Consider the following 52,644-nt stretch of genomic DNA (forward strand, 5'->3'; position numbering starts at 1 on the left):
CCGACCCCGGACAGCGCATAGAGACCGGCCGCCACGACCGCCGCGCCTGCCAGCGCGAGCGGCGAGCTCAACAGCACCAGCCCCGTGCACGCCAGCGCCAGCCCCGCCAGCTTGGCGCCGGCCGGGAGCCGGTGCAGCGGCGAGGAGCCGGGAACGTAGGCACCGGTGAGGCCGTTCACGACATGATCTTCCGGTAGTGGGTGATGGCCTCGTCGGGGGTGCCGTCGGCGACGACGCGGCCCTGGTCGAGCACCAGTACGCGGTCGAAGTCGGCCAGCAGCGGCAGGTCGTGACTGACCACCAGCACCTGTTGCGGCAGCTCGCGCAGCAGGTCGGCGACCTGGCGGGAGTGGCGCAGGTCCAGCAGTGTGGTCGGCTCGTCCATGACGAGGATGTCCGGTTCGAGCACCATGACGGAGCACAGGGCGAGCAGCTGCTTCTGGCCTCCCGACAGGTGGTGGGCGGGGTGGTCGGCGTGCCCGGCCAGGCCGTACCGGCTGAGCACGTCGTGCACGCGCCGCTCGACCTCCTCGCGCGCCAGGCCCTTGCGGCGCAGGGAGAAGGCCACGTCCTCGGCCACGGTGGGCATCACGATCTGCGCGTCCGGGTCGGTGAACAGGAACCCGACGCCCCGCCTGATCTTGGCGGCGTGGCGGCGGGTGTCGAGGCCGAGCACGGTGACGCTGCCCGAGGTGGGCAGGGCCAGGCCGTTGATCAGGCGGGCGAAGGTGCTCTTGCCCGAGCCGTTGGCGCCGACCACGCCGATCCGCCGCTCGGGCAGAGCGGCGGTGACGCCGTTGAGGACGTCGCGGGCGCCGAGGCGTACGCGCACGTCGGCGAACTCGATCACGCCCGCGCTCCGTCCCGGCCGGTGCCGACCACCTCGAACAGGGCGGCCACGCCGAGCCCGCCACCCACCGCGGCCGTCGCCAGGCCCAGCGTCCCCGGCGGGGCTCCCCCGCGCACGAGGCGGCCGAACAGCCGGGTCACCACGACCGCGCCGGTGGCGCCCCAGGGATGCCCCAGGGCCAGCGCACCGCCGTCGGCGCACACCCGATCGTCGTCCAGGGCGTCGATCCCGAGCGCGTCGGTGACGGCCAGCACCTGCGCCGCGAACGCCTCCACGATCTCCACCGCCGCGATCTGTTCCAACTCCACCCCCGCACGCGCCAGCACCCGCCGCACCGCCGGCACCGGACCCCACCCGGGCAGCTCGGGATCGCACCCGACGACGGACCCGGCCACCAGCCGCATCCCCGGCAGGCCCGCGCGCAGCCGCTCGGGCACGATGGCCACGGCCGCAGCGCCGTCGCTGACCGGGGAGGAATTACCGGCCGTCACTGTACCGTCCGCCACGAAGGCCGCGGGCAACCGGGCCAGCGACGCCGCACGCAGCGGCCGGGGCCGCTGGTCGTCGCGGCGCCCGCCGATCGGGACGATCTCCTCCTTGAACCGGCCCGCCTCGCGGGCGGCCAGCGCCCTGGCATGGCTGCGGCAGGCGTAGGCGTCCTGGCGCGCCCGGCTGACGCCGCGCGCCGCCGCCAGTGCCTCGGCGGCCGGCCCCATGTCGGGGTCGGGGTGACCGTGCGGGGCGAAGGGCGCCCTGGGGTACGGCTCCGTGGCACCCCGATGGGTACGCAGCGGCGCGGTCGAGGCGCTCTCCACCCCTCCCGCGATCACCAGATCCATCTCCCCCGCCCGGACGGCCTGCCCGGCCACCAGGATCGCGGCCAGCCCGCTGCCGCACTGCCGGTCCACCGTCAGGCCGGGCACCTCGTGCCCCAGGCCCGCCGCCAGGGCCGACACCCTGGCCACGTTCCCGCCGGGCCCCATGCAGTTGCCCAGCACCACGTCGTCCACCCGCCGCCCGGCCAGCTCGCGCGCCACGGCGGCGATCACGGGCGCGGCCAGCCGATCGACCGTCACGCCTTTGAACGCGTGCCCGGCCGTCCCGATGGGAGTGCGCCGGGCCGCCACGACGACGGGCTCGTCCCCGAGGGTCCGGGGCGCGGCTTCGTGGCGCGGATCGGAGTCGCGCATGTCAGATCAGCCGCCGGATGTCGGGGTCGCCGCCCGCCAGCCGGGCCGCGACCAGGGCTCGGGCTGGCTTGCCCGTCTGGGTGCGGGGCAGGCTCGGCACCGCGTACCAGCGGCGTGGCCGTTGCGCCTCGTCCAGGCCGCCCCTGGCCGTCGCCTCCAGCAGCGCGCGCGGCGGCGGCGTGGCGCACTCGGCCTCGATGACCGCCGTGACCACCGCACCCAGCGACGGATGCGGCGAGCCGATCACGACGATGTCCCCCACACCGGGCACCTTCCTGAGCACCTCCTCGACGTCCTCGGGCACGACGGTGGCGCCCCCGGTCTGGATCGCGCCGTCACCCCGGCCGCGTACCCGCAGCACCTCTCCTACCCGGTACGGCTCCGCCACGTCGCCCACGCTCGCCCAACCGTCAGCGTCCCGGCGCAACGGGCCCGCCGCGTCGCCCAGATATCCGTCGGCCAGCCACGGCGAACGCGCCCACACCTCGCCGAGCCCGCCCTGGGGCCTGACCTCGATCTCCACGCCCGGAAAAGGGCGCAGCCCGCCCCCGTCGGCGTCCACCGCCACGAACGACAGCTCCGTCGCCCCGTAATAGGACACGACCCGGACCCCCGCCCGGGCGGCCGCCGCCCGCGTGCCGGGGTCGAGGGCCGCGCCGCCGACGACGGCCACGCGCAGCGCCCCCGGGTGCTCCAGCACGTCGGGCAGCCGGTGCGGCACCAGGTGCACGACCGTGGCCCTGGCCAGCAGGCCGGGCAGCGTGCGGGAGGGCCGGCGGCCGGGAAGGAGGGCCGTCGCCCCGGTGGCCAGGGTGTGGACGGCGGCGAAGGCGTACAGGCTGGAGACGAGGGGGCCCGGGATCAGCACGACGTCGTCCGGGCCGATCCCGGCCAGCTCGCCGAGGTGCGGGAACGACTCCGTCCACGACGCGCGGGTGCGCACGATCGCGCGCGGCCGGCCGGTGCTGCCCGAGCTGAAGCACGCCCACGCCCGGTCCCCGGGCTCCGGGTCGTGCCGCACCGCCGGACCCGCCACCCCCGGCAGCGGCGTGTCCACGAGGAAACCGGGCCCGGCCGCGGCGGCGACGCTCGACCACCGCTCCCGGTCCCAGGCGGGGTCGCCCACCAGCGGCGTCGCGCCCGCCAGGTCGGCCGCGAGCACGGCGGTGAGCAGCTCGACCGGGTCCGCCAGCCCGATCGAGACCAGCGCGCCCGGGCCGATCCCGCGGCCGAGCAGGTGGCGGGCGGCGTCGTGGATCCGTTCGGCCAGCTGGGCGTAGGTGAGCTCGACGAAGGGGCCGCACACCGCCGGGTGCGAAGGGCGTTCGGCGGCGTGCCGCATCACGTGTTGTGCAACGGGCATCGAGCGGTCAACGCCCCCCGCCGGAGCGCAGCCGTTCGCGGTGCACGGCCGGGACCGCGTCCGGGTAGGCCCGCTGCGTGCCCCTGGCCACGGCGGACGCCAGCACCACCTTGATCAGGTCTCCGGGCAGGAAGACGAGGCTGGACACCGCCGTCGCGCCCAGGGACACCCCGGTGACCAGCGACTGGACGGGGATGCCGAACAGGTAGACCACCCCGATCCCGCCCACCAGGCACGCCACCATCAGCGGGAAGATCCCCGGGTTGCGGCCCGCGCGCTCGACGAGCCAGCCGGTCACCGCCGCGCCCGGGATCCAGCCGATCAGGTATCCGGCCGACGGCATGGCGAACACGCCGAGCCCGCCCCGCCCGCCCGCCAGCAGCGGCAGGCCGACGGCGACCAGCACGAGCAGCACCACCACGGCCAGCGCGGCCCGCCACGTGCCGAGGATCGCCCCCGCCAGCATCACGCCGAGGGTCTGGAGCGTGATCGGGACCGCGTTGCCGAACAGGTTGAACGAGCCGGGCACGCCCAGCACCGCGATCAGAGCCGCGAACACGGCCACCCGCGCCAGGTCGCCCGTGGGGAACCCGCGCCGCTTCGATGCATCCATCATGGGGACGATCCCACACCAGAACCGCACCCTTCAGGCATGGAGAGATCCCACAACTTTCCGGGTGTTCCTCTGCGAACGATCGATACCTTCTCCACAAACTGCGGTCAGGCCGCCAGGCGGAGGGCCCGGGCCACGTCGGAGGCGGACGAGGAGGTCTCCGTCGAGGAGTAGCCGCCACGCAGGGAGGCGTCCAGGTCCTTCAGGCCGTTGCCGCTGAGCGTGATCACGATCCGCAGGCCCGGCTCCAGCAGGCCCCGCTCGTGCCGGTCGAGCAGGCCCGCGACGCCGGCCGCCGAGGCGGGCTCGGCGAAGACGCCGTCGCGGCGGGCCAGCAGCCGGTACGCGGCGAAGATCTGCTCGTCGGTCACCGCCTCGATCAGCCCGCCGGACTCGTCGCGGGCGGCCACGGCGCCGTCCCAGGTGGCCGGGTTGCCCACGCTGATCGCGCTGGCCGCCGTCTGCGGAGCCGCCACGGGAGCTCCATGGACGAGCGGGGCCGCTCCGGCCGCCTGGAAGCCCCACATGCGCGGCAGCCGCCCGGCCAGGCCTGCGCCGTGGTAGTTGCGGTAGCCGCCCCAGGTGGCGGTGATGTTGCCGCCGTTGCCGACCGGCAGGCAGTGCACGTCGGGCGCCTCGCCGAGGGCGTCCACGATCTCGTAGGCGACCGTGCGCTGCCCGGCCAGGCGCAGCTCGTTGCCGACCGAGTTGACCAGCGCGATCGGGTGGTGGGCGGCCAGCTCGCGGGCCACCCGCAGGCAGTCGTCGAAGTTGCCGTCGATCTCGACGATCTCGGCTCCGTAGCGTACGGCCTGGCTCAGCTTGCCGAGCGCGATCCGTCCCTTGGGGACCAGCACGGCGGCCGTCACCCCGGCGCGGGCGGCGTAGGCGGCGGCCGAGGCGCTGGTGTTGCCGGTGGAGGCGCAGATGACGGCCTGGGCCCCGGCCTCGGCGGCCTTGCTGATCGCCACCGTCATCCCGCGGTCCTTGAACGAGCCCGTCGGGTTGGCCCCCTCGACCTTCAGCCAGACCTCGCAGCCGGTGAGCTCCGACAGGTGCGCGGAGCGCAGGAGCGGGGTGTTGCCCTCGTTGAGCGAGACGGAGGGGGTGTCGGCGGTGACCGGCAGCCAGCGCCGGTAGTCGCTGTCGATCAGGCCATGCCAGGTTCTCATGCCCGCACCGTAACATTCGTTTCGCGAACCTGGGTAGCCGGTGTTGATGTAACATTTGTCATTGTGGAGAACGATCCGGTGGCCGACCGCCTCAGCGCCGTCTATCCCGAGCTGCCGCCCGGGGAGCGGGCGATCGTGCGGGTGCTGCTCGACGACTATCCGTTCGCGGCGCTGGGCTCGCTGCGGGCGCTGGCCGAGCGCGCCGGGGTGAGCCCGCCGACGGCGTCGCGGCTGTTCGACCGGCTGGGGTACGGCGGGTTCGCCGACTTCCAGGCCGCGGTGCGTGACGGGGCGCGGGGGCGGTCGCGGCTGCTGGAGTTCGTCTCGCGCGCACCCGACTCCCCCGCCGCCAGTCCCGAGCTGCGACAGGCCGCCGAGGACCTGCGCGCCGGGCTGGACGGCACGCTCGCCGCCGCCACGGACCCGCTCCTCGACGCGTCCGCGGCCCTGCTCGCGGAGGCCAGGACGGTGTGGGCGCTGGGCGGGCCGTTGAGCGAGCTGGCCGCCGAATACCTGATCCGCCAGCTGGCCAGCCTGCGGCCCGGCGCGCACCGGGTGCCCGACTCCGTGCAAGCCCGGGCGCGTACCGTGCTGGATCTGAAGGGGTCCGACGTGGTGGTGGCGTACGACTTCCGGCGCTACTCCTCCGGCACCGCCCGCTTCGTCAAAGCCGCGCGCGCCCGGGGAGCGCGGCTGGTGCTCGTCACCGACGCGTGGGAGTCGCCGCTGGCCGCCGAGGCGGAGGTGCTGATCAGGCTGCCGCGCGAGGCCGCCGGGCCGATCGCGCCGCTCGCCCACGAGATCGCCGTCACCGAGCTGCTGCTCGTCGCCACGGCCGCCCGCCTGGCCCCCACCGAGCGGCTGGCCGACCTCGACGCGCTCACCCGGACGCTGTGAGCTTCTTGTAGAAGAAGCTGCAGTCCTGGAGCGTGCCGTCCGGGGATCCGGCGTAGTCGGGGACGACGCCGTAGCGGGTCCAGCCGCCCGTGCGGTAGACGTGCTCGGCGGTGCTGCCCGTCTCGGTGTCCAGGAGCAGCAGGTCCGCCCCGGCGTCGAGGGCGGCCTGCTCGGCGGCCTCCAGCAGAGCGCGCGACAGGCCCCGGCCGCGGGCTTCGCGGTGGACCATCAGCTTGACGATCTCGGCGCGGTGGCGGGCGTTCGGCTTGGTCGCCAGGGCAAGGCTGACAGTGCCAGTGACGGGGCCGGTGACGGCGCTCCCGTCGCGGCACACCCACACCAGGAGGCTGCCGTCGGCCACCGCCGGAGCCTGAGACCGCCACCAGGCGGCGGCCTCCTCGTGGCCGAACGGCGCGAGAAAGCCCACGGACGCGCCGCCGTCCATGGCGTCGACCAGCAGGCCGGCCAGCTCCTTGACGTCGGCGTCGAAGTCGTCGGCGGTCAGACGCTGGATGGCGGGCATGGGATTCCTCCGGGGTCTTTCGAGCCAAGGGTCATGGGAGGACGATCAGGACGGCGTACCGGACCGGGTCGGGGCCAGGGCAGCGGAAGCGGGACGGCCCCCACAGGCGGAAGCGCAGGCAGTCGCCCGCCTCCACGGTGTGCGTGTGACCGTTGGCGGTGATCTCCACCGCCCCCTCCAGCACCCAGATGTGCTGCTCCAGCCCGGGCACCGGCGACGCGTCGTACGAGATGTCCGCCCCCGGCCGCAGCCTGCCCTCCACGACCTCGCCCCGCATCCCGGGGTGGGGCGGAGACACCGAACGCCGGACGAACCCGGACTCCTCATCCCGGAACACCGCCTGCGCCCCCGCCCGTACGAGCTGCGGCGGCTCGGCCTCCACCTCGGCCAGCAGCCGCGACATCGTACGCCCGTAGACGGCGCACAGCCTGCCCAGCAGCGCGGCGGTCGGGCTGATCTCGCCCCGCTCCAGCCGCGACAGCGTCGAGCGGCTGATCCCCGAGTGGCTCGCCAGCTCCTCCAGCGACCAGCCGCGCTCGACGCGCAGCTCCGCGAGCCGCCCGGCGAGCCGGACCTCGACCTCCTCCATCCGTCTCATATAAGAGAACATATCCCATATGTGGGATCAGCGGCGACGCCGCACCTTGATGTCACGCATGTCGGTCACCGCGAGCTGCAGGATCTCGTACGGATGCCCGTGCACCTCCAGCGCCTCCATCGCCCCCAGCGCCGCCTCGTCCTCGCCGTCGTCGGGCCCGGCGGGCACCTGGCAGCGGAAGGTAAAGGCCGTGACGCCCGCGTCATGGGTGAAGGTCCCGGCCTCGGTGTACGCCGCGCCGCTCGCGGCCAGCACGGCGGCCCGCCCGGCGTCGTCCAGCCCCTTGAACTTGCCCCTGATCGTCACCCTGAACACGGTCATCCCTTTCGTACGGCATAGGCCAGGACACGCTCGCCCAGCAGCCCTTCTGCGACATCCATCAGCTCCAGCACGGCGGCGGCGATGGCATCGGGCGACTCGCCCGCGACCGTCCGCCGGCCGATCTCGGCGTAGACCAGCGCGTGCAGGCACCCGATGTGCCAGGCCGCCACGCGCGGCAGCGGATCACCCTCGGCCGCCCCGGTCTCCTCGGCCAGCACGACGGCCAGCTCGTCGGTCATCCGGCGGCCGAGGTCGTCCAGCCGGGCGGCCAGCGTGGGCGCGGCCCGCATCATCTCCAGCACCCGCCCGAACCCCTCCGTCAGCCCCACCTGGCGCTCGCGCCCGCGGACCTCCGCACGCAGCCGCGCCAGCACCGCCCCGGCCGCCGACTGACCGGGCGGGCGCTCCCGCACGATGTCGGCCAGCCGGTGCGGCGAGGCCTCCTCCGGCGGCAGGACGAGGTCCTCCTTGGCCGGGAAGTAGTTGTAGACGGTGTTCACCGACACCTCGGCGGCCGCCGCGACCTCGGCGATCGTGACGTGCTCGAAGCCGCGCTCCACGAACAGGCCGATGGCCACGCCGATGATGCGCTGCCGGGTCTGCCGCTTCTTCCGCTCCCGGAGCCCCTCCACCATGCCTGGAGTCTACTCCAAATTTGGAGTCCATTGCAGTTTTCTGAGCCGGATGGACAGCGCCGAGCGCGACATGATCACATTGGGCTCGCTCACTCGCCTAAGTGTTCGGAGCGGACCCATGGTCAAGCGCAATATCCTCCGGTCTTTAGCCCTTGCGGCCCTCTTCCTGAGCGTGACCGCTCCGGGCGCCGCGGCCGACGACAAGCCCGCCGACCCGACAGCTCCGGGACCGGTCTACAAGACGGTCACCGATCGGAGCGGCCTGCTCTCGCTCCAGACCTTCGGCCGTCCCGACGGCAAGGACATGGTCTTCCGGATCTCCGGCAGCGTGTACGCCAACATCGAGGGCAACAGCCTGGACCCGGCGATGCGGCACGGGCAGAAACTGTTCAACATCGAGGGCTACAACATCAGGCGGTTGTACCGGGTGCCGGACACGACGCAGCTCTACCAGCTCTCCCGTGAGATCGTCTTCTACACCGACCCCGCCGACCCCACGCGGGTCCTGCGGGAATGGAAGAACCCGATCGACCAGAAGACCTATCCGGTCATCCCCATCAACAACGACGCGGTGAACTTCGGCCCGTTCAACATCACCTCCGCCTACGTGGGCCCGCCGGTGCGCCAGTTGCATGATGAGAACGTGTGGACCAGTGACATCCCCGTACGCTCCGACTTCGGCACCGCGCTCGGCGAGCGGTTCGGCCTGGTGGGCGGCGTGTACGCGGCCCAGGAGATGTTCGACTTCTCCGTGGACGAGCGCGAGGCGGCCGCCAGGACCGTTCCGGGCACCGTCCCCTCCGGGGCCATGGAGACGAAGATCAGCTGGGCGCGGACGAGCCCGTGGGCGCCGTTCATGTGCCTGGCCGAGAGCGACGTACGCGGCCAGCTCACCTACCACGCCCGCAGCTGGTCCCTGAGCTCCTACGCCGAGATCGAGCCGTGGCTGCGCGCCGAGGTCGAGGCGAACCACCCGCTCTTCACGGCCGCTCCCACCGCGCCCGGCACCAGCGAGAACTCCTGGAGCTCCTTCTACAACAAGCAGCTCGGCAAGGGCGCCACCACCTGGTCCGGCTGGTGCGCGGCCAACGGGCGCTCGTGACCGCCTGCACGGCTCTGGCGCTCCAGATGGAGACCAGGGCCGTCAACGCCGCCGCCGACCCGAGGGCCGCCATCCGCGCCGCCATCGAGCGGATCGGCGAGCAGGTCGGCGGCAGCAAGGCCTGGCTCGGCCGCGATCTGCGCCTGGTGGTGCTGCCCGAGTACGTGCTGACCGGCTTCCCGATGCGCGAGAGCTTCGCCGAGTGGCGCGACAAGGCCGCGCTCGACCCCGGCGGCCCGGAGTACGGGGCGCTGGCCAAGATTGCCGCCCGGCACGAGGTCTACCTGTGCGTGAACGCCTATGAGCGCGACGAGCACTTCCCCGAGCTGTACTTCCAGGCGTCGGTGATCCTCTCTCCGCAGGGTGCGCCGGTCCTGCGCTACCGCAGGCTGCACTCGATGTTCACGCCGAGCCCGTACGACGTGTGGGAGCGCTACCTGGAGGTCTACGGCATCGACGGGGTGCTGCCGGTGGCCCGCACCGAGATCGGCAACCTGGCGGTGCTGGCCTCGGAGGAGATCCTCATGCCCGAGCTGGCCCGCGCGCTGGCCCTGCGCGGCGCCGAGATCTTCTGCCACCCCACCTCCGAGGCCTCCTCACCGGCGCTGACCCCGAAGGCGATCGCCCGCCGCGCCAGGGCCGCCGAGAACCTGGCCTACGTGGTCTCGGCCAACAGCGGCGGCCTGAGAGACATCCCGATTCCCGGCGACTCCACCAACGGCGGCTCGGAGGTCCTCGACCACCAGGGACGCGTGCTCGCCCAGGCGGGCCCGGGCGAGTCGCTGGTGGCCGCCGCCGAGCTGGACGTGGGCGCGCTGCGCCGGCTGCGGCGGCGGCCCGGCATGGGCAACCTGCTGAGCAGGGTGAAGACGGGGCTGTGGGCCGAGGAGTACGCCAGGCACGACGGCGAGCGGCCCGGCGGGCTGTCGCAGGGCGCGCGCGATCGGGCCTGGTTCGCCGCCCGGCAGATCGAGGCGATCGAGCGCCTGTACGGCCCGGGCGACCGCTAGGCGACAGCGCTCACGCGTTCCGTCTGATCGACCGGAGGGGGGCCGAGAAGCGGGAGCCGCAGGACGAAGCTGGCGCCGCGCGGCGCATCCTCGACCTTGAGCGTCCCGCCGTGGCTCTGGGCGATGTCGCGGGAGATGGCCAGGCCAAGCCCGCTGCCGCCGGCGTCGCGGTGGCGGGCGTCGTCGAGGCGGGTGAACCGCTCGAAGACCCGCTCGCGGTCGGCGGGCGCGATGCCGGCGCCGTCGTCCCTCACCGTCACCACGGCCTCGCCGTCCGAGGCTGCCACGAAGACGTCCACGGCGCTGCCGGCGTGCCGGATCGCGTTGCTCACCAGGTTGGCGAGCAGCCGGGCGAGCTGGATGTGGGACCCGCGGACCCAGACGTCCGAGGCCGCGTGGACGCGTACGGGCACGCGGCCCGCGCGCGGCGCCTCCTGGCTCACCAGCCGCCCGAGGTCGATGAGCTCGGGCGGCGCCGGGTCGCCGGCCCCGAGCCGCGCGAGCGCCAGCAGGTCGCCGACGATGGCGTCGAGCCGGTCGGTGACCGACAGGGCCGAGCGGATGGTCCTGTGCGGATCGATCTCGCCCGGGTGGAGCAGCGCCTCCTCCAGTTGCGCCCGCAGGCCGGCGATCGGGTTCCTGAGCTCGTGCGACGTGCTGGAGGCGAACCTGCGCTGCTGCGCCACCGCCTCGTCGAGCCGGTCCAGGGTCTGGTTGGCGGTACGGACGAGCATGGCGACCTCGTCGTCGCCCGGCGGCACGGGGATGCTCAGGCTGAGGTCGCTGACGGTGATCTCGGCCAGGCGCACGCGGATCGCCTCGACCGGCCGCAGCGTGCGGCCCACCGTTCTCCAGGAGGTCCAGGAGACGATCGCGAGGAGGACGAGGGCCGCCGCCGTGAGCGCGTACTCCAGGTTGTGGCCGCGCACCAGGGCCGGCTCCCGGCGCTCCGCCAGCAGGACCTGGGCGCCGGCCGCCGTGGTGATCCGGATGGCCACCAGGAGGCGGCACCCATCGCTCCGCCGCTGGACGCGATCGTCGACGGGCGGTCGCAGCGTGCTCAGCGCCGAGCGCGCGAGGGCGGAGTGGCTGGCGGCGAGGACCCGGCCGCGCGCGTCGACCAGCTGAATGAGAGCCAGGTCGCCCGAGGTGGGTATCACCTTGGGGATCGTGCCGGCGCGGGCCGCCGCACTCCACCGGCTGGCGACCTGTTCGACCCGGTTGAAGGCGTCGTCCTGGATGCGGTAGCGGATGGCCAGCGAGGAGGTGACGCCCACCACGGCCAGCGCGACCAGGGCGAGCAGCGACGCGGCCACGGTGCAGCGCGCTCGGATGGACCGGGGGCGAGGAATCACGGTCATCGTTTCCTTTCCGTCACTGCGACGGTAAGGCGGGACGATGCTGAGGAGGGTGGGCGCGTGACACCCAGGAAATTCGCATACCTGGATGAATGCCGACGGATGCGGCGGTGCCGTCTCAGCCTGGTAGTGACACGCCCACCCTGGCACTCAAATCCCGACATATCGTACTTAAATGGACAGCACTAAGTTGTTGGGGGAGTTCCTGCGCGCACGGAGAGAGGTCATGACTCCCGCGCAGGCGGGGCTCCTCGACGTGGGCCCGCGCCGGACCCCGGGGTTGCGGCGGGAGGAGGTGGCAATGCTGGCCCACGTCAGCACGGATTACTACATCCGCCTCGAACAGGGCAGGGAGCGCCACCCGTCCGAGCGCGTGCTCGGAGCCCTTGCCCAGGTGTTCGGGCTGACTCTCGAGGCCACGGCCCACATGCACGCACTGGCCCATCCCATGCTCCAGCCCCGGCGGTCGCCGGCCCGGCGGGTCAGCCCTGCGCTGCGCACGCTGATCGGCGGGTGGCCCGTCACGCCCGCGCTGATCTGCGACGACCTCATGAACATCCTCGCCGCGAACTCCCTCGCCGACGCCCTGTACGGCGGGTTCGAGGACCGCGACAACCTGCTCCGCATGATCTTCCTGGATCCCGCGGCCCGCGAGTTCTATCCCGAGTGGGAGAAGTCGGCCCGTTCCAAGGTCGCCCACCTGCGCCTCGTCGCCGGGTCGCAGCTCGACGACCCCCGCCTGACCGAGCTCGTGGGAGAGTTGTCCGTCAAGAGCTCCGACTTCCGGAGGCTGTGGGCCCGCCATGATGTCTCGCCCAAGGTGGCCGAGGTCAAGCGCATGTGCCACCGGGAGGTCGGGGAGCTGGAGCTGACCTGCGAGGTCTTCTCGGTGAACGGCTCCGACGGCCTACAGCTCATCACTTTGCTCGCCCAGCCGGGCAGCCCTTCGGAGCAGGCGCTGAAACTGCTGGGCAGCCTCGCTGCGCCCGTCCGTGGCTGAGATCGCTCTTCAACGGCTGTCGTCCCCGGGCGGGCGGGCCGCGGCGCACGGGCTGTCCTCCCCGCGCTCTACCGGCTGCGCCACGCCGTGGAATGCGGCATCAACCTGCTCGAAGGCAACCGCGGCGTGGCAACCCGTTACGACGATCTCACCGTACGCTACGAAGCCGTCGTCATCATCGCCGCGATCAACCAGTGGCTCAACGCCTTATGAAACACGGTCCCGGGTCGGGTGGCCCGGAGGAATCTCACCTCCGGGCCACCCGACCTAGAGCGGGGTGCTTCGTCGGGCTTACGGGTGATCGGGCCCCTGGGTGTTCCAGGACCGGACGCGGCGGTGGGCTCTCCCGCAGAACACCTCCGACACGCTGGTGCCGCCGACCACGGGTCCGTCCTCGGTGGGTTCGGCGATGAACCTGCAGCGGACGTGCACCTGGTGCCAGTGCGTCCACGTGCCGGGCGGGCAGATCGAGCGGGCCCCCTGCAGCTCGCCGACGTTGATGTCCAGCACGTAGCAAGGCTCATGGTGCCGGCCTCCACCGGCGCCAGCGCGAACATTGTGAGTCCCAGGACCGGCGCGGAGAGGCCGGCCAGGAATGCCTTTCGGCCGAATTTGTGCTTCACGCGTACTCCTTCCCGTGGCCCGGCGTCCATGGCGGCGGAGGTGAGCATCTCGGCGAGTCCGCGACGTGCACGCATGGTGGTCTCCTGTGTTCGGGCGTGTTCTCGTGGCGCACGACAGCGAAACCCACCCCGGCGGGTGTCCAACAGGAACTCGGCCAGACTCGGCCGGGCTCGGACACGCCGAGCAATCACCCGTACACTGTCTGTCGCAGCAGGCGAGGCCGAACGGCCCGGTCAGGAGAGGACAGGGTCTGGGAACGATGAGCGAGGCCCCTCAAGACGACCAAGATCCTCGGCCCGAGGGCGGGCCGGAGTCGGTGACGTCTCACGAGGACCTGGTGAAACTGCTGGCCGAGCAGTTCGCGCGGGCCGACGTGTCGCTTCGGGAGCTCCAGACACGGGCGGACAGGGCGGGCGGAACGCGGCTGCCACGCTCTACCTGCGCCGACATGCTGGCCGGTCGGCGCTTCCCCAAGAAGGCGGTGATGGTGGCGTTCCTCCGGGGCTGCCGCGTCCCCGACCATCAGCTCCCGGCATGGGAACGGGCGTGGGAGCGGGTGCGTGTCCATCAGCTGCCCCCCGGGTCCACGGAGATCGCCGCCCAGGCCATGACCGCACCGGGCACCACGGGGACGACCCGTGCCGCCGGCCGGCGTCGGCGCCGAGCCGCCCTGCTCACAGCGGTGACCGTGCTGACAGCCGCGGTGATCCTGAGCGTCGTCATCGCCCAGCGGGCGACGCCGCAACGCGGCGCCTCCGAGGAGGTGCCCGACCACATCGTCAATCCCGCCCACATCGTCAGCGACGACGGTCGTGCGTTCCCCCGCGGAGGGTGGAGCCGGTTCACCGTGACCGTCGACCCGGCCAATACGGGCGTACGGCTGATCCGCCGGCTGGATGCGGGCGTCGGTCTGCAACATGCCACCATCACCGTCAACGGGACCCCGGCCGCGGAATGGCGACCGCTGCTCGAGGACGGCATCTACAAGTGGCGGAACCAGATCGTCGCCCTCCCGCCGAGTCTGACGACGGGGCGACGCTCACTCACCATCGTCAACACGTGCGTGTCCACCTCGGGCTTCAACGAGTTTCTCTACACCGTGCAGCACCAGGTCAACGGTGTCTGGTCGACTGCCGACACGGTCGACATCGGCCGCCGCCACACCGCGAGCGAAGCCGCGCACGACTACCGCGTCGTCGGGGAAGACTGGGCCGAGACGCAGACCTTCACCTATCCGCCGCGCAAGGAGGCCTGGAGCGTCCAGTGAGCCGCCTGTCCCGCGCGCCGCAGTCGGCGTCGGGCACCCCGGCGAGCAGCCGCCGGAGCCTGGACACGTATCCCTGAACGGCGTTGCGCGCCGAGGCCGGAGGCTCCTGCTCCCACACCGCCTTCATCAACCGCTCGAGCGGGACCGTCCGGCCCGCGCGGAGCAGCAGCATCGCCGGCACCGAGCGCTGTTACGGGGGGGCAGGGCCGACGAGCGTGTCACCCGCCCAGAGCCCGACCGGCCCCAGCAGGCGGAACTCCATGCCGTCCGGCTGATGCGTCTTCGGGGACCGGCTGTGAGGCGCCGTTCTGTCCTCGCCCGCCGCACGGCCCATGGTGATCATTATATTTCATCAGGCTGCGCGGTAGCCGGGCTGAAGTGCAGTCATGCGTCCGATACCCCGGCGGGGCCGCACGTCCGCATGATGGCCCGGGGAACCGGACAACCTTGAGGAAACCGATGGGCATTCAACTCCGGCGTGCGTGGGATCGCCTCGCGGTCCGCGACCCCGGGCTCATGCGTTCGACGACCGCGCTCGCGGCCGTCGCGGGCATCGCGCTCGCCCTGGCGGTCCTGGCCTTCCTGGACATGCCCGCCCCGTTCCTCGTCGCCGGCTGCTTCGCCCCCTTCACCGCTGCGCTGGCCATCGGCGACGGCTCCGCGCGGGATCAGGTCTTCGTGGTCGCCGCGGCCGTTCCCCTGGTGTTCGCCGTGCTGCCCGCGGGCGGTGCGCGGCGCCCTTTCCCGTGATGGCCGAGGGCTTCTTCGTTGTGCTGATCTTCTGGGCGGTGTACATCCGCCGGTACGGGCCGCCGAGCGCCGGTGGGGCGGCGACCGCACCTCCTCCGCGGCGCACCGCGAACTGTTTCACCTGGAACGCCTGGACGAGGCGACGACCGAGCTCGCGGGGGCTCTTGGCGGAGCCCGCGTCGGGTGCCCGGCACGTTAGCCGGTCGTGCGGGTCCCCGTCTCCAGCACGTCGCGTAGCTGCGAGCGGGCGGTGACGCCCAGCTTGGGAAAGGTGCGGTAGAGGTGGGAGCCGACGGTGCGCGGCGACAGGAAGAGGCGTTCGCCGATCTCCCGGTTGGTCAGCCCGCGGGCGGCGAGCCGGACGATCTGCTGCTGTTGCGGGGAGAGCCCGGCGAAGGCGTCGGGGTCCGGGGTGTCGACGTCCAGACCGGCCGCCCGCAGCTCGGCCTGCGCGCGTTCCGTCCACGGGCGTGCGCCGAGGCGGCGGAAGATGTCGTACGCGGTGCTGAGGTACGGCCGCGCCTCGGCGATCCGGCGTCGGCGGCGCAGCCATTCGGCGTACTCCAGCAGCGTCTGCGCGCGCTCGAAGGGCCAGCTTTCCAGCGCCGGGTCGGCCAGGGCGGCCAGGAAGTCGGGCTCGGCGTGGCCGGGCTCGGCGAGCAGCGCGCGGCTGCGGTGGACCAGGGCCCGCAGCCGGGGCGAGCCTCCGCGCGCGAGAGCGCGGGCCGAGCGCTCGACGATCTCGACGGCATCGGCGTGGTGCCCGCCGCGCGCGGCAGACGCGGCGAGCTCCGGCAGCGCCGGGTAGGAGGCGTGGTAGTGGACGGGGTCGCCGTCGGCGTCGAACACCATCCGCGCGTGCTCATAGGCCGCCTCGTGATCGCCCTCGGCCAGGGCGGCGACGGCCAGGGCGCGGCGCGCGTAGATGGCGACCGACCGGCTCTCCAACGGGTTCACCAGGCGCAGCGCCTCCTCGGCGAGTGCGCGGGCACCCGCGGCGTTTCCGTGGGAGGCCTGGACCATCGCGTCGATGGCGCGCGCGCACGCGACGGCGTGGGCGAGCCCGGCCGCGACGGACAGCTCGGCGAGTTCCGCGCACACCGTCCGGGCCTGTTCCCAGTGGCCGTACTCGAAGTAGGCGAGCGCGACGACGCCGCCCAGCCCGTCGGGTAGCGGTCCTGCGGCGCGCCACGACTGTACGGCCTCCTCGAACGTACGGACGGCCAGCGGCAGCTCATCCAGCACCCAGGCCGCGACGGCGAGTGCGGTCCGCCGTTCCGGGCGGTCCCCGGCCGCGGCGATCAGGTCCGGCAGCCGGGGCACGAGCTCACGCCCGCCGCCGAACGGGTCCGACACGATCCGCACCCAGTCCCGCAGCGGTCCGGCGGGCAGGCGGGGCAGGATCCGGTCGATCTCCCGCCGTTGGGACTCCTCGCCGGAGTAGAAGCGCAGCACGGCGGCGGTGGCGAGCGCGTCCAGCGCGGTGTCCGGACGCGTGGCGGCCAGGTCGTCGGCGATCGCGGCCAGGCCGGCGAAAGCGGTGGCGTGCTGCCTGGTCAGCGCGGCCAGCCGGCCGACGTGCAGGGAGGCCACGGCGATCACGGCCGGGTCGTCGGTACGGTCGCGGGCCCGATCGGCCAGTTCCCGCACCCAGGACAGGTCTCCGGTGAAGACGGCCAGGCCGGCCGCGTCCGCGAGCAGCCGGGCACCGTCGTCGCGTCCGGGACGCAGCTCCGCCGCGCGGGCCAGCGCCTTGGCCGCCGCCGCGTAGCCACCTCGCCGACGCGCCCTACCGGCCGTGTGCTCCAGGGCCGCCGACACGTCGGCGTCCGGGTGGAGGGTCGCGGCAGCGAGATGCCAGGCACGACGGTCCGGTTCGTCGCGCAGGGCGTCGGCCAGCGCGCGGTGGGCCGCCACCCGGGCGTCGAACGGCGCGGCGTGGTAGACCGCGGAGCGGATCAGCGGGTGGCGGAACCGGGGGTGCCGGCCCGCCCGGCGGATCAGCCCGGACTCTTCGACCGCGGGCCAGGCTTTGTCGTCGGCGTCGGGCAGCAGTGCCAGGACGGCGTCCGGGGGGTCCTCCACATCGGCGGCGGCCAGCAGCAGCAGGGCGCGCCGGCCGGCTTCCGGCAGCTCTGTCAGCCGGGCGGCGTAGATGTCCTCCAGGCGCTCGCCGACCGGCGGCGGACCGTGATCGTCGCGGTCGGGACGAGCGTGTTCGGCCAGCTCGAGCAGGGCCAGCGGATTCCCCGCGGCCTGGTCGAGGACGCGTTTCCTGATCCTTCCCGTCAGGCCGGGCGAGTGCAGGTCGAGCAGCCGCCGGGACGCCACGTCGTCGAGCGGGCCCAGCGTGAGCGTCGGGAAATCCCGGTCGAGGCCGGGATCGCCGTCGCGTGCGGCGACCAGCACGGCAATCGGGTCGGCGTCCAGCCGCCGGGCGGCGAAGGCGAGGACGGCGGCGGAGGCGGAGTCGATCCACTGGGCGTCGTCGAGCACGACCAGGAGGGGCGCCCGCTCGGCCACCTGGGACAGGAGGGTCAGGACCGCGACGCCTGTCAGCAGGGGGTCGGGGGCGTCGGGCACGAAGCCGAAAGCCCCCAGCAGTGCCAGGCGCTGCCTGTCCGGCAGGTCGGCCGCCTCGTGCAGCACCGGCCGCAGGAGCTGGTGGAGTCCCGCGAAGGCCAGGTCTCTCTCGGATCCGTGGCCGGTCGCGCGCAGCACCCGGTGGCCTGCCGCCTCGGCGCGGCGGACCGCTTCCTCCAGCAGGGTGCTCTTGCCCGTCCCCTCGGCTCCGGACAGGAGCAGGACGCGTCCGCCGCCGGACCCGTCGGCCACGAGGGCGGAGAGCCGCGCGATCTCGGCGTCCCGCCCGATAATCGGGTCGCGCGGCACCCGCTCGTCCATGGGCCTCCCTCCGGAAAATGCCTGTGCCCGTCGGCCGTGACGCAGCGTCGTCGCAGGTCCGTACCGCTTCCTTTGCACCGTAGCAACGGGTGCCGGACGGCAGATGCAGTCACCTGTCGCATACCGCTCGACCGGGGCGGCGGCGCACGATGGACGGGCGGCGGCTTCCACCGCGTTCACCACCACTCATCGATCAAGGAATACTCATGATCACCGATCAGATCACCCTGGGTGACGTCACGGTCACGCGGGTGTGGGAGTTCTACGGACCCGTCGCGATGACGCCCGAGACGTTCTTCCCGGAGAGTTCACCACGCGCCTGGGAGGAGCACGCCTCCTGGCTGGAGCCGCACTTCGTGGACCCTGAGACGCGGATCGTCAACTCCGCGATCCAGACCTGGCTGCTGCGTAGCGAGGGCCGGAACATCCTCATCGACACCGGGGTCGGCAACCACAAGGAACGGCCCTACTCGCCGGTGTGGAGCCGCCTCGACACCGGTTTCCTGGACAACCTGGCCCGCGCCGGCGTACGGCCCGAGGACGTTGACCTCGTGGTGAACACCCACCTCCACGTGGACCACGTCGGCTGGAACACCTACCTGGACGGCCGCGCCTGGGTGCCGACCTTCCCCAACGCCACCTACCTCATGCCCAAGGCCGACTTCGACTTCTGGAACCCGGCGAACGAGCACAAGCCGCTGCTCGGCCGGGGCAACCAGAACGTGTTCGAGGACAGCGTCGCCCCCGTCCACGAGGCGGGCCTGACCACGCTGTGGGAGGACTCGTACACGATCGACGCCAACCTGCGCCTGGAGCCCGCGCCCGGCCACACCCCCGGGTCCTCCGTGGTCGTCCTCGAATCGGGTGCGGACCGCGCGGTGTTCGTCGGCGACATGCTGCACAGCCCCGTGCAGTTCGTGGAGCCCGACACGAACAGCTGCTTCTGCGAGGACCCGGCCGGGGCCCGCGCCACCCGCCGCAAGGTGCTCGGCTGGGCCGCCGACCGCAACGCCCTGGTCGTCCCCGCACACCTGGGCGGGCAGGGGGCCGCCGAGGTGCGCCGCGAAGGGAGCGGGTTCGCCATCAAGAGCTGGGCGCCGTTCGCACCACACGCCGAGAGCCTGGAGGACGCTCGATGAACCACCGTACGCGAGACACCGCCGTCACCGCGCAGGGCGCCGTACGGGGCCTGCGCCGCGACGGGACGAGCGTCTTCCTGAACCTCCCCTACGCCGCTCCACCGGCGGGCGCCGCCCGATTCGCCGCCCCGAGGCCGCACGCCCCTTGGGACGGCGTGCGGGACGCCACCACGCCGGGTCCGACCGCGCCGCAAGCCGAACGCAGGCTCGGCAGCGTGGACATGACCCCGTACTTCGGGCCGGGCTGGATCCCCGGCGAGGACTTCCTGACCGTCAACGTGTGGACGCCGGAAGCCGGCGGCGCGCGGCTGCCCGTGATGGTGTTCGTGCACGGCGGCGGGTTCGTGGCGGGATCCACCCGGTCCGAGATCTACGACGGCGCCGCCTTCGCCCGCGACGGGGTCGTCCTGGTGACGCTGAACTACCGGCTGGGCGTCGCGGGTTTCCTCGACCTGCCCGGGGCGCCCGCCAACCGGGGCCTGCTCGACGTGGTCGCCGCTCTGCGCTGGGTGCGGGAGAACATCGCCGCGTTCGGCGGCGACCCCGGCCGCGTCACGCTGTTCGGCCAGTCCGCGGGCGCCACGATCGTAGGCGGTGTGCTGGCCGCGCCGCAGGCCGAGGGGCTGTTCCGGCGCGCGATCGTGCAGAGCGGCAGCGGACTGGGCGCCTTCACGTCCGAGCAGGCCGCCCGCGTGACCCGCGCCGCGGCCCGCGCCCTGGGGATCGAGCCGCACGCCGCCGCCTTCGCCGGCATCCCCGACCAACGGCTCGTCGAGGTCGTATCCGAACTGTCGGGCATCGACCTGCGGACCGAGACCCACCCGGACCCGCTCATCGGGCTCAGCGCATTCAGCGTCGTGCTCGACCGGCAACCGGCCGAGGCGGTCGCCGCGGGCCGCGGCGCGGGCGTGGACCTCCTGGTGGGCACCAACACGGAGGAAGGCAACCTCTACCTGGCGCCGTTCGGGAGCCTGTCCACCTCGACCGCGGCGGACGTGGACGCTGCCGCGGCCCGCTCGCACCCGGATCCGGCCCGCCTCGTCGAGACCTACCGCAAGGCCAGGCCGGAGGCGTCCTTCGGGGAACTGCGCTCGGCCATCATGGGTGACGCCCTGTTCGGCGTGGGCAGCCGGCGCCTGGCCGACGCGCACGCGGGACGCGCGGACGCCGCCACTTACCGCTACTCATTCGCGTGGCGCTCGAACGCGCTGGGCGGCGAACTGGGTGCCACCCACGCCGTGGAGCTGCCGTTCGTCTTCGACGTCACCGGGCTGCCCCGGCTGCGCGGCCCCGAGGCCCTGCTCGGGCCGGACGAACCGCCCGCGGAGCCGGCCGCCCGCATGCATGCCGCCTGGGTCTCCTTCGCCACGACCGGCGACCCCGGCTGGGACCGCTACGACACCGGCCGCCGGGCCACCATGCGCATCGACGCCGAATGGAGCCTGGTGGACGACCCGCACGGCGAGGAGCTTCAGGCGTGGCTCTGACCCCATCGGCCCGGGATGCATGCAGTTCGCGGGCACCGCGCCCGGCTGGGGCCGCCGCGAGCTGATCGCCGAGGGGTCGGCCGGCGCGGCTAACCGGGTTGCGGAACGGGCTCGGGGACGACCATGGAGGCCACGTCCACCTTGGACTTCAGGTAGCCGAACTCGTACATCAGGTCGGCCACCCGCTGGATCCGCTTGGGGTTCAGCGAGGTCGGGAAGGTACCCATCGCCATGGTCATCACCGCCTGCTTGGGCGTCTGCGTGTAGAGCGGGACGACCTCGGCCAGCTCGGCGCGGTTGGTGGCGGCCAGGCGCTGGGCCTTGGCGACCGCGCGCTGGAAGGCGGCGGTGGTCTTCGGGTGCTTGCTCACCCACTCCGCCGTGCCGGCCCAGCCGTCGATCGGCAGCGCGTCGGTCGGGCCGGTGTTGGTGTCGAGCAGCAGCCGGGCGCCGGCCTGCTGGGCGGCCGACAGGAACGGCTCCACCATCCAGGCCGCGTCCACCTTCTCGCTCGTCAGCGCGCCCAGCTGTGCCTGGAAATCGATGGCGACGAACTTCACCTGTTTCGGCGTTACTTCATACGCCTTCAAATGGGCGCTCATGGACATGGTGCCCAGGTTGTTCAGGGAGTTGACCGCGATCGTCTTGCCTTTGAGGTCTTTGGGGGTCTGCAGCGGGGAGTCCTTGCGTACCACGACGCCGGCGATGCCGGGCGCGCCCTGCAAAGTGTCTGAAAGGATCTTCAATTTGGCGGCGCCGCTGCCCTGGATGTTGATGAGGGAGACGTAGCTGCCCTTGAATATGTCGATGCCGCCGTTGAGGATCTTCGGCATGACCTGCTGCGGGGCCTGGATGATCTCCGTCTTGACGGTCAGGCCCTCGGCCTTGAAGAAGCCCTTGCGATCGGCGATGAACACCGGAGCCGAGGAGGGAGTGGGGCTGACGCCGATGGTCAGCGTGGTCTTCTCCAGGTCTCCCGGCGCGCCCGGGTTCGCCGCGAGGGTGCTGCCGCCGCCACACCCGGCGAGGGCGGCGGCGGCCAGGAACGCCAGGAACGCGCGAAAAGCAGAACCGGATTCCATTGAAGGTTTCTCCTTGGCGAGTCCACGCATCCGAAAGGCCGCCGGTGATCGTACAGCAGGATCTGCGGCAATTGCCATGAAATGTCATGAGTCATGACTCGGTGGAACATTACGGGTTGTCCAAAAGTGTCCTATTTCTGGCAACCTTGGGCAGATAGGAGGGATTCCAGGTCAATCGGCCATTCCAATGGAAGTCACGGTCTTTGTAAGGTTGGCCTACCTCGTCGGTGTGTGCTCAAATTGCTCTTCGTCTCATGGCGCACATCACGCGCCTCGCATGCCGGCGTGCGTTCAGGCGACAGAGTGGGGAGCCAGTGACGAAGCAACCGACCGCGCGCCGCCCTCGCCCCCGATTAGCGCACGTCCGCAGGAGGCAGAAGCGCAGGCTGCGACTGCGTGACTGGCGGGTGCGGGCGCGGCTCGTCGCCCTGATCCTCATCCCCACCGGGGTGGGCGTCGTGCTCGGCGCCCAGCAGGTGATCACCTCGTGGGCCGCGGCGGGCCAGTACCAGCGCGTGCTGGAGAAGGCCGAGCTCGGTGACACCGTCATCGAGCTGACCCACCAGCTCGCCCGCGAGCGCGACCTCGCGGTCTACTTCGTGGCCACCGGCCGTTCGGCCGCGCGCGCGGAGCCGCTGCGCCGGCAGTTCGCCCCCGTCGACGAGGCGGTCGCCGCCGTACGCGCGAAGGCCCAGGCGATCACCCCCGACCACGGCGAGAGCGCCTGGACCATCACCCAGCAGATGATCAGCCGCCTGCCGGAGATCCCCGCGACCCGCGGCATCGTGCAGTCCACCCAGTTGCTCGCGCTGCCGGCGCTGACCAAGTACTCCCAGATCATCAACGCCTTCCAGCAGTTCCACGACCAGATCTCCCAGGGCGGCGACCAGGAGGCCCTGGGCAACAGCGTCCGCGCGCTGGCGGCCCTGTCCAAGGCGCACGACGCCGCCTCGCAGCAGCGCGGCCTGCTCGCCGCGGTGGCCTCGGCGGGCCGCTTCCAGAGCGGCGAGCTCGAACGCTTCATGGCCGCACGGGCCCAGCAGGAGAGCGAGATCGCCGTGTTCAGGTCGGTGGCCACGCTGGACCAGCTGCAGACCTACGACGACATCGTCACCGGCACGCTGGTGGACCGCGCCGAGGCGATCAGGCTGCGCGCGCTGGCCCAGGTCACCGAGGGCGGCCGGGTCGATCTCGACCCGGGCCGCGAGGACGACGCCGAGCGCTGGTTCGAGGCGATCAGCGGCACCGTGGACGGCATGTGGACCGTCCAGCGGCGGCTCGGCGAGTCGATCAACGTGCAGAGCCGCACGCTGCAGGACTCCGCGCGCCGCGACGCGCTGCTGGCTGCCACCTACAGCCTCCTGCTGCTGCTCGCGGTCCTGATGGTCACCGCCATCATGGCCCAGTCGCTGGTCAGGCCGCTGCGCCGGCTGCGCACCGAGGCCCTGCACATCGCCGGGGTACGCCTGCCCCGGACCGTGCGCTCGCTGCACGAGGCCGGCGACGAGACCACCGTGGCCATCCCGCCCATCGGGGTCGACTCCCTGGACGAGGTCGGCGAGGTCGCGCGGGCCTTCGACGAGGTCCACCGCGAGGCCGTCCGGCTGGCCGGCGAGGAGTCCAGGCTGCGCGCCAATGTCAACGCCATGTTCGTCAGCCTGTCCAGGCGCAGCCAGACCCTGGTGCAGCGGCAGATCAAGCTCATCGACGGGCTGGAGCGGGGCGAGCAGGACGAGCAGCGGCTGGCCAGCCTGTTCACGCTCGACCACCTGGCCACGCGCATGCGGCGCAACAACGAGAACCTGCTGCTCCTGGCCGGTCAGGAGCCTCCCAGGCGCTGGAACAAGCCGGTCAGCGTGGCCGACGTCGTACGCGCCTGCCTGTCGGAGGTGGAGAACTACGAGCGGGTCACGCCCCGGGTCGCCACCCGCAGCGCCGTCTCCGGGCAGGCGGTCAACGACATCATCCACCTGCTGGCCGAGCTGGTGGAGAACGCGCTGTCGTTCTCGCCCCAGACCACGTCCGTCGTCGTCACCGCCGCCGCCATCGAGGGCGGCGGCGCCGTGCTGTCCATCTCCGACAGCGGCATCGGCATGGTCCCCGACGAGCTCGCGCAGGCCAACGAGCGCCTGTCCAACGTGCCCACGGTGGACGTGTCGGTCTCGCGGCGCATGGGGCTGTTCGTGGTCGCCCGGCTGGCCCACCGCCACGGCATCCGGGTGCAGCTGCACCTCAACGACTCCAAGGGGCTGACCGCGACGGTGTTCCTGCCGGAGGCGCTGCTGCAGCCGCCGGCCCAGTCGACGCCGGCGGCCTCCTTCGGGCGGCCGTTCGACATCTCCGACTCCTGGGTCACCCCTCCCCCGCCCGTGGTTCCGTCCCCGCGGCCGTACTCACCGGCCGTGGGGACAGGTTCGGCCGACTGGCCGTCGTTCGCCACCGATCCCGGGCCCGACAAGTCCTCGGCGGACTGGTCGGCGGACTCCATCTGGCCGGGGATGTTCGACACGCCCGGGGCCAGGGCGCGCTTCGACCTCCTGCGCGGCGGCCCGGGCCCGGTCCCGGGAGGCCCGTCCTTCGGCGGCCCGGTCCCCGACAGCCCGGCCTTCGGTGGCCCGATCCCAGGCCCGGTCCCGGGAAGCCCGGCGTTCGGTGGCGCGGCGCCGGGCCCGATCGCGAGCGGCCCGATCGCCAACGGCCCGGTCCCGGACGGGTCCGTCCCCGCCAGGGCGATCTCCGTGGACCCGCTCGGCACGGGGCTGGGCGTCGCGCCCGTCCCCGACCCCGACGGCTACCTGCCGATCTTCGCGGCGGTGACGTCGGCCTGGTTCAACCACGACACCTCCGACGGCGCCTGGAGCTCGCCCCAGGCCGACGCCGGGTGGAGCGCGGCCGAGGCCGCCGCCAGCCCGGCCAACGACGGCACCACCGCCTCCGGCCTGCCCAAGCGCGTGCCCAAGGCCAACCTGGTGCCCGGCAGCGCCGACAACCCCTCGGTGCCCAAGGGGGTCGCCCCCATCCCGCAGATCTCGCCGGAGCAGGTCCGCGACCGCATGGCCAGCTACCAGCAGGGGTTCCGAGCGGCCCGCGACGACATCTGCATGCGCAGCATCCCTCCCTTCGATGCAGGGAGCACGACCCGCGAGGAAGGCCCATGACCCGCAACAGCAATCTCGACTGGCTGATCACCGACTTCGCCCGGTCGGTCCCCGGCGTCGCCCACGCGGCGGTCGTCTCCTCCGACGGGTTGCCGCTCGCCGTCTCGGCCGGTTTCCCGCCCGAACGCGCCGAGCAACTGGCCGCCGTCGCCTCGGGCCTGGCCAGCCTGACGCAGGGCGCGGCCACGCTGTTCGAGGGTGGGCCGGTCGTCCAGACCGCCATCGAGATGCAGCGCGGGCTCATGCTGAACGTGGCCATCAGCGACGGCTCCTGCCTGGCCGTGCTGGCCGCCCCCGACTGCGACATGGGCGTGGTGGCGTACCAGATGACGCTCCTGGCCGACCGGGCCGGACAGGTGCTCACCCCGGCCCTTCGCGCCCGGCAGCCCTGGTGAGCGGACATGACCGACCCGCCTTGGGGCGGCGGCTGGCGGCCGCCGCCCGACCCCGACGAGCAGGACCCGGATTCGCCGGTCCGGCCTTACGCCGTCACCGGCGGGCGCACTGCCCCGCGCATCAAGCTGGCGATGGAGGCCCTGGTGTGCTCCGCCGACGCGCCGCCGCACACCTTCGCCCTGATCACGCCCGAGTACGCCGCCATCAGCGAGCTGTGCCGGCAGGTCCGGTCGGTGGCCGAGGTGGCGGCGGTGCTGCAGATCCCGCTCGGGGTCGCCCGTGTGCTGATCGCCGACATGGCGGCCGAAGGGCTGCTGCACCTGTACCACCCGCGCCTGCCCGGCGGGCGGCCGGAGGCCGGCCTGCTGGAACGGGTGCTCAGCGGGCTGCAGCGGCTCTGAGCCCGGCGTCCACGGGCTGACGGCCGCCACGCCGCCTCACGCGCCGGCGGGACGGCCCGGCCAGGCGGCCAGCACCTCTTTGGCGAGTTCCGCCGCCGACCGGCCGTCGGTGTCGAGGCGGAGGTCGCCCGCGCCGGCGTGCTCCAGGACCTCGGCCTCACGGGCCGCCCGGTCGGCGGCCCGCCGCAGGGCGCCGGGATCCAGCCCCTTCAGCTCGTCGCCGGGGATGGCCGGCCCTCCGCCCTGCCCGCGCAGCATCACCCGTTCGGCCAGCGTGCCGGGTCCGGCGTGCAGGCGGCACACCGTCAGCGCGGCTCCGGGGAGGGAGTCCGCGTAGGTGTCGAGGCCGGCGTCGCCGGAGACGATCAGGCAGCGGGCTCCGGCGGCCCGGTAGCCGGACCACAGGGCGGCGAGGTTGCCCGCTCTGAGCCGCCGAGCGTCCTCGGTGACGGGACGGAGCACGCCGATCTGCTGGAGATCGACGTAGGCGGCCGGGACGCCGCTCCTGATGAGGCGCGAGAAGACCTCGTACGCGACCGTGGACTTGCCGACGGCGGTCGCGCCGGAGAACCACAGCACCGGCACCCGCGCGAGCGGCCATCCCCCGGCCCGGGCGAGGACCGTCCTGGCCGCCTCCGCGATCGAGAGCCCGTCGGCGTCCACGCACACGTCGGCGAAGTCCGTACGCTCCAGGGCCTCCGCGTCCGCGATGGCCTGCTCGACCAGGTCGGGGCGCCAGCCCCTGGCGAGGAAGCGCTCCTTGAGCTCGGCCTGGCCGACCCGCAGCCGGCACAGCGTCAGCGCGGCGTCCGGGAGCAGGCGGGTGTACTGGCCGACTTCTTCGTCGGTGAAGACGAAGCCCGACAGGACCACGCACTGGGCACCTTCCCGGCGGAAGTTCGGCCACATCGCCGCCAGGTGGCGCGCCCGTACGGGGTGCGTGCCGCCCTCGGGGAGCGGGTGGCACATGCTGATCTGGTCGCCGTCGACGAACGCCGTCCTGACGCCGCTCCGGCTGAGCTGGGTGAACACCTCCCAGCCGACCGTCGACTTGCCGACGCCCGACGGACCGCAGAGCCACAGCAGGGGCAGACGATCATCGCTCATCCACGCGACCGTAGTCGGCCCCGCCCCGCCCGGCGACCCCTTTTCGGAGGGCAGGGTCAGCCGGTGGGCGGGACGAACTCGGGCTGGTCGATCACGCGCATCCAGCTCCCGTCCGGCTGGCGGCGGACGACCTGGGCCCGCGCCCCGGCCCCGTCCCTCGGCGGGGTGGAGGTGAGCGCGATGTCGCCGTGGATCAGCGTCGGCAGCGGCTGCTCGGGCTCGAAGTGCGGCCGCCCGGCCAGCACCTTCTCCCACAGCTCGCGGATCGCCTCCCGGCCCACCGTCTGGCTGCCCGGCGGGTAGGCCAGCACCGCGTCCTCCTCGTACAGCGCCGCCACCCCGGCCGCGTCACCGGCGTTGGACCGCTCGACGAACAGGCGGGTGATGTCCTCCGGCCGCATGGCCTTTTCGTGTTCCGTCATGGTTTCCACCCTGCGCGGCCACCAATCAGAAGTCCAACAGATGGTTCTGATGGAAGCTAGAATCTCTGGTTATGGAACTGAGGCAGCTGGAGTACTTCGTCGCGGTCGCCGAGGAGCAGAACTTCACCCGGGCCGCCGAGCGGGTGCACATCAGCCAGTCCGGCGTCAGCGCCCAGATCCGCCAGCTCGAGCGCGAGCTCGGCGCCGAGCTGTTCGACCGCTCGGGCCGCGCCGCGACGCTGACCGTCGCGGGCCGGGCGGCTCTGGAGCACGCCCGGGCCGCGCTCGCGGCGGCGGGGGCGGTCGGCGAGGCGGTGGGCGAGGTGACCGACCTGATCCGGGGGCGGCTCACGGTCGGGATGGTGATCGGCTGCACGGTCACGCCGCTGTTCGACGCGCTCGCCGCCTTCCACCGGGCGCATCCCGGCGTGGAGCTCTCCCTGCTGGAGGACAACTCGGACCGCCTCATCGACGGGGTCCGCGCCGGCACGATCGACCTGGCCCTGGTGGGCACGGCCACCGACGCCCTCGACGGGCTGGAGGCGCTCACGATCATCAGCGAGCGCCTCGTCGTGACCGTCCCGCCCGGCCACCCCCTGGCCGAGCTGCCCCAGCTCGGCCTGCGTGACCTGGAGGCGTACCCAATCGTGTGCATGCCGCCCGGCACCGGGCTGCGCGCGGTGTTCGACCGGGCCTGCGCCGCGCAGGGCCGCAGGCCCGTGATCGCCCTGCAGGCCAGCGCCGCCGACGCCATCGCCGACCTCGCCGCCCGCGGCGTCGCCGTCGGCGTCCTCAGCGACTCCATGGCCGCCCGCCACCGCGACCGGCTCGTCGCCCGCACCATCGCCGACGTCGAGGCGCCCGCCCTGCTGGCGCTGGTCTGGCGCACCGGCCACGGCCCGGCCGTACGGGAGCTCCTGGCCCGCGGCCGGCAGGCCTTCGGGACCCCTGCCTCGTCCGCCGTGACCACGGCGGCGATCAGCCGGTGAGCTCGCTGAAGAGACGCAGGGCCCCCTTGACGCCTTCCGGGGAGAAGAGGGCGTCGAGGCCGTCGGTGGCGAAGCGGGCCAGGCGCGCCGCACGGGGGAACATGACGCTCTCGTAGGCGCGGACCGCCGCGTCCACGTCGGGCTCGGCGGCCAGGGCGTCGGCCAGCTCGGCGCCGTCGAGCATGGCGAGGTTGGCGCCCACGCCCAGCGGCGGCATCAGGTGGGCGGCGTCGCCCAGCAGCGTGCGGCCCGGGGTGTGCGGCCAGGAGTGGCCGACGGGCAGCGTGAACAGCGGGCGGGACTCGAACGGCTCGTCGGCCTCCAGCAGGAGCGCGCGTACGCTCTCCGCCCAGCCGTCGAACATCGACAGCACCTCGGAGACCGGCCGGTCCTGAGGACCGCGGTAGGCGGCGTAGACGCGGATGCGGCCGTTGCTGTTGCGCTGGGCGAGCACGGCCTTGTCGGGGCCGTAGGCCGACATGGTGCCGTTGCCGACCATGCGCGCCAGCTCGGGGTGGCGGGCCTCCTCGAAGCCGGTCTCGACGAAGCTGACGCCGGTGTAGGCGGGCGTCACCTCCGACAGGCCGGGACGCACCCGGGACCAGGCCCCGTCCGCGCCCACGACCAGGTCGAACTCCTCGCTGGAGCCGTCAGGGAAGAGCACGCTCCGCCCGGCGGCCCCCTGCACGGCGTGGCCCCAGCGGATGGCGCCGTCGGCGAGCGAGCCGATGAGCAGGCCGCGCAGCTGCCCCCGGTCGATCTCCGGCATGCTCTCGTCGCCGTCGGCGGGCTGCTCGTGGTGGAGCAGGGTTCCGTTCTCGTCGTGGATCCGCTTCTCCTGCCCTTCCGGCCGGGCCAGCGCGCGGAACTCGTCGAGCAGCCCGGCCTTGGCCAGCGCGGTCTGCCCGGAGCCCGCGTGCATGTCGAGGGTGCCGCCTTGGGAGCGGGAATCGGGTGACGGCTCGCGTTCGAAGACGGTGACGGGCAGGCCGTGGACCTGCAGGACGCGGGCCAGGGTGAGGCCGCCGAGCCCGGCTCCGACGACGGCGATGCGGGGAGAGGTCATGGGAGGATCCTTTCGATACAGTGTATTTGACAATACACTGTATCGACGATAGACGGTGTATCCTCGTTCCTCAAGGAGGTGAGCCCATGCTCGTCTGGGAGCGGCCCGAGCCGCCGAGCAGGCCCACGCCGAGCCCGCTGAGCAGGGAGCGGATCGTGCGCGCGGCCATCGACCTCGCCGACCGCGAGGGGCTCGACGCGGTGTCGCTGCGCAAGGTCGCCGCCGCGCTCGACGCGGGCCCCATGCGCCTGTACGGCTACCTGTCCACCAAGGAAGAGCTGCTGGACCTCATGGTGGACGAGGTGTACGGCGAGATCGTGCCGTCAGAGCCGCCCGGCGGCGACTGGCGGGCGGCGCTGCGGGATCTCGCCCGGCTCACCAGGCAGGCGGCGCTGCGCCACGAGTGGTTCGCCGACCTGCTGGGCGGGCGGCCCAATCTGGGGCCCAACGCGCTGGCCTACCTGGAGACCTCCCTGGCCGCGCTGGGGGACGTGCCGATCGCCACGGTGATGCGGGTCGTCGGCACCGTCAACGCGTACGTGATGGGCGCGGTCCGCCTCGAGATCACCGAGCGGCGGGCCGAGCGCGCCAGCGGCCTGGACGAGCGGGAGTGGCAGAGCACCGTCGGCCCGTACCTCACCCGGATGCTGGCCACCGGCCGCTACCCGGCGGTGGCCAGGGTCGTCACGGGCGACGACGTCCAGCCCGACTTCGACGAAGGTCTCGACTGGGTGCTCGACGGGGTCGCCCCGCGCGTCACCGGCGCGCCATGATCCGCATCGCCTGCCGTACGACCTCGGCCTGCGCGGGGGCGAGCCCGTCGAGGAACGGCTCGACCGCCGCCGGGTCCCAGTCGGGCGGGCCGGAGCCGGCCAGCAGGTGCACCATGCTGTAGTCGGCCAGCGACTCCGCCAGCGACCCCACCCGCGGATCGTCCGGTGATGCGTCGGCCAGCGCGTCGAGCCTGCGGTAGAAGTCGTGGCCGCGCGCCGTCATCTCGGGGTCGGCGGCCAGCGCGTCGAACATCTCGAACGCCCGCTTCCGATCGCCGCTCGTCGCCATGCTGTCCATCAGCACCAGCAGATCGCGGTCCCAGGCCGCCGCCTTCGACGCCGGGAGCTCCACCGTGCGCAGGAACGCCAGCAGATCGGGCGATGAGGTGTCGTCGGGGCCCAGCGACCCGGCCTCGGCCTGCTTGAGCACCTCGGCCAGCCGCCGGCGGCGCAACTGGATCTCGTGCTCCTGGCGGGCCAGGTCCGCGTCGATCTCGGCGAGGATGTCGGACAGCTCGCGGGAGCGGTCGTCCGCGATGACGTCGCGCGCCTCCTCCAGGCTCAGCCCGAGCTCCACCAGGCGCCGCACGCGGGCCAGGGCGATGGCGTCGCGCATGCCGTACTCGCGGTAGCCGTTGGCCAGGCGCGGCGGCTCCGGCAGGATGCCTTGCTGGTGGTAGTAGCGCACCGTCCGGGTGGACACCCCGAGCAGCGCGGCGAGCTCTCCGATCCGCATACCCCACGATAAATCAATGGCAGGCGCCACTGCGCACCGGCTACTGTCAGGTTCGTCGGAAGAACGAAAGGAAAGGCCTCCCATGCGATTCGCTGCCGAACGCCACTATCGCCGGGGCGCGGCGTACGGCGGCGCGCTCGCGCCGGCCGGGCGGCTTTCTGGGTAATCCCCCGTCAGGATTCTCCAGAGGCCGCCGGGCAATCCACCGGGCGGCCTTTCTCGTTGGGCTGATGGTGAAAAGGCATCACACCTGCCCTGCAAGCAGGAGTTCAGGTTTCGAGATCCTGTCGGTCCACGTCAGCACCGGCACGTCCGTGGCCCAATGGCAGAGGCACCGGTCTAAGGAACCGGACGGTGCGGGTTCGAATCCCGCCGGACGTACGTAAGAAAAAGGCCCCGTTGGTCCAGCGGTCAGGACGCCCGGCTTTCACCCGGGAAATCGCCGGTTCGAGTCCGGTACGGGGTACGGCCTGCCGTTTCTCGGCCCGAAAAAACCATCGACAATGCGCGAGCTGGGCACATTGGTGAGCCCACCCGGCTGTAAACCGGGCGCCTCGGCTGTGGCGGTTCGACTCCGTCCTCGCGCACTTCCTCCGGGCGAGTTGACATCCGTCGCGGATCAACGTGTAATGGCCGTCGCGTCGCGTGACGCCGGCCGTGCGGACGGCGGCGGCATGGAGGCGCCGAAACCAAAGGGGATGAGGCCGATGACTTCTCACATCGCTGGGCTTGCCTGAACGCAGCTGACCCGCGCACGTCGTTCCGGCGTGCTCTGACGGGTTTCCCAGGTCATCGAAGAACCCATCCCGCTTTGGAGCGAACACACGCATGCCCATTGACTTCAACCAGCAGATCATCGACGAGTTCCGGGCCAACAGCGGCCAGGTCGGCGGCATGTTCGAGGGAGCCAGGCTGCTCCTTCTGACGACCGTCGGAGCGCGCACGGGCGCGCGCCACACGACGCCGCTCGGCTACCTGCCCGACGGCGAGCGCAACCTGATCATCGCCTCGGCCGGCGGCGCGCCTAGGCACCCGGCGTGGTACCACAACCTGGTCGCCAACCCGCAGGTCGGCGTGGAGGACGGCGTCTTCACCTACCAGGCGAAGGCGGTCGTGCTGAGGGGCGAGGAACGCGACCGGATGTTCGCCCGCGCCGTGGAGGCCGACCCCGGCTGGGGGCGGTACCAGGAGAACGCGGGCCGCGTCCTGCCCGTGGTCGCGCTCCTCCCGATCTTCGACGGGCCGCCCCCGGGCCGCCTGGGCGACGCGCTCAAGCTGGTGCACGACGCCTTCCGCAGGGAGCTGGCCCGCATCCGCACCGAGGTCGCCCGGTCGGGCCCGCGCCTCGGCGCGCAGCTGCGCGTCAACTGCCTGACCATGTGCAGCAACCTGCACGAGCACCACACGCGCGAGGACGGCTCCGTCTTCCCCGCGGTGGAGGGGCGCTATCCGGAGCTGGAGCCGGTGATGGCCCGGCTGCGCGCCGAGCACGAGACCGTCCAGCGGCTGCTGGAAGAGCTCCAGACGCTCCTCCACGACGACGACCTGTCCCCCGGCACGCTGCTGGCGGAGGTCGAACGGCTCACCCGCGAGGTCGAGGCCCACCTCGACTACGAGGAGGAATACCTCGTACCGCTGCTGAACGGCTGATCCCCCACGACGGGTGGCGAGGTCCGCGGGTCCCAGTGGGCGATGCGGACCTCGCGCAGCCATGCTTCGACCGTCGCCTCATCGGGCTGGTCGGGCAGCGGCGTGCGCACGGTGTCGAACACCTCCTCGGTGGCCGCCAGGAGAGCTTGGGCCTCTTCCAGGCTGCCGGCGGCGACTCTCTCCCCGAAGGCGCGGATCGCCTCGGGGTCGGGGAGCCGGATCGGCAGGTGGCCGGTCTCGTACAGTTCTCGCCCCTGGTGCAGGAGGCGGGCGAGGTGGCGGGCATGCTTGCTGGTCCGCTTGCGGGTGTCGGCCGAGAACGAGCCGTCGCCGCGCTGGTCGAGGCGTTTGAACTGCTGGGTGGCGTACCCGAGGTAGGCGTTGCGGACCCGCGGGCCGGACAGGAACGCGGCCCTGATGGCGATGAGCTGGTCGCCGAGCGGGGTGCGGGTCTCGTACAGGTCGTCGGGCAGCCAGACCAGCTCCATCACGGTCGGATTGCCTCCCAGCGCCAGCGAGCACCACTTGCCGACCTCGTGGAGCGAGCGGTCGGGGTTCGTCTGGACGATGCTCTCCTTGGGCCGGGACAGGCCGACCATGTCCAGCGTGGGGGTGGCGAAGACGCCGAGCCGGTCGACGTCGGAGTCGGGCCCCGCCAGGCCGTAGGCGGTGGAGCCGACGACTCCGGCGAGCAGCACGTTGCTGGGGGTGTTGGTCACGGGATGCCCTTCGAGTCGCGCGCTTCCGTCGAAGATAGGGCAAATGATCAAATTTCGCGGCCGTTCGTGGGTCAGCGCAGCTCAAACAAGATTCGGTATGTTCTCGGCGTGGACGACACCTCGCGCGACGATCTCGACGTGGACGCCTTCACCACGGCGATCGAGCACTTCAACCGCTTCTACATCCGGCTCCCCGTGCTGGAGAAGCTGCCGTTCACGACGTTGTCGGTCCTGGACACCCTCGCGTTCAGCGACGGCCCGATGCGGCTGACCGACCTGACCAGGACCGAGCAGGTCAGCCAGCCCGGCATCACCCAGCTCATCACCCGGCTGGAGCGCGACGGCCTGGTGGAGCGCCGCCCCGACCCGACCGACGGCCGCGCCGTGCTCGTCCACATCACCGAGGCCGGCCGCCGGATCGGCCGCTCCCGCCACGACGACCGCACCCGCCACCTGGCCCCGCTCATGGCCCGGCTGACCCCCGAACAGCGCCGCGCGATCGCCGCCGCCCTGCCCGCCCTGACCCGCCTCGCGGACCTCGGCCACGAAAGTCCCTGATGCTCAGGCGAGGCCCGCGTCGTGGGCGAGGAGCGCGATCTGGGTGCGATTGTCCAGGTCGAGCTTGGTGAGGATGTTGGAGACGTGCGCCTTCACCGTCGTGATGCCCATGGCGAGCTCCGCGGAGATGTCCGCGTTCGTCCGGCCGCGCCCGATCGCGAGGGCGACCTCGTACTCGCGAGGGGTGAGGGCGGCCAGCGCGGCGCGGGCCCGCTCGTAGGCCCCGGCCTGGGCGACGGTGCGCTCCATCAGCCGCCGCGTGATGCGCGGGGACAGGATCGGCTCGCCCGCCGCGACCCGGGTGACCGCCTCCACGATCTGCGGCGGCGGGGTGTCCTTGAGCAGGAACCCGCTGGCGCCGGCGCGCAGCGCGTGCAGGATGTTCTCGTCGGTGTCGAAGGTGGTCAGCACGATCACCTCCGGCGGACGGGCGCGGGCGCGGAGCCGGCGGGTGGCGGTGATGCCGTCCAGCCGCGGCATCCGCAGGTCCATGAGCACGACGTCGGGCGCGTGGGCGTCGGTGGCGGTGATGGCCTCCTGGCCGTCGGCCGCCTCGCCGACGACCGCGATGCCCGCGGCGCCGTCCAGCATCATGGACAGCCCGGCACGGACCAGGGCGTCGTCGTCGACCAGGAGCACGCGGATCACGCGGGCCATGGTAGCCAGGCCTGGAGCCGGAACCGCCCCTCGGTGCTCTGGTGGTCCAGTTGCCCGCCGGCCAGCCGTACCCGTTCGGTGAGCCCGACCAGGCCGACACCGCTGCCGGGCGTGGTCGGCGCCGAGCCGGGCGGGGGCAGCGGGTTGCTGACGTCGATCAGCAGGCGCGTGCCGGGAGCGCCGCGCAGCAGCACCTCCACCGGCTGGCCGGGGGCGTGCTTGCGGGCGTTGGTCAGCCCCTCCTGGACGACCCGGTAGCCGGTCCGTCCGGCGGCGGGCGGGGCGGCGCCGCCGGTCTCGTCGCTGACCTGTACGTCCTGACCGGCGTGGCGCGCTTCGGCGACCAACCGCGCCAGGTCGGCCAGCGTGGGCTGGGGTTCGAGCTCGTCCAGGAGGTCGTCGTCCTCGCGCAGCAGGCCGATCACCTGGCGCAGCTCCTCCAGCGCCTGGTGGACGCCGGAGCGGACCACCCCGGCGGCCCGGGCGAGCTGGTCGGGCGAGGAGTCGGGCCGGTACTCCAGCGCCCCCGCGTGGGTGGCCACCAGCGACAGGCGGTGGGCCAGTACGTCGTGCATCTCCCGGGCGAGCCGGCGGCGCTCGGCCATGCGGGCCTCGGCGACGCGCCTGCCCTGCTCGGCTTCGGCGCGGCGGGCGCGTTCGTGCAGCGAGATGAGCAGGGCGCGGCGGGAACGGGCCAGCGCGCCCCAGCCGAGCAGCGCCCCGTACGCGGCACAGATCAGCAGCAGCCACCAGCCGAGGGAGATGCCGGAGCTCGGCCGCCACAGCCCCTGGACCAGGTGGGCCGCCATGCCCGTCGCCGCCACCGCCGCCGCGACGGGCCAGCGCCTGCGCTGGGCCACCTGCAGCGCCCCCGTCGTCGCCGCCGGCGTGGCCACCGGGGAGACCACGGCGAGCAGCGCGGCGGCGAGCGCACCGGAGACCGGCCACCACAGCTGGGCGAGCGCCGCGACCAGGCTCAACACCGCGACCACGGCATCCGGCCACAGCAACGGCCCGTCGCTCTGCCCCCACAGCGTCACGCCGGTCAGGCCGCCCACCCCGAGGGCCATGACCGCCACGGCCAGGGGCTGCTGGGGTCGCATCTTGCTCACCGGCCAAAGGTTAGTCGCCGGTACGAAGGAGCCATCACCTACTAAAGGAGGACCCGTACCCCACCGGGGACGGACAGAGCGCGACCGCGGGCCCGATGTGGCGACCCGCCCGGACGGGCCAGGCTGAGCGGCGTGAACACCTCCCTCAGAAGACTGCTCCTCACCGTGATCGGCGCGCCCGCGGCCGCCCTGGCCGTGTGGGCCCTGGCGGTGCCGCTGTCCGGCGCCGCATTGACCGTGCGGGCGGGTGGCGGCACGCAGACCGTCGGCCCGGTCTCGGTCATCGTCGCGAGCCTGGTGGCCGGGCTCGCGGGCTGGGCGCTGCTGGCCGTGCTGGAGCGACGGGCCGCCCGGCCCGGCCGCATCTGGACGATCACCGCCCTGGTCGTGCTCGTCCTGTCCCTGTCCGGCCCGCTCGGCAGCGCCGTCGGTCTCGCCGCGACGCTGGTGCTGATGCTGTTGCACCTGGTCGTCGGCGCCGTGATCGTCGCGGGGCTGGCGCGGCGATGAACCTGCCCTACGGGCACCTGACCTCGCCGATCATCGCGGGGTCGGCGGCCCTGACCCTGGCGGGCCTGGTCCGGGTGGCCTGGCGCGGCCACCGCTCCCGGCCCGCCGGGGCCCCGGTCCTGATCCACCTGCACGGCGGCGGCTACTCCGGCGGCGGTAAGGACAGCCAGTCGCTCCCGCTCCGCTACCGCCTGGCCGGCCAGGGCGGGCAGCTCGGCCGGCGCTCACCTGTCGGCCATGATCGCCCTCACCTCTGACGATCCGACGTCCATGGCGGAGGTGATCGGGCTGGGCGGCTACTACGGCGAGGGTCCGCGCACCTCGCCCCTTGCCCACGTCCGGCGGGACGCGCCGCCGTCGTCAACGCCGTCGAGGCGTTCTGCGCGATGAGCCTTCAGGGATCAGCCGGCGCTCGGGAGCCTCGCCTCGCCCGCCGATCGGCGGACCGCGGTCTCGACGAGCTTGCCGACCTGCGCCGCGGGGACGGCGATGCCGGGGTTGCGGAGGGTCCAGCGGAGGAAGTCCTCCACGCTCATGGCGGGTAGTTCGCCGAGGTAGGGCTGGATGTAGACCGGGGTGTTCGGTTCGCTGCGCCAGCTGTCGGCGAGGGTGCCGATGTCCACCGCGTCATGACCGAGCACGTCCAGCAGCCGGGTGGCCTCTGCCTTGGCCTCCGCGTCGTCGCCCGCGATGGGCAGGGCGCTGCGGTCGGGCGCGCCCGCGGGCCGGGCGAGGGTGAACAGCTGGTGCGGGGTGATGTTGTTGAAGGCCTTGACCACCCGCGAGCCCGCGAGGTGGCGCTGCATGAGGGCGCTGGAGGTCAGTTCGCCCGCGTCGAGTTCGGCCAGGTGGCCGTCCCGCTCGGGGTAGTAGTTCGACGTGTCGAGCACCGTCTTGCCGGTCAGGGCGTCGGTCGGCAACTGGTCGCAGGCTTTCAGCGGGATGGCCGCCACCACCAGGTCCGCGGCGCGTGCCGCCTCCGCCGGTGTGGCCGCCCGGGCACGTCCGCCCAGCTCGGCGACGAGATCGGCGAGCGTTTCCGGCCCTCGCGAATTGCTGAGGACGACCTCGAGGCCGGCCGCGACGGCCAGGCGGGCGACGGAAGAGCCGATCATTCCGCTCCCGATGAGTCCGAGCGTCTGGGACACCGTTCATCTCCAATGCGTTCAGGTGGGTGACTCGCCTGACAGCCTGGAGCCCCCGCGGCCGCCCGGCCAGGCCCGTGTCCTGCGTACTCACGGCGTGATCACCCACGGCATAGGGTGGTCGCGTGAACGACCGGACCGAGCTGAGCGAGTTCCTCAAATCGCGCCGTGCCCGGCTGCGCCCCGAGGACGTGGGGCTGCGTGACTACGGCGGGACGCGCCGGGTCGCGGGGCTGCGGCGCGAGGAGCTGGCCCGGCTCGCGGGGGTGAGCATCGCCCACTACACGCGCCTGGAACAGGGCAACGGCGACAGCGTCTCCGACGAGATCCTGGACGCCGTCGGCGCGGCGCTGCGCCTGGACGGCGACGAGCTGACCTACCTGCACCGGATCGCCCGGCCGCCCCTGGCGTGCGAGGGTGGCGCGGCCGCGGTGCCTGCGAACCTGCGTTATCTGCTGGAGTCGTTCGTGATGACGCCGGCGCTGGTGGTCGGCCGGCACACCCAGATCGTCGGCTGGAACCGGCTCGCGGTGGCGGTGTTCGGCGACTTCCCCGCGCTGCCGGCGGACCGCCGGACGCTCTCGCACCTGCTCTTCACCGAGCCCCACCTGCGCGAGCTGCACCGCACCGGCTGGGAGGGGGCGGCGCGCGAGCAGGTGGCGCACCTGCGGGTCCTGCTCGGGCGCTATCGCGGGGACGCCGGGCTCGCGGCGCACATCGACGAGATGCGGGAGCTGAGCGCGGACTTCGCTCGGATGTGGGCCGAGCACCCGGTCGCGCGGGTCCGGTCCCGGACGTACGTGCTGCACCACCCGATCGTGGGCGAGCTGACCCTGCACGGCGAGCTCATCGCGCTGCCCGACGAGCCGGCGTGCTGCGGGCTGGACCTGTTCGCCGCCGAGCCGGGCTCGGCTTCCGAGCAGGCGCTGCGGGAGCTCGCGAGTCCGGGCGCGGCCTCCGAGCAGGTGGTGGTGCCGGCGCGGCCGTCCGCCGTGTGAGCCGTCCGCCCCAGGTCCGGGGGCGGCCGGCTCTTGCGGTCAGTCCGCCGGTCGGCGGGCCTGGGTCGCCTCGCGGAGGGTCGCCCAGGCGTCCGCCACCGGGCCCACGTGCTCGAGCTTGTCGGGGTTGAGCATCGTACGGATCGCCTGGACCCGTCCGTCGAGGACGTCGAGCGTCCAGGTGTTGACGACCTTGCCGTCCCGGTCCCGGAAGATCGCGCCCGGCTGGCCGTTCATCTGGTGCGGCTCCACCACGCCACCAATGCGGGCGAACAGCGGGGCGAGCACGGCGAACACCCGGACCACGTTCTCGGCGCCGAAGACGCCCGTACCCCACTGCGGGGCCTTGCCGCCGCTGTCGGCGACCATGTGCACGTCGGCGGCGAGCAGCGCCCGCAGACCCTCGACGTCGCCTTCCCGGAAGGCGTCGAAGAACCGTTCGGCCAGCTCCTCCCGCTCCTTGCGGTCGGCCTCGAACCGGGGCCGGCCCGCGTCCATGTGGCGGCGCGCCCGCGCCGCGAGCTGGCGGCACGCCGCCTCCGAACGCCCCACCGCCGACGCGACCTCGCCGAAGCCGAACCCGAACACCTCCCGCAGCACGAAGACCGCGCGCTCGAGCGGGCTGAGCCGTTCCAGCAGCAGCAGGGCCGCCATGGACAGCGAGTCGGCCAGCTCCGCCGAGCGCTCCGGGTCCTGGTACGGGTCGGCGAGCAGCGGCTCGGGAAACCACGGCCCGACATACTCCTCGCGCCGGACCCGGGCCGAGCGCAGCACGTCGATGGCGATCCTGGTCACCACGGCCGCCAGGAAGGACTTGGCCGAGACGGGCTCGGTCGGGGAGGTCTGGTAGCGCAGCCAGGTCTCCTGGACCGCGTCCTCGGCCTCGCTCACGCTGCCGAGGATCCGGTACGCGATCGAGAACAGCAGCGGCCGCAGCTCCTCGAACTCTTCGGCGCGGGTCATGCCAGCTCTTCCTTGAAGCCCTGCCGCCACGAGGGGTAGCGCAGCTCCCAGCCCAGCTCCCGCTTGGCCTTGGCGTTGGAGAAGCCGCGCCCCTCGGTCATCATCGTCACCGCCACGTCCCCGGCCAGCGGGCGGGCCAGCCAGGCGGGGACCCGCATCGGCCGCTTGGCGCCCGCGCACCCGGCCAGGTAGGGCAGCCACTCGCCGGCCGGGGCCGGTTCGTCGTCGACGATGTTGAACACTCCCCTCGCCCGCTGCTCCACGGCCAGGACGGTAGCGCTCGCCGCGTCGTCCAGATGCACCCACGAGCAGTGGCCGGCACCGCTCCCGACGACCGGGAACTGCCGCTTGCGTATGGGCTCGACCAGGTCGTCCGTGGCGCCCGGACCGTAGAACCAGCCGTACCGCAGGACCGCGCCCCCGGCCTTGACGACCACGTCCTCGACATGGCCGATCGCCTTCATCCCGGGCTCCGCCGGCGTCCCCGTCATCGGGTCCACCGGGTCCTGCTCGGTCTTGACCCAGCCGCCCTCGCGGATGCCGTTCCAGGCGCCGTAGCTCTGCGCGACGAAGCCGGTCACGCCGGTCGCCTCGGCGGCGGCCAGCAGGTGATCCGTCCCCTCGGTGCGCAGCCGGTTGGTGCCGGCGAACCACCGATCCATGTGCTTCATGTCGGGCTTGCCGGCGTGTGCCACGGAAATCGCGGTCATCTGGTGCACGATCGCGTCCGGCCGGGCCTTGGCCACCGCCTCACCGACCGACACCGCGTCCAGCCCGTCCATCACGACCGCCTCTGCGCCCAGCCGCTCCAGCAAGCCCCTCTTGGCCGCGCCCGTCGTCGAAGCCGTCACCTGGTGCCCCCGCGCCACCAGCAGCGGCACCAGCCGCTGCCCCAGAACCCCGCTTCCACCGGCCACGAACACCCGCATGATCATCACCTTTCCGAACTCAGAACCCGTTTCCGCAACCCGAGACGAAACAGCCCTCCCGGCTGTGACATCGGCGGGCTCAGCGGTGCAGGGCGGTCTCCTGCTCCATGCGCGCCAGCTTCTCGGGATTGCGCACGGCGTAGAGGCCGGTGATGAGGCCCTCCTCGATGCGCACCGCCATGACGGTGTCGATCTCGCCGTCGAGCCGCAGGACCAGCGCCGGGTAGCCGTTGACGTGCGCCGCCTGCAGCGAGGCCGCAGGGCTGATCCTGCTCAGCACAGGGGCGATGTTGCCGGCCCCCACGATGGGCGCCAGCGCGGCCTGCTTGATTCCGCCGCCGTCGGTCAGGAGGACGACGTCCGGCGCGAGGATGTCGAGCAGGCGTTGCAGATCGCCGGTTTCGACCGCCCGCTGGAACGCCGCCAGCGCGTCCCGGGTCTCGGCCGGGGAGACAATCCCGCGCGGCCGGCGCGCGGCGACGTGTGCCCGTGCCCGGTGGGCGATCTGGCGTACCGCGGCCGGGCTCTTGTCGACGGCTTCGGCGATCTCGTCGTAGTCCAGGTCGAACACCTCGCGCAGCACGAACACGGCCCGCTCGGTCGGCCCCAGCGTCTCCAGCACCAGCAGCATCGCCATCGAGACGCTGTCGGCCAGCTCGACGTCGTCGGCCACGTCGGGCGTGGTCAGCAGCGGTTCTGGCAGCCAGGGGCCGACGTAGGACTCCTTGCGCCGGCCCAGCGTACGCAGCCTGCTCAGCGCCTGCCGGGTGGCGATCCGGACCAGGTAGGCGCGCTGATCCCGTACGTCGTCAAGATCGACGCCCGCCCACCTCAGCCAGGTCTCCTGCAGGACGTCCTCGGCGTCGGCGGCCGAGCCGAGCATCTCGTAGGCGACGGTGAACAGCAGGTTGCGGTGGGTGAGGAACGCCTCGGTGGCGGCGTCCGGGCTCATGTCCCCGCCGCGATCTTCGGGCGCGGTGTGCGGCATGGGTGGCTCCTGTTCACTCTTGACTGTGTCACCCACCAGACGCCGGACCCCGCCGTTTTGTGACGCCGTGGCCCTTGTGACACACCTCACGTACTCCGCGCTGTCACAAGGATCGGCTCGCCGGCATCTCGTGTTCATGAGATCAGCACTTGACACCCTGCGCCGCGACTTCGGCGGCGACATCATCGAGCCGGGCGCAGCGGAGTACGCGTCGGCCAGCCGCTCGGTACTGACTTCGGGCAGTCCAGCTTATGTTCTGCGGCCCAAGAGCGTCGCGGACGTGCGGGCGGGCGTCAGGTTCGCCGCCGGCAGCGGGCTCCTGCTGTCCGTACGCGGCGGCGGCCATGCCTTCGCGGGCTTCGGCACCAACGACGACGGCATCGTGATCGACCTCAGCGGCCTCGCGCAGGTGGAGGTCATCGACAAAGAACGGCACCTCGTACGGATCGGCGGCGGCGCCACCTGGGGTCAGGTCGCGACCGCCCTGGCCCCGCACGGCCTGGCGATCTCCTCGGGCGACACCAAGAGCGTCGGCGTCGGCGGGCTGACCTTGACCGGCGGCATCGGCTGGAAGGTCAGGAAGTACGGCCTGGCCCTGGACAGCCTGGTCGCCGCGGAGCTGGTCACGGCGGACGGAGAGGTCGTGCGCGCGAGCGCGGAGGAGAACCCGGAGCTGTTCTGGGCGATTCGCGGCGGTGGCGGCAACTTCGGGATCGTGACCGCCTTCGAGTTCGCGGCACACCCGACGACGGACGTCTTCCACGGCAGGATCGCCTTCCCGGCGGCGGAGGCGGCCGGCGTGCTCCAGGGCTGGGCGGACTACCTCCGCACCGCCCCCGAAGAGCTCACCTCCATCGCGAGCTTCGCCAACCCCTTCGCCGGCGGGCCCGAGGCGCCGGTCGAGATCTTCGTCACCTTCGACGGCGATGACCCGGAGCTCGTCGCGCGGGCCCTCCACCCGATCCGCCGGCTCGGCACGGTGATCGACGACGACGTCGCGCTGAAGCCCTATGCGGACACGCTCGTGGACGGCGCGACCCCGCCGCCCGGCATCCGGCTCGTCACCCGGAGCGGCTTCGCCGACAAGGAGTCGGTGCCCGAGGTCCTTCGGATCCTTGCCGAGGTCGGGGCCTCGGAGGGGTCGCCGTTCATCGCCGTTCGCAGCGTCGGCGGTGCGGTGTCCCGAGTCCCGGCCGACGCCACCGCCTACGCGCATCGCCGGGCGGAGTTGATGTTCGTGACGACCACTCTGGGTCCGGGGCCGGTCGTGGAGGCCGCCCGTCCTGCTCTGGAAGCGATCTGGGCGCGGCTCGCACCTCACGCCGACGGCGCGTACGCGAACTTCCTGGCTTCCGCCACCGAGGAGGACGTCGCCGCCGTCTATCCGACGGGGACCTATGAGCGGCTCGCGGCGGTCAAGCGCCAGTACGACCCCGGCAACCTGTTCGCCCACAACCACAACATCCGGCCTCAGTAGGCCGTCCGCCAACGGGGGCGGGCCCCACGCACGGAGTGTGCGTGGGGCCCGCCTTGATCGGCGTGCTCGAACACCGACCGCCGCCTCGGGGTCACCAGGGCATCGGCCCGTTCTCGCTGAAGAACCCGCCGGTCGGCCCGTCCGCGCCGAGCGTGGCCAGGCGGACCAGGATCGCGGCGCCCTGCTCGGTCGTGAGATAACCGCTGTGGTTGTTGATCTCCGTGTCCACGTAGCCGGGGTCGGCGGCGTTGACGAGGATGCCGTCCTTGCGCAGCTCGTTGGCGTACTGCACGGTCAGCGCGTTCACCGCGGTCTTGGAGGGCGAGTACGCGGCCGACGCCGGCAGCGCCGTGAACGGGCCGTCCGGGTCGCTGTTGAGGGTCAGCGACCCGGCGGCGCTGCTGACGTTGACGATGCGCGGCGCCGGCGAGCGCCGCAGCAGCGGCAGCATGGCGTTGGTCACCGCGATCACCCCGAGGACGTTGGTCTCGAACACCGCCCGGACCATGTCCAGGTCGACGGAGCTGGGGACCTGGTCGTGGGCGTCGACGGGCGTGACCTGCCCGGAGCCGGTGATGCCGGCGTTGTTGACCAGCACGTCGAGGTGGCCGAAGCGCTCCTCGACCTGCTCCGCTGCCGCCCGGGCCGTGGCCGGGTCGGTGACGTCCAGGGTGACCGCGTGCGCGTCGCCGCCCGCCGCCCGCAGCGCCGCGGCGGCCTCCTCACCGCGCCGCGGGTCCCTGGCGCCGATCAGGACCGTCATGCCCAGCGCGGCGAGTTGCCCGGCGGCCGCACGGCCGATCCCCTTGTTCGCCCCGGTGATCAGCGCGATCTTCCGATGCGTGGCGTGCTCGCTCATGTCCAGCTCCTTGCTATGGAATGGTGCGTTCCTTCGCTTTCGGAACCCGAGACGAGATGGCCCACCCATCTGTGACATCCGGCCTGGGCAGACGGGACTCTTCGGGACCGGCTGGTCGATGTCGGCGTGGAGCTGGTGCTGCAGGAGATCGCCCGCCGGGCCGGGGTGTCGCACGGTGTTGCCGGTGGGCTCCTCGCCAAGGTCCTGTCCGGTCGGAGAGCCACCTCGCTCAACCGCACGTCACGGGGCAAGCGCCGCTGAGGCGTTCAGCGCTGCCTCGATCTGCTTGCGATCTCCCGCGTGGTGGATTCTCGTCAGCAACCGCCGCAGCGCCGCGGGTGCCTGCGGGCCGGGGATGGTCCCCAGGGCGCGCACCGCCGCCGTGGCCACCTTGGGCTCGGGAAAGTAGGCGAAGGTGTCGTACGAAGTCCGCAACACCACCGCCTCCAGTGCCGTCACCGCTGCGGGCCCCTCAGTCAGCGCCGCCATCCAGACGACACCTCTCGCCAGATCGTCGTTTCGCTCGTCCAGTAGCACCTGTTGCTGCTTTCCGTGGCGCCGCATCGTGGCGGGGCCGCACTCCAGCAGCTCGGCCAGCGCTCGTCGGCCGAACTCCCGGGTGCCCTCTCGGAGCGCCAGGTCCATGCACGTCCGCCGCCACGCGACCGTCGGAAGACCCGATGCCAGGGTGGCCAGATGAATGATCAGCTGGACCAGGTGCGGCATCGGTTCGACGCCGAGCCACTCCCTCAGGCCCGCTGCCCATCGATCGCGCGGTACGAGCACCGAGTCGGGCAAAGCCGTCGGCGGTCCGTCGGCCAGCGCCAGGTAGGACCGCATGGCCTGAGGCAGGCGAGCACGGTCGGCGCCACGGATCCCCCACGCGGATGGCAGCGTCTCCTCAACGGCGCGTAGCAACGGAGCAAGCTCTCGAAGCTCCGGCTCTTCGAGCCCTTTGAGCGCGGCCAAGGCCAGCTTGACGCATGTGACCCATCGAAAGCCCCGCTTCTGGTCGGCGGCGACCAGACGCCACAGGACGCTCGCCTGCTCGGCAGTCCAGCCCAGACGCCGCCTGGTGGCGCGTTTCACTATGTCGTCGAAATCCGCGTAAGGGTCCTCTGGCCACAACACCACGCAGAGCGCCGCGGCGCACAGGGCGGCGTCATCCGCTTTCTCCAGCCGCCGGGCGACATCCTCCTTGATCCGTGCCCGGATGGCCCAGCATTCGTCCCAGTCGTCCTTGTGCTGAGTCCGCAGGGCATGGGCTGTGGTGGCCTGCTCGTCGCCGAGGTGGTCCACGAGCCAACGGGCAAGGTCTATCGCCGAAGTCCGAACGTGATCGAGACCGTCATCACGGCGAAGGATGTGCTTCAACTCGTCCAGCTCGTCGTCGCGCATGGAGTGCACTCTTCCAGGCAGGACCGACGGTCGCAGCCACGAGTGCCGGGGACAGGTGCAGCGGGTCTGCCCCTCGGGCGAAAGCTTCGTGGAGGATGCGGCCCAGCCGCCGACTTGGCCGAGCTCCTGGGCGTGACGCGCCGCTGCACTGGATCACTTGCCGTCAACGCCGGGTGCCGCCGGCGCGACGGGACCGGCCGGCCGTTCTTGCTCCGGTAGCAGGAGGCTAACGCCGAACGGGAGTTGCTGCAGTAGACCTGATTCCGGCGTGGATGCAATTCCTCCTGAGGGAGTAGCCGGCCGAGGTCACCGACGATCAGATGTGATCGCGTCCGGGTAGGGTAGGTGCATGCTTTGACGCCTGCCCGGTAATCGGGCACCTCCGTCACCTCCTTCGTTCGTCGCAGATCGACCCTGGACCCACGAAGGAGATGCCTTTCATGAACACGTCGACCTCCATCGACGTTCCCGACCTGTTCGCCGCGTCTTATGGCGCGAACGGTGCCGAGGCGCGCGCTTGGCTCGCCGATTTGCCTCGCCTCGGAGGCGAGTTCCTGGACCGCTGGCGGCTGCGGCCGGACGGCCCGACCGCGTACGGCATGGCCTCGCTGGTCCTGCCCGTACTTCAGTCCGACGGGACACCCGCCGTCCTCAAGCTTCAGCAGCTCCGGGAGGAGACCGCCGGCACCGCCCCCGGGCTGCGGGCGTGGCAAGGCGACGGCATTGTGCGCCTGCTCGACTATGACGAGCAAAGCGGTACGCAGTTGCTGGAACGCCTGGATGCGGCCCGGCCGCTGTCCTCGGTGACCGACGACGACGCGGCCGTGCAGATCCTGGCCGAGCTGATGGCCCGCTTGACCTCGGTTCCTGCCCCAAGGGATCTGCGACGGTTGTCCGACATCGCCGCGGCCATGCTCGAGCAGGTCCCGCAGGCCGTGTCGGCACTGCGCGACCCTGGCGAGCAGCGGCTGGTGCGCACCTGCGCGTCCGCCGTGGCCGAGTTGGTCGGCGAGCCTGGCGATCGCCTGTTGCATTGGGATCTGCACTACGACAACGTCCTGGCCGGGGAACGGGAACCCTGGCTGGCCATCGACCCCGAACCGCTGGCCGGCGATCCGGGGTTCGAGTTGCTGCCGGCACTGGACAACCGGTGGGAGGAGGTGGAGGCCACCGGCGATGTGGCTCGCGCGGTGCTGCGCCGCTTTGACCTGCTGACCGAGGTCCTCGATCTCGACCGGAGGCGGGCAGTCGGCTGGAGTCTCGGCCGCGTGCTGCAGAACGCACTGTGGGATATCGAAGACGGCAAGGCCACGCTCGAACCTACCCAGGTCGTCATCGCTACGGCACTGCTACGCCGGCGAGCATGAGCATTGGGGTGATCAAGCGGTGAGGTCGCGCTCCTCCCGGTAGCGGGCATGGTGGACGCGTTGGTGCTCCCGGGCGATCATCGATCAGGCGCCCTCGATCATGCCGGTGGCGATCGGCCACCCCTTCGTCAGGGCCTGGTCGTTGCGCAGGAACACCGTATGGCCGGCCAGGTAGCGGATGCAGGCGTCGATCTCGCCCCGGCGGCGCGGCAGCCTGGGTGCCCAGGGCGGCGACGCTGGTGGCGACCGTGCGGGAGTTGGAGGGCTCGTCGGTGGACGATGCGCTGCTGCTGTTCGATCTGCTGATGTCGACGAAGCTGTTGTCGGGCGCGGTCCGCAAGAGTGACAAGGAGAAGCTGAAGACCTTCCCGCGGCTGAAGACGGCGGCCGCGCGGATGGCGGCGGCGTGGGCGGTGGTGCTGCGGGAACGCCCGGGTGATGAGGCGGTGCCGGCGTCGGTCCCGGAGCTGATGGCGGCGGTGGAGCAGTTGGTCTCGCGTGCGGACCTGGCGGCCGCGGTGGAGCCGGTGCGGGCGCTGCTGCCGCCGGCCGAGGATGACGACGACGGTGAGGCCGAGTGGCGCGCCGCACTGCTCGATCGGTACGCCACGGTGCGGCCGGTCATCGAGCTGCTGGCCGCACCTCCGCCGGAGGGGTTCACCGCGGTGCATGACGCGGTCGCGGCGATGCTGCCCCGCATCGACTATCCGGAGCTGCTGCTGGAGGTCAACGCGCGTACCGGGTTCCTGGACGCGATGCCGCACCTGTCCGGGTCGCAGGCCCCTGGCGAGAGAATCTGGATCTCGCTGTACATCCTGGACGCCATCCACCGCCTGGACGCCGCCGAGCACCCCGAGAGGTGCCAACGGACAACGGGAGAAAAAGCCCCTGGGCCCGGGAGCTTGATCTTCGGCCTGCGTCCAGCCCGTCGCATCCCTTGGTGACGTCTGCCGGTGCTCAGGGATGCGGGCTCGCGCTCGTCGGCTCTTTCTGGCGGGTGAGGAGCCCGGAGATGGTCACCTCTACCGTCCGGCGCATCACCTCGGTGAAGTCGAGTCGCATGGCGGCCAGGGCCGGGTCGGAGGCGTAGGCGGCCAGCATCGCCTCTGATGGCCGCTCGCAGGGCCAGGCGGCGGTGGCCATCAGCAGGGTCAATTCCACCACCCGGGGCGCGCCGTGGGCGCCGAGTTCGGGCACGTGCCGCAGGACCAGCTGGACCAGCGCCTGCATGGAGTGCTTGGCGGCGTACTTGTGACGGATGGCGACCTCGGTGGAGATGTTGTGCTCCAGTACTGCGGCCTGCGCGCTGATCAGGTCGCACAGCACCGGCCGCTGCGCCAGTGACTCGGCCAGAGTCTCGGCCAGCCGGTCACCGCGCTCTCGCGGCGTGCCCTCGCTGGGCTGAAACGACCGTTCCAGCTCGGCGATCCAGTCTTGGATTTCGGCGTCCAGCAGTTGGAGCAGGACCGCTTCGCGCGAGTCGAAGTAGCGCAGCACATTGACCTTGGCCAGGCCGACGCGCCGGCTCAGTTCGTTCAGGCTCAGCTTCGCGACCGGCATCTCGGCCAGCATCGCGGCCGCAGTCTCCAAGATCTGCAGGCGTCGTTCGGTCCGCTGCTCCTCGTTGCGGGCGCGCTTGAAGTTCACGGGCCCATCTTACATACCGCCGGTATTTTGCGAAGATACCGGTGGTGCGTTAGCTTGACCAGAGACAAGAAACCGGCAGTACTTAAGAGGTGCGTCATGTACCAGGTCCCTCGCCAGCAGGGAAAACTCGCCGTGGTGACCGGCGCGAACAGCGGCACCGGGAAGGCGGCCGCGACCAAGCTGGCCGCGGCCGGCGCACGGGTGATCATGGCGGTGCGCACCGTCGCCAAGGGCGAGCAGGCGCGCACCGAGATCCTCAGCGCCCACCCGGCAGCAGAGGTGCAGGTGCGGCGGATCGACCTGGCCGACCTCGCCTCGGTCAAGGAGTTCGCCGACGGCCTCATCGCCGACGGACGCCCGGTCGACATCCTGCTCAACAACGCCGGGGTGATGTTCCCCCCGGTGCGGCACGAGACCGTCGACGGGTTCGAGCTGCAGTTGGGCAGCAATTTCCTCGGCCCGTTCGCCCTGACCGTGCGGCTGCTGTCGCTGCTGCTGAACGCGCCCGCCCCGCGCGTGGTGACCATGAGTAGCGGCATGGCCGCCCGCGGCGACATCGACTTCGACGACCTGAACTGGGAGAACAGCTACGACCCGACCAGGGCGTACGGGCGTTCGAAGCTGGCGGACCTGCTGATGAGCCGGCACCTGGGCCAGCTCGCGAGCGAGCGTGGCTGGTCGCTGCTGTCAGCCGGGGCGCATCCCGGTGCTGCGGCCACCAACATCGCCGCCTCCGGCCCGAGGCTCGGGGGTGAGCCGAGCCTGCTGTTCCGCATCGCGTTGAAGATCACCCCGCAGCACAGCGCGGAGGCCGGCGCCGACCCGATGCTGTACGCCGCGACCGCGCCCGGCGTGACGCAGGGCGGCTACTACGGCCCGCGCTGGGGCCTGGTCGGTGCCCCTGCCATCGCACGGCCCACGAAGAAGGGCCTCGACCGCGACGTCGCCGCCCGCCTGTGGGCCGAGGCCGAACGCCTGACCGGCACCGCCCTGCCCGCCGACCTCTGATCACCCACCAGACGAAAGGCACCACCAGAAATGTCATCTCTCTTCGGCAAGGCGGCCCTCATCACCGGCGGCAGCAAGGGCACCGGCCTGGGCATCGCCAAGGCCTACGTCAAGGAAGGCATCGCGGTCACGATCACCGGCCGCACCGCCGGCGCGCTCGCCGCCGCGAAGGCCGAGCTGGAGCAACTCGTTCCCGACGCGCAGGTGCTCACCCTGATCGCCGACAACAAGGACCACGACGTCCCCGCCCAGGCGGTCGCCGACACCGTCGAGCAGTTCGGGCGGCTGGACATCCTGATCAACAACGCTCAGGAGTTCCGCACCGGCAAGGCCGTGCAGGACATCACCGAGGACGACATGCAGGCCACGTTCGAGTCCGGGTTCTTCGCGACATGGCGGTACATGATCGCCGCGTACCCGCACCTGAAGACCACCGAGGGCACGGTGATCAATATGGCCTCCGGCGCGGGCGTCCGCCGAATCCGAGCGCTATGAGCGCGAGTACCCCGACGTCATCGCCGACATCCTGAAGGGCATCGCCCTCGGTCGCATCGGCGACGCCGAGCAGAACGTCGGCAGCCTCTGCGTCTACCTCGCCAAGTCCGAAGGCAAGTACATGACCGGCTCGACGTTCGACGTCGACGGCGGCGCCTTCATCCGCCCCTGACCCACCCGCAGCCACCGCACGTACCGATCACACGACCCCGAAGGAACACACGACATCATGACCGACCAGCTCAACATCCCGTTCACCAAGGAGAGCACCGCCGATGACGTCATCGCCGGTGTGGACCTGACCGGCAAGCGCGCCATCGTCACCGGCGCCTCCTCCGGCCTGGGCGCCGAGACCGCGCGCGCCCTCGCCTCCGCCGGCGCGGAGGTGACCCTCGCGGTCCGCAACCTCGACGCCGGCCGGCAGGTCGCGGCGGACATCACCGCGAAGACCGGCAACGCGAGCGTGCACGCCCGCAGGCTCGACCTGGACGACCGCGCCAGCATCGACGCGTTCGTCGCCGCCTGGCAGGGGCCGCTGCACATCCTGGTCAACAACGCCGGGATCATGGCGCTGCCCGAGCTGACCCGCACCCCCCAAGGGTGGGAGCAGCAGTTCGCGACCAACCACCTCGGCCACTTCGCCCTCACCACAGGCCTGCATGACGCCCTCGCCGCGGCCGGCGGTGCCCGCGTCGTCGTGGTCAGCTCGGCCACCCATCAGGCTTCCGGGATCGTCTTCGACGACATCCACCACGACAACCGCCCCTACGACCCGTGGCAGGCATACGGGCAGTCCAAGACCGCGAACATCCTCTTCGCAATCGAGGCCGCCAGGCGATGGGCCGGCGACAAGATCATGGTGAACGCGATCGAGCCGGGCGCGATCTACGACACCGGCCTGCTGCGGCACGTCGAGATCACTCCCGAGTTCCAGCAGATCGTTGACGCCACGCCGTGGAAGACGGTCGAGCAGGGCGCAGCCACCCAGACCCTGCTCGCGGCCTCTCCGCTGCTGGAGGGCGTCACCGGCGGCTATTTCGCCGATTCCAACGTCATCGAGAAGTCCGAGACGAACCCGAACGGCCTCGCCCCGCACGCCGCCGACCCCGACGCCGCCGCCCGCCTGTGGGAGCTGTCGGAGAAGCTGCTCGACCAACAGTGACCCCCGGCCCGGAGGCGGCGCGTTCGTCGCCTGCCGCCTCCGGCCGCGCCCCGCGACGACAGCGCACGACCCCGACCGATCCCGAAACCGATGGCCAGCAGGAGACCCGATGCAACCACAAGGAAGCGTGAAAACCGGATTCGACGCCGTCCGCGACACCTTCGCCGAAGCGCTCGGCAACGGCGACGAGGTGGGCGCCGCGATCGCCCTGGACGTCGACGGCGAGACCGTCATCGACCTGTGGGGCGGCCACCGCGACCCCGAGCGCACCTCCCCCTGGACCAGCGACACCATCGTCAACGTCTTCTCCACCACAAAGATCGTCACCGCACTCGCCGTCCTGGTCCTCGCCGACCGCGGCACCATCGACCTCGACGCGCCGGTGGCCACCTACTGGCCCGAGTTCGCCGCAAACGGCAAGGACGGCATCCTCGTCCGGCACATCCTGGGCCACACCTCCGGCGTCTCCGGCTGGGAACAACCCATCACCATCACCGACGTCTACGACCTGCCGACCTCCACCGCCCGGCTGGCCGGCCAGGCACCCTGGTGGACTCCCGGGACCGCGGCCGGATACCACGCGGTCACCCAGGGACACCTGCTCGGTGAGATCATCCGCCGCGTCGACGGGCGGTCCCTGACCCGATTCGTCGCCGAGGAACTCGCCACGCCGCTTCATGCCGACGTGCAGATCGGCGCCCGCGAACCCGACTGGCACCGCATCGCCCCCGTCATCCCACCACCGCCGATCCGGTTCGACATGGCCGCCATCGACACGACCAGCATCGGGTTCCGGACGATGACCGGCCCCACCCCCGACGCGGAACTGGTGAACACCCCGCAATGGCGACAGGCCGAGATCGGCGCCGCCAACGGCCACACCAACGCCAAAGCCCTCGTCACCCTTCTGCGCGCCGTCGCCCTGGGCGGCACCGCCGACGGCGTCAAGGTCCTCTCGCGGCCCACCATCGAGCGCATCTTCGACGTCCAGTCCGACGGTCCGGACCTGGTCAACGGTGCCGTCATGCGCTGGGGCATCGGCTTCGGCCTCACGCCCGTGGCCACGTTCCCATGGCTGCCCGACGGCCAGGTCTGCTGGTGGGGCGGCTGGGGCGGATCCATCGCCGTCATCGACCTCGACCGGCGAGCCACCTTCAGCTACACCCCGAACAGGATGGGGGGTGGTGGTCTGACCGGGTTCGAGAGCGCCGGACGGTACCTCACCGCCGCCTACGACGCCCTGTAGTCGTGGTATCCCATCACGGGCGGCCGGTCCGCACCCTCCACGTTCAACCCGCAACCAACGCGTCAACTCATGTACGGCGCGGCGACCAGGAGAACCCTCAGACCCGCACGGATCACCTGCGGGAGATCACCGCCTATCTGGGGGGGTGGTGCACATCCTGGTCCGGGTCGCCACGGCGCGTGATCAGGCGCGGGTGCAGACGTGGGAGCGGGTCGCGCACCTGGTCGACGCCGCCTCTCAGCGCGAGGAGCCGGACGCGCTGCTGGTGGTGGACCCGGCGTTGGGACGTACGCCGATGTCGTCAGTCACGCGGACTCGCAGATGCAGAGTTGAAGCGGCGTATCCACGGCAAATGGCCGGCAGGACCAGTCGCCGAAGCGCTCGACGAGCCGAAGGCCACCGAGCGAGACGAGCAGCGGCAGCTCCTGCGGGAAGATGCTCCTGATTTCGAGCGGTGCGACGACGAAGTCGGGCTCGGAGTCAGTCGAGAGGTGCCACGTCCCGCGTGTGACTTGCGCGGGCGCATCGTAGATCTCAGCGACATCGACGCTGACGTTGCCACGCTCAGGATCCATGAACGACAACGACTCCCGGGTGCGCCGCACGCCATCGGCTTCGGCAAGCAGGCGCACGCTCGGGTTGAACACATCGAAGACGAACCGTGCTCCAGGCGCCAGGTGTCGTCGAACCGACCGGAAGCAGCTCACCAGATCCTCAGCATCATGCAGATGCAGTAGGGAATTGGCTGTGATGAACACGAAGTCGAATGTGCGGCCCAGATCGAAGGCCCGCATGTCGCCCTGCACCCATTCCACCGTCACAC

At 72.1% G+C, this 52,644-nt stretch carries 57 protein-coding genes and 4 tRNA genes (2 of these 61 running past the window's edge); 31 read left to right on the top strand and 30 right to left on the bottom strand.

Going from position 1 to position 52,644, the window contains the following annotated elements; all coding sequences use genetic code 11:
* From ABZX61_RS20015 to thrC, 6 genes are all read right to left on the bottom strand, one after another.
* A protein-coding gene (locus tag ABZX61_RS20015) for an energy-coupling factor transporter transmembrane protein EcfT (RefSeq protein ID WP_355196443.1) crosses the window boundary here: on the bottom strand, positions 1-179 show its start. 427 nt of this gene lie to the left of the window's left edge; 179 of the gene's 606 nt are visible here — the first part of the coding sequence; the start codon lies at positions 177-179; the stop codon falls past the left edge of the window.
* The gene (locus ABZX61_RS20020) at positions 176-850 is read right to left on the bottom strand and encodes an ABC transporter ATP-binding protein (RefSeq protein WP_355196445.1); all 675 of its coding nucleotides are present in this window, start codon (positions 848-850) and stop codon (positions 176-178) included. Before ABZX61_RS20020 ends, ABZX61_RS20015 begins: the two co-directional genes overlap by 4 nt.
* Positions 847-2,040: a thiolase family protein gene (locus ABZX61_RS20025; RefSeq protein ID WP_355196447.1), complete on the bottom strand. Its 1,194-nt coding sequence runs from the start codon at positions 2,038-2,040 to the stop codon at positions 847-849. The genes ABZX61_RS20020 and ABZX61_RS20025 overlap by 4 nt, the downstream gene beginning before the upstream one ends.
* Position 2,041: 1 nt before the next feature.
* Positions 2,042-3,403: an AMP-binding protein gene (locus ABZX61_RS20030; protein ID WP_355196449.1), complete on the bottom strand. Its 1,362-nt coding sequence runs from the start codon at positions 3,401-3,403 to the stop codon at positions 2,042-2,044.
* Between the two features lie 7 nt (positions 3,404-3,410).
* Entirely contained in the window at positions 3,411-4,019 is a 609-nt protein-coding gene (locus ABZX61_RS20035) for a biotin transporter BioY (RefSeq protein WP_355196451.1), read from the bottom strand.
* A gap of 104 nt (positions 4,020-4,123) precedes the next feature.
* A complete protein-coding gene (thrC, locus tag ABZX61_RS20040) occupies positions 4,124-5,188 on the bottom strand; it encodes a threonine synthase (RefSeq protein ID WP_355196453.1) in 1,065 nt (354 codons plus the stop codon).
* A 63-nt stretch (positions 5,189-5,251) separates the two neighbouring features.
* Here thrC and ABZX61_RS20045 point away from each other — a divergent pair, with 63 nt between their 5' ends.
* Positions 5,252-6,085: a MurR/RpiR family transcriptional regulator gene (locus ABZX61_RS20045; protein WP_355196455.1), complete on the top strand. Its 834-nt coding sequence runs from the start codon at positions 5,252-5,254 to the stop codon at positions 6,083-6,085.
* Here ABZX61_RS20045 and ABZX61_RS20050 read toward each other — a convergent pair.
* Genes ABZX61_RS20050 through ABZX61_RS20065 form a run of 4 tightly spaced genes read right to left on the bottom strand, consistent with a single transcriptional unit; the run spans position 6,069 to position 8,162 of the window.
* On the bottom strand, positions 6,069-6,608 hold the full coding sequence (locus ABZX61_RS20050) for a GNAT family N-acetyltransferase (RefSeq protein ID WP_355196457.1): 540 nt from the start codon (positions 6,606-6,608) through the stop codon (positions 6,069-6,071). The genes ABZX61_RS20045 and ABZX61_RS20050 overlap by 17 nt on opposite strands.
* A gap of 31 nt (positions 6,609-6,639) precedes the next feature.
* Positions 6,640-7,206: an XRE family transcriptional regulator gene (locus ABZX61_RS20055; RefSeq protein ID WP_355196459.1), complete on the bottom strand. Its 567-nt coding sequence runs from the start codon at positions 7,204-7,206 to the stop codon at positions 6,640-6,642.
* A gap of 27 nt (positions 7,207-7,233) precedes the next feature.
* Positions 7,234-7,521 carry a DUF6204 family protein gene (locus ABZX61_RS20060; protein ID WP_355196461.1) on the bottom strand — a complete coding sequence of 96 codons (288 nt, stop codon included), beginning with the start codon at positions 7,519-7,521 and terminating at the stop codon, positions 7,234-7,236.
* 2 nt (positions 7,522-7,523) lie between these two features.
* Positions 7,524-8,162, bottom strand: coding sequence for a TetR/AcrR family transcriptional regulator (locus tag ABZX61_RS20065; RefSeq protein ID WP_350730572.1), 639 nt, complete (start codon positions 8,160-8,162; stop codon positions 7,524-7,526).
* A 118-nt stretch (positions 8,163-8,280) separates the two neighbouring features.
* On the opposite strand from ABZX61_RS20065, the gene ABZX61_RS20070 reads away from it, so the two are divergent.
* Positions 8,281-9,264, top strand: coding sequence for a DUF1838 family protein (locus ABZX61_RS20070; RefSeq protein WP_355196464.1), 984 nt, complete (start codon positions 8,281-8,283; stop codon positions 9,262-9,264).
* A complete protein-coding gene (locus ABZX61_RS20075; RefSeq protein ID WP_355196466.1) occupies positions 9,240-10,274 on the top strand; it encodes a nitrilase-related carbon-nitrogen hydrolase in 1,035 nt (344 codons plus the stop codon). The genes ABZX61_RS20070 and ABZX61_RS20075 overlap by 25 nt, the downstream gene beginning before the upstream one ends.
* Here ABZX61_RS20075 and ABZX61_RS20080 read toward each other — a convergent pair.
* The gene (locus ABZX61_RS20080; RefSeq protein ID WP_355196468.1) at positions 10,271-11,635 is read right to left on the bottom strand and encodes a HAMP domain-containing sensor histidine kinase; all 1,365 of its coding nucleotides are present in this window, start codon (positions 11,633-11,635) and stop codon (positions 10,271-10,273) included. The genes ABZX61_RS20075 and ABZX61_RS20080 overlap by 4 nt on opposite strands.
* A 172-nt stretch (positions 11,636-11,807) precedes the next feature.
* On the opposite strand from ABZX61_RS20080, the gene ABZX61_RS20085 reads away from it, so the two are divergent.
* Together ABZX61_RS20085 and ABZX61_RS20090 are read left to right on the top strand one after the other, a co-directional pair.
* Complete coding sequence (locus ABZX61_RS20085) at positions 11,808-12,632, top strand: helix-turn-helix transcriptional regulator (RefSeq protein WP_355196470.1); 825 nt, start codon at positions 11,808-11,810, stop codon at positions 12,630-12,632.
* A gap of 87 nt (positions 12,633-12,719) precedes the next feature.
* Positions 12,720-12,845 carry a hypothetical protein gene (locus tag ABZX61_RS20090; RefSeq protein WP_355196472.1) on the top strand — a complete coding sequence of 42 codons (126 nt, stop codon included), beginning with the start codon at positions 12,720-12,722 and terminating at the stop codon, positions 12,843-12,845.
* Positions 12,846-12,923: 78 nt separating this feature from the next.
* On the opposite strand, the gene ABZX61_RS20095 is transcribed toward ABZX61_RS20090, so the two are convergent.
* Positions 12,924-13,142 carry a hypothetical protein gene (locus tag ABZX61_RS20095; protein WP_355196474.1) on the bottom strand — a complete coding sequence of 73 codons (219 nt, stop codon included), beginning with the start codon at positions 13,140-13,142 and terminating at the stop codon, positions 12,924-12,926.
* Positions 13,143-13,572: 430 nt separating this feature from the next.
* On the opposite strand from ABZX61_RS20095, the gene ABZX61_RS20100 reads away from it, so the two are divergent.
* Positions 13,573-14,523, top strand: coding sequence for a hypothetical protein (locus tag ABZX61_RS20100; RefSeq protein WP_355196476.1), 951 nt, complete (start codon positions 13,573-13,575; stop codon positions 14,521-14,523).
* Here the strand turns inward: ABZX61_RS20100 and ABZX61_RS20105 are convergent.
* The gene (locus tag ABZX61_RS20105) at positions 14,483-14,695 is read right to left on the bottom strand and encodes a helix-turn-helix domain-containing protein (RefSeq protein WP_355197066.1); all 213 of its coding nucleotides are present in this window, start codon (positions 14,693-14,695) and stop codon (positions 14,483-14,485) included. The genes ABZX61_RS20100 and ABZX61_RS20105 overlap by 41 nt on opposite strands.
* A gap of 287 nt (positions 14,696-14,982) precedes the next feature.
* Between ABZX61_RS20105 and ABZX61_RS20110 the strand changes: the two genes are divergently transcribed.
* On the top strand, positions 14,983-15,273 hold the full coding sequence (locus tag ABZX61_RS20110; RefSeq protein WP_355196478.1) for a hypothetical protein: 291 nt from the start codon (positions 14,983-14,985) through the stop codon (positions 15,271-15,273).
* A 195-nt stretch (positions 15,274-15,468) separates the two neighbouring features.
* Here ABZX61_RS20110 and ABZX61_RS20115 read toward each other — a convergent pair whose 3' ends face one another.
* A complete protein-coding gene (locus tag ABZX61_RS20115; protein WP_355196480.1) occupies positions 15,469-18,177 on the bottom strand; it encodes an AAA family ATPase in 2,709 nt (902 codons plus the stop codon).
* A gap of 206 nt (positions 18,178-18,383) precedes the next feature.
* Between ABZX61_RS20115 and ABZX61_RS20120 the strand changes: the two genes are divergently transcribed.
* Positions 18,384-19,316, top strand: a complete 933-nt coding sequence (locus tag ABZX61_RS20120) for an MBL fold metallo-hydrolase (protein WP_355196482.1) — start codon at positions 18,384-18,386, stop codon at positions 19,314-19,316.
* Positions 19,313-20,803, top strand: coding sequence for a carboxylesterase family protein (locus tag ABZX61_RS20125; RefSeq protein WP_355196484.1), 1,491 nt, complete (start codon positions 19,313-19,315; stop codon positions 20,801-20,803). The genes ABZX61_RS20120 and ABZX61_RS20125 overlap by 4 nt, the downstream gene beginning before the upstream one ends.
* Positions 20,804-20,892: 89 nt before the next feature.
* Here ABZX61_RS20125 and ABZX61_RS20130 read toward each other — a convergent pair whose 3' ends face one another.
* The gene (locus tag ABZX61_RS20130; protein WP_355196486.1) at positions 20,893-21,885 is read right to left on the bottom strand and encodes an ABC transporter substrate-binding protein; all 993 of its coding nucleotides are present in this window, start codon (positions 21,883-21,885) and stop codon (positions 20,893-20,895) included.
* 314 nt (positions 21,886-22,199) lie between these two features.
* Between ABZX61_RS20130 and ABZX61_RS20135 the strand changes: the two genes are divergently transcribed.
* From ABZX61_RS20135 to ABZX61_RS20145, 3 genes are read left to right on the top strand one after another with little or no spacing between them, the layout of a single operon-like run.
* Positions 22,200-25,043 (top strand): nitrate- and nitrite sensing domain-containing protein, encoded by a 2,844-nt coding sequence (locus ABZX61_RS20135; protein ID WP_355196488.1) that lies wholly within the window; start codon positions 22,200-22,202, stop codon positions 25,041-25,043.
* The gene (locus tag ABZX61_RS20140; protein WP_355196490.1) at positions 25,040-25,438 is read left to right on the top strand and encodes a roadblock/LC7 domain-containing protein; all 399 of its coding nucleotides are present in this window, start codon (positions 25,040-25,042) and stop codon (positions 25,436-25,438) included. Before ABZX61_RS20135 ends, ABZX61_RS20140 begins: the two co-directional genes overlap by 4 nt.
* Before the next feature lie 6 nt (positions 25,439-25,444).
* Complete coding sequence (locus ABZX61_RS20145; protein WP_350730597.1) at positions 25,445-25,840, top strand: DUF742 domain-containing protein; 396 nt, start codon at positions 25,445-25,447, stop codon at positions 25,838-25,840.
* Positions 25,841-25,876: 36 nt separating this feature from the next.
* Here the strand turns inward: ABZX61_RS20145 and ABZX61_RS20150 are convergent, their stop codons facing one another.
* Together ABZX61_RS20150 and ABZX61_RS20155 are read right to left on the bottom strand one after the other, a co-directional pair.
* Positions 25,877-26,947: an adenylyl-sulfate kinase gene (locus tag ABZX61_RS20150; protein WP_355196493.1), complete on the bottom strand. Its 1,071-nt coding sequence runs from the start codon at positions 26,945-26,947 to the stop codon at positions 25,877-25,879.
* 56 nt (positions 26,948-27,003) lie between these two features.
* On the bottom strand, positions 27,004-27,369 hold the full coding sequence (locus ABZX61_RS20155) for a nuclear transport factor 2 family protein (protein ID WP_355196495.1): 366 nt from the start codon (positions 27,367-27,369) through the stop codon (positions 27,004-27,006).
* A gap of 71 nt (positions 27,370-27,440) precedes the next feature.
* On the opposite strand from ABZX61_RS20155, the gene ABZX61_RS20160 reads away from it, so the two are divergent.
* Positions 27,441-28,358 (top strand): LysR substrate-binding domain-containing protein, encoded by a 918-nt coding sequence (locus ABZX61_RS20160; RefSeq protein WP_355196497.1) that lies wholly within the window; start codon positions 27,441-27,443, stop codon positions 28,356-28,358.
* Here ABZX61_RS20160 and ABZX61_RS20165 read toward each other — a convergent pair.
* Positions 28,348-29,424 carry an NAD(P)/FAD-dependent oxidoreductase gene (locus ABZX61_RS20165; protein WP_355196499.1) on the bottom strand — a complete coding sequence of 359 codons (1,077 nt, stop codon included), beginning with the start codon at positions 29,422-29,424 and terminating at the stop codon, positions 28,348-28,350. The two genes, ABZX61_RS20160 and ABZX61_RS20165, sit on opposite strands and share 11 nt — an antisense overlap.
* An 86-nt stretch (positions 29,425-29,510) precedes the next feature.
* Between ABZX61_RS20165 and ABZX61_RS20170 the strand changes: the two genes are divergently transcribed.
* Positions 29,511-30,197, top strand: coding sequence for a TetR/AcrR family transcriptional regulator (locus tag ABZX61_RS20170; protein ID WP_355196501.1), 687 nt, complete (start codon positions 29,511-29,513; stop codon positions 30,195-30,197).
* On the opposite strand, the gene ABZX61_RS20175 is transcribed toward ABZX61_RS20170, so the two are convergent.
* Complete coding sequence (locus ABZX61_RS20175) at positions 30,181-30,933, bottom strand: MerR family transcriptional regulator (RefSeq protein ID WP_355196503.1); 753 nt, start codon at positions 30,931-30,933, stop codon at positions 30,181-30,183. The two genes, ABZX61_RS20170 and ABZX61_RS20175, sit on opposite strands and share 17 nt — an antisense overlap.
* Before the next feature lie 224 nt (positions 30,934-31,157).
* On the opposite strand from ABZX61_RS20175, the gene ABZX61_RS20180 reads away from it, so the two are divergent.
* From ABZX61_RS20180 to ABZX61_RS20200, 5 genes are all read left to right on the top strand, one after another.
* A tRNA-Ala gene (locus ABZX61_RS20180) sits at positions 31,158-31,228 on the top strand.
* Positions 31,229-31,241: 13 nt separating this feature from the next.
* Positions 31,242-31,314 (top strand) — tRNA-Leu (locus ABZX61_RS20185).
* A gap of 12 nt (positions 31,315-31,326) precedes the next feature.
* Positions 31,327-31,399: transfer RNA gene (locus ABZX61_RS20190), tRNA-Glu, on the top strand.
* A gap of 39 nt (positions 31,400-31,438) precedes the next feature.
* Positions 31,439-31,520 (top strand) — tRNA-Tyr (locus tag ABZX61_RS20195).
* 241 nt (positions 31,521-31,761) lie between these two features.
* Positions 31,762-32,583, top strand: coding sequence for a nitroreductase/quinone reductase family protein (locus ABZX61_RS20200; protein WP_355196505.1), 822 nt, complete (start codon positions 31,762-31,764; stop codon positions 32,581-32,583).
* Here ABZX61_RS20200 and ABZX61_RS20205 read toward each other — a convergent pair.
* Positions 32,544-33,302: a nucleotidyltransferase domain-containing protein gene (locus ABZX61_RS20205; RefSeq protein ID WP_350730609.1), complete on the bottom strand. Its 759-nt coding sequence runs from the start codon at positions 33,300-33,302 to the stop codon at positions 32,544-32,546. The genes ABZX61_RS20200 and ABZX61_RS20205 overlap by 40 nt on opposite strands.
* Before the next feature lie 108 nt (positions 33,303-33,410).
* Between ABZX61_RS20205 and ABZX61_RS20210 the strand changes: the two genes are divergently transcribed.
* The gene (locus ABZX61_RS20210; protein WP_350730611.1) at positions 33,411-33,860 is read left to right on the top strand and encodes a MarR family transcriptional regulator; all 450 of its coding nucleotides are present in this window, start codon (positions 33,411-33,413) and stop codon (positions 33,858-33,860) included.
* Between the two features lie 3 nt (positions 33,861-33,863).
* Here ABZX61_RS20210 and ABZX61_RS20215 read toward each other — a convergent pair whose 3' ends face one another.
* Both ABZX61_RS20215 and ABZX61_RS20220 read right to left on the bottom strand, forming a co-directional pair.
* Positions 33,864-34,517: a response regulator transcription factor gene (locus ABZX61_RS20215; RefSeq protein WP_350730613.1), complete on the bottom strand. Its 654-nt coding sequence runs from the start codon at positions 34,515-34,517 to the stop codon at positions 33,864-33,866.
* Complete coding sequence (locus ABZX61_RS20220; RefSeq protein ID WP_355197068.1) at positions 34,505-35,620, bottom strand: histidine kinase; 1,116 nt, start codon at positions 35,618-35,620, stop codon at positions 34,505-34,507. Before ABZX61_RS20220 ends, ABZX61_RS20215 begins: the two co-directional genes overlap by 13 nt.
* A gap of 141 nt (positions 35,621-35,761) precedes the next feature.
* Between ABZX61_RS20220 and ABZX61_RS20225 the strand changes: the two genes are divergently transcribed.
* Both ABZX61_RS20225 and ABZX61_RS20230 read left to right on the top strand, forming a co-directional pair.
* A complete protein-coding gene (locus ABZX61_RS20225; protein ID WP_350730615.1) occupies positions 35,762-36,139 on the top strand; it encodes a DUF6069 family protein in 378 nt (125 codons plus the stop codon).
* A complete protein-coding gene (locus ABZX61_RS20230; protein WP_355196508.1) occupies positions 36,136-36,396 on the top strand; it encodes a hypothetical protein in 261 nt (86 codons plus the stop codon). The genes ABZX61_RS20225 and ABZX61_RS20230 overlap by 4 nt, the downstream gene beginning before the upstream one ends.
* A 144-nt stretch (positions 36,397-36,540) precedes the next feature.
* Here the strand turns inward: ABZX61_RS20230 and ABZX61_RS20235 are convergent, their stop codons facing one another.
* The gene (locus ABZX61_RS20235) at positions 36,541-37,287 is read right to left on the bottom strand and encodes an NAD(P)-binding domain-containing protein (RefSeq protein ID WP_355196510.1); all 747 of its coding nucleotides are present in this window, start codon (positions 37,285-37,287) and stop codon (positions 36,541-36,543) included.
* Between the two features lie 122 nt (positions 37,288-37,409).
* Between ABZX61_RS20235 and ABZX61_RS20240 the strand changes: the two genes are divergently transcribed.
* Positions 37,410-38,282 carry a helix-turn-helix transcriptional regulator gene (locus ABZX61_RS20240; RefSeq protein ID WP_355196512.1) on the top strand — a complete coding sequence of 291 codons (873 nt, stop codon included), beginning with the start codon at positions 37,410-37,412 and terminating at the stop codon, positions 38,280-38,282.
* A 39-nt stretch (positions 38,283-38,321) separates the two neighbouring features.
* On the opposite strand, the gene ABZX61_RS20245 is transcribed toward ABZX61_RS20240, so the two are convergent.
* The 3 genes from ABZX61_RS20245 to ABZX61_RS20255 all read right to left on the bottom strand — a co-directional run bounded on the left by ABZX61_RS20245 (position 38,322) and on the right by ABZX61_RS20255 (position 41,162).
* A complete protein-coding gene (locus tag ABZX61_RS20245; protein ID WP_355196514.1) occupies positions 38,322-39,245 on the bottom strand; it encodes an RNA polymerase sigma-70 factor in 924 nt (307 codons plus the stop codon).
* A complete protein-coding gene (locus tag ABZX61_RS20250; protein WP_355196516.1) occupies positions 39,242-40,174 on the bottom strand; it encodes an NAD(P)-dependent oxidoreductase in 933 nt (310 codons plus the stop codon). Before ABZX61_RS20250 ends, ABZX61_RS20245 begins: the two co-directional genes overlap by 4 nt.
* A 79-nt stretch (positions 40,175-40,253) precedes the next feature.
* Entirely contained in the window at positions 40,254-41,162 is a 909-nt protein-coding gene (locus tag ABZX61_RS20255; protein ID WP_355196518.1) for an RNA polymerase sigma-70 factor, read from the bottom strand.
* 136 nt (positions 41,163-41,298) lie between these two features.
* Between ABZX61_RS20255 and ABZX61_RS20260 the strand changes: the two genes are divergently transcribed.
* Positions 41,299-42,639, top strand: a complete 1,341-nt coding sequence (locus ABZX61_RS20260; RefSeq protein WP_355196520.1) for an FAD-binding oxidoreductase — start codon at positions 41,299-41,301, stop codon at positions 42,637-42,639.
* A 91-nt stretch (positions 42,640-42,730) separates the two neighbouring features.
* Here ABZX61_RS20260 and ABZX61_RS20265 read toward each other — a convergent pair whose 3' ends face one another.
* Together ABZX61_RS20265 and ABZX61_RS20270 are read right to left on the bottom strand one after the other, a co-directional pair.
* On the bottom strand, positions 42,731-43,498 hold the full coding sequence (locus ABZX61_RS20265; protein WP_355196522.1) for an SDR family NAD(P)-dependent oxidoreductase: 768 nt from the start codon (positions 43,496-43,498) through the stop codon (positions 42,731-42,733).
* Between the two features lie 240 nt (positions 43,499-43,738).
* Positions 43,739-44,896: a hypothetical protein gene (locus ABZX61_RS20270; protein ID WP_355196524.1), complete on the bottom strand. Its 1,158-nt coding sequence runs from the start codon at positions 44,894-44,896 to the stop codon at positions 43,739-43,741.
* A 440-nt stretch (positions 44,897-45,336) separates the two neighbouring features.
* Here ABZX61_RS20270 and ABZX61_RS20275 point away from each other — a divergent pair, with 440 nt between their 5' ends.
* Together ABZX61_RS20275 and ABZX61_RS20280 are read left to right on the top strand one after the other, a co-directional pair.
* Positions 45,337-46,263 (top strand): aminoglycoside phosphotransferase family protein, encoded by a 927-nt coding sequence (locus tag ABZX61_RS20275; protein WP_355196526.1) that lies wholly within the window; start codon positions 45,337-45,339, stop codon positions 46,261-46,263.
* Between the two features lie 218 nt (positions 46,264-46,481).
* Positions 46,482-47,207 carry a hypothetical protein gene (locus tag ABZX61_RS20280; protein ID WP_355197078.1) on the top strand — a complete coding sequence of 242 codons (726 nt, stop codon included), beginning with the start codon at positions 46,482-46,484 and terminating at the stop codon, positions 47,205-47,207.
* Between the two features lie 13 nt (positions 47,208-47,220).
* Here ABZX61_RS20280 and ABZX61_RS20285 read toward each other — a convergent pair whose 3' ends face one another.
* Positions 47,221-47,910 (bottom strand): TetR family transcriptional regulator, encoded by a 690-nt coding sequence (locus ABZX61_RS20285; protein ID WP_355196528.1) that lies wholly within the window; start codon positions 47,908-47,910, stop codon positions 47,221-47,223.
* 96 nt (positions 47,911-48,006) lie between these two features.
* Here ABZX61_RS20285 and ABZX61_RS20290 point away from each other — a divergent pair, with 96 nt between their 5' ends.
* The 5 genes from ABZX61_RS20290 (at position 48,007) to ABZX61_RS20310 (ending at position 51,821) form a co-directional block, all read left to right on the top strand.
* Positions 48,007-48,918 carry an SDR family oxidoreductase gene (locus ABZX61_RS20290; protein ID WP_355196530.1) on the top strand — a complete coding sequence of 304 codons (912 nt, stop codon included), beginning with the start codon at positions 48,007-48,009 and terminating at the stop codon, positions 48,916-48,918.
* A 30-nt stretch (positions 48,919-48,948) separates the two neighbouring features.
* Positions 48,949-49,413 carry an SDR family NAD(P)-dependent oxidoreductase gene (locus ABZX61_RS20295; RefSeq protein ID WP_355196532.1) on the top strand — a complete coding sequence of 155 codons (465 nt, stop codon included), beginning with the start codon at positions 48,949-48,951 and terminating at the stop codon, positions 49,411-49,413.
* The gene (locus ABZX61_RS20300) at positions 49,370-49,585 is read left to right on the top strand and encodes an SDR family oxidoreductase (protein ID WP_355197070.1); all 216 of its coding nucleotides are present in this window, start codon (positions 49,370-49,372) and stop codon (positions 49,583-49,585) included. The genes ABZX61_RS20295 and ABZX61_RS20300 overlap by 44 nt, the downstream gene beginning before the upstream one ends.
* Positions 49,586-49,642: 57 nt before the next feature.
* Positions 49,643-50,575 (top strand): SDR family NAD(P)-dependent oxidoreductase, encoded by a 933-nt coding sequence (locus ABZX61_RS20305; protein ID WP_355196534.1) that lies wholly within the window; start codon positions 49,643-49,645, stop codon positions 50,573-50,575.
* A gap of 127 nt (positions 50,576-50,702) precedes the next feature.
* On the top strand, positions 50,703-51,821 hold the full coding sequence (locus tag ABZX61_RS20310) for a serine hydrolase domain-containing protein (RefSeq protein WP_355196536.1): 1,119 nt from the start codon (positions 50,703-50,705) through the stop codon (positions 51,819-51,821).
* A 305-nt stretch (positions 51,822-52,126) separates the two neighbouring features.
* Here the strand turns inward: ABZX61_RS20310 and ABZX61_RS20315 are convergent, their stop codons facing one another.
* Positions 52,127-52,644, bottom strand: the 3' portion of a protein-coding gene (locus ABZX61_RS20315) for a class I SAM-dependent methyltransferase (RefSeq protein WP_355196538.1). The gene runs 235 nt beyond the window's last position; only the last 518 of its 753 coding nucleotides appear in the window; the start codon falls outside the window, past its right edge; the stop codon is at positions 52,127-52,129.

This window comes from Nonomuraea sp. NPDC003709 (genome assembly GCF_040610775.1).
Taxonomy (GTDB): domain Bacteria; phylum Actinomycetota; class Actinomycetes; order Streptosporangiales; family Streptosporangiaceae; genus Nonomuraea; species Nonomuraea angiospora_A.

Bases quoted from the DNA above. Each gene is read 5' to 3' on its own strand.
- ABZX61_RS20025 (WP_355196447.1), bottom strand. From the start codon at position 2,040: ATGCGCGACTCCGATCCGCGCCACGAAGCCGCGCCCCGGACCCTCGGG.
- ABZX61_RS20030 (WP_355196449.1), bottom strand. From the start codon at position 3,403: ATGCCCGTTGCACAACACGTGATGCGGCACGCCGCCGAACGCCCTTCG.
- ABZX61_RS20035 (WP_355196451.1), bottom strand. From the start codon at position 4,019: ATGATGGATGCATCGAAGCGGCGCGGGTTCCCCACGGGCGACCTGGCG.
- thrC (WP_355196453.1), bottom strand. From the start codon at position 5,188: ATGAGAACCTGGCATGGCCTGATCGACAGCGACTACCGGCGCTGGCTG.
- ABZX61_RS20050 (WP_355196457.1), bottom strand. From the start codon at position 6,608: ATGCCCGCCATCCAGCGTCTGACCGCCGACGACTTCGACGCCGACGTC.
- ABZX61_RS20055 (WP_355196459.1), bottom strand. From the start codon at position 7,206: ATGAGACGGATGGAGGAGGTCGAGGTCCGGCTCGCCGGGCGGCTCGCG.
- ABZX61_RS20065 (WP_350730572.1), bottom strand. From the start codon at position 8,162: ATGGTGGAGGGGCTCCGGGAGCGGAAGAAGCGGCAGACCCGGCAGCGC.
- ABZX61_RS20070 (WP_355196464.1), top strand. From the start codon at position 8,281: ATGGTCAAGCGCAATATCCTCCGGTCTTTAGCCCTTGCGGCCCTCTTC.
- ABZX61_RS20080 (WP_355196468.1), bottom strand. From the start codon at position 11,635: ATGACCGTGATTCCTCGCCCCCGGTCCATCCGAGCGCGCTGCACCGTG.
- ABZX61_RS20085 (WP_355196470.1), top strand. From the start codon at position 11,808: ATGGACAGCACTAAGTTGTTGGGGGAGTTCCTGCGCGCACGGAGAGAG.
- ABZX61_RS20105 (WP_355197066.1), bottom strand. From the start codon at position 14,695: ATGCTGCTGCTCCGCGCGGGCCGGACGGTCCCGCTCGAGCGGTTGATG.
- ABZX61_RS20110 (WP_355196478.1), top strand. From the start codon at position 14,983: ATGGGCATTCAACTCCGGCGTGCGTGGGATCGCCTCGCGGTCCGCGAC.
- ABZX61_RS20115 (WP_355196480.1), bottom strand. From the start codon at position 18,177: ATGGACGAGCGGGTGCCGCGCGACCCGATTATCGGGCGGGACGCCGAG.
- ABZX61_RS20120 (WP_355196482.1), top strand. From the start codon at position 18,384: ATGATCACCGATCAGATCACCCTGGGTGACGTCACGGTCACGCGGGTG.
- ABZX61_RS20125 (WP_355196484.1), top strand. From the start codon at position 19,313: ATGAACCACCGTACGCGAGACACCGCCGTCACCGCGCAGGGCGCCGTA.
- ABZX61_RS20130 (WP_355196486.1), bottom strand. From the start codon at position 21,885: ATGGAATCCGGTTCTGCTTTTCGCGCGTTCCTGGCGTTCCTGGCCGCC.
- ABZX61_RS20140 (WP_355196490.1), top strand. From the start codon at position 25,040: ATGACCCGCAACAGCAATCTCGACTGGCTGATCACCGACTTCGCCCGG.
- ABZX61_RS20145 (WP_350730597.1), top strand. From the start codon at position 25,445: ATGACCGACCCGCCTTGGGGCGGCGGCTGGCGGCCGCCGCCCGACCCC.
- ABZX61_RS20150 (WP_355196493.1), bottom strand. From the start codon at position 26,947: ATGAGCGATGATCGTCTGCCCCTGCTGTGGCTCTGCGGTCCGTCGGGC.
- ABZX61_RS20155 (WP_355196495.1), bottom strand. From the start codon at position 27,369: ATGACGGAACACGAAAAGGCCATGCGGCCGGAGGACATCACCCGCCTG.
- ABZX61_RS20160 (WP_355196497.1), top strand. From the start codon at position 27,441: ATGGAACTGAGGCAGCTGGAGTACTTCGTCGCGGTCGCCGAGGAGCAG.
- ABZX61_RS20165 (WP_355196499.1), bottom strand. From the start codon at position 29,424: ATGACCTCTCCCCGCATCGCCGTCGTCGGAGCCGGGCTCGGCGGCCTC.
- ABZX61_RS20170 (WP_355196501.1), top strand. From the start codon at position 29,511: ATGCTCGTCTGGGAGCGGCCCGAGCCGCCGAGCAGGCCCACGCCGAGC.
- ABZX61_RS20175 (WP_355196503.1), bottom strand. From the start codon at position 30,933: ATGCGGATCGGAGAGCTCGCCGCGCTGCTCGGGGTGTCCACCCGGACG.
- ABZX61_RS20200 (WP_355196505.1), top strand. From the start codon at position 31,762: ATGCCCATTGACTTCAACCAGCAGATCATCGACGAGTTCCGGGCCAAC.
- ABZX61_RS20215 (WP_350730613.1), bottom strand. From the start codon at position 34,517: ATGGCCCGCGTGATCCGCGTGCTCCTGGTCGACGACGACGCCCTGGTC.
- ABZX61_RS20220 (WP_355197068.1), bottom strand. From the start codon at position 35,620: ATGCGACCCCAGCAGCCCCTGGCCGTGGCGGTCATGGCCCTCGGGGTG.
- ABZX61_RS20230 (WP_355196508.1), top strand. From the start codon at position 36,136: ATGAACCTGCCCTACGGGCACCTGACCTCGCCGATCATCGCGGGGTCG.
- ABZX61_RS20245 (WP_355196514.1), bottom strand. From the start codon at position 39,245: ATGACCCGCGCCGAAGAGTTCGAGGAGCTGCGGCCGCTGCTGTTCTCG.
- ABZX61_RS20250 (WP_355196516.1), bottom strand. From the start codon at position 40,174: ATGCGGGTGTTCGTGGCCGGTGGAAGCGGGGTTCTGGGGCAGCGGCTG.
- ABZX61_RS20255 (WP_355196518.1), bottom strand. From the start codon at position 41,162: ATGCCGCACACCGCGCCCGAAGATCGCGGCGGGGACATGAGCCCGGAC.
- ABZX61_RS20260 (WP_355196520.1), top strand. From the start codon at position 41,299: ATGAGATCAGCACTTGACACCCTGCGCCGCGACTTCGGCGGCGACATC.
- ABZX61_RS20265 (WP_355196522.1), bottom strand. From the start codon at position 43,498: ATGAGCGAGCACGCCACGCATCGGAAGATCGCGCTGATCACCGGGGCG.
- ABZX61_RS20270 (WP_355196524.1), bottom strand. From the start codon at position 44,896: ATGCGCGACGACGAGCTGGACGAGTTGAAGCACATCCTTCGCCGTGAT.
- ABZX61_RS20275 (WP_355196526.1), top strand. From the start codon at position 45,337: ATGAACACGTCGACCTCCATCGACGTTCCCGACCTGTTCGCCGCGTCT.
- ABZX61_RS20290 (WP_355196530.1), top strand. From the start codon at position 48,007: ATGTACCAGGTCCCTCGCCAGCAGGGAAAACTCGCCGTGGTGACCGGC.
- ABZX61_RS20295 (WP_355196532.1), top strand. From the start codon at position 48,949: ATGTCATCTCTCTTCGGCAAGGCGGCCCTCATCACCGGCGGCAGCAAG.
- ABZX61_RS20305 (WP_355196534.1), top strand. From the start codon at position 49,643: ATGACCGACCAGCTCAACATCCCGTTCACCAAGGAGAGCACCGCCGAT.